This is a genomic window from Verrucomicrobiota bacterium (genome assembly GCA_021413925.1).
GTDB lineage: Bacteria > Verrucomicrobiota > Verrucomicrobiia > Chthoniobacterales > UBA6821 > UBA6821.
In genome coordinates, this window is sequence record JAIOPL010000004.1 from 57,672 (window position 1) to 114,086 (window position 56,415).

Below are 56,415 nucleotides of genomic sequence, written 5' to 3' on the forward strand. Positions count from 1 at the left end.
CAGGGATGGTGAGTTCGTGTTTGTACAGACCGGAGGTGGTAACTATTTTTATGCAATGCGTTTTGATGAGAAGAATATCTTCATTAATGCACCAACTCAAAATGTAAAAAATCTCATCTCCGTCGGGCAAACAATCCTGCCCATCAAGGTTACTGCCGGTCGCACCTATTCCATCGATCTCCTGGTGATGTTTAAAGCTGCCCGTGGCGAATACCGTCAGTTTTTACAGATCGTGCAAAAAACCCCGGCTAAAACCTATCCGCCCGATCCCGTAATGGGTATACAGCGCCCCATCTTTCAGGTCAAGAGTGGCCTGCCGTTCCCTGAGTTTGTTAAGGTCGAGCCGAAGGATCCCCTTAACGCTCGCAATTGGAGGATTGTGAACCCAAAAGGACCCAAAGTGGAGGAGGCCATAGTCTTCCCCGCGCAAAAGTAGCTAAGCGATCAGTCAAGGAATCCGGAACTCAGAGATCCCTTGGTTGTCGGGAGGGCATTGTCGAGGGATGGCGATAGGCTATATAGTAGGTAGCCCCCTGATGCGAGCGAGCTCGTGAAAAAGTTTCGACCATGGTGAGAGAAGGGCTATTTCAACTCAGCGGAAATAGCAAAGGCTCATCTGAGGTTGACACTCGGAGTGGTAGAGCGAGCAGGCAGGGGCTCTGCATTAGTGTTCTTTTGAGGTCTTGGGCTCTTGCTTCCTCTCCCGCGCGCCTCCTGGTCAACCAACTGCGCTGGCGGCTGTCTCTATGTTGAGCGCTTTCTTGACGATGGAGGGTCTCTTTCCCTAGCGTTTCAGACTCGGATGACAACAACAGGATGTATTTTTTCATTTAGGCAAGGGCTCTTGAAATGTCTGCCGGTGATTGTTCTTCTTGCAGGCATCTCTTCTTCCCTCCATGCCGAATCCGAGGGCCTTATCAAGTCAGAGGCCATCACCAACACGCTGATTTCCTTCGGAACGGCTGCCGATCATCTTGCCGCTGCCGATGCGCTGGTTTCCTCCAATGAAACGGAGAAGGCGATCACCTCCTACCGGTTCATTGCCAAGACCTATCCCAAGAGCAAGGAGGCTCCCGAGGCCCAGTTCAAACTGGCCAAGCAGCTCAATAAGAAGGGGAACTTCGAAGCTGCTTTCAAGGAATACCAGACCCTTCTCCAAAAATATCCGCAGACACCGAACTTCGAAGAGTCGGTCGCCGACCAGATCAACATCGCGAATGAATTCCTGAAGGGAATGAAGGTGAAGTTTCTCGGGATCCCCATGGTTCCCTCCATGGAGAAAGCCGAGGAAATGTACAAGGCGATCCTCAAGGTCTCGCCCTACAGCAAGCACGCCGCCATCACTCAGTTCAATCTCGGCCTTGCGCTTCAAAAGCAGGGTAAAGCTCAGGAGGCGATCGCCGCCTACCAGAAGGTGCTCGATAAGTACCCCAACAGTGCCGCCTGTGATTCGGCCGCCTACCAGGTCGGCTATGTCTACCAGCAACTCGGGATGACGGGAAAGTCACAGGATCTTTCCGCTCTCAAGCAGGCTCAGAATAATTATCAGGATTTCCTGCTGCAGTATCCCAATAGTGAGAAGGTCCAGCAGGCCGGCCAGAACATGAAGACGATGTTCTCCAAGGAATCGGCCGATACGTTGCGAGTCGCGCGCTTCTATGACTTCAACAAGGATTTCAAGGCCTCCTCGATCTATTACAACGATGTCCTCCGTCGCTTCCCTCAGAGCGAGGAGGCGACTGCGGCAAAGACTCGTCTGGATGAGCTGAAGGCTCTTTATGGTGAGGATTCGCTGCGCGTGGGACAGGAGCGTCCGGAGAACGGGGAGCGTCTTGCCGAGCGCCGTCGTCTTCAGGCACAGGTCGAGTCCACGGCCCTTGCGAATTATGACGGGCCGCCGAAAAAGGATGTCATTCCGGAGGAGGCTCCTCTGCCTCAACCAAAGATGAAGGGAGACCTACGCGATACACAGCCCATTCCCCTGCAGGAGCCTCCGGTTCAGACACCCGCTCAGAAAACCCCTCTCACGCCATGATGACGAAGCTCAGAATCCTACTTCTTTTTCCGCTTTTTCTGGCTCTTGGCGGTTGCGGTTATCATCTGGGAGAGATCAAGCCGACGCCGATGCGCCGCGTCTCGACACTTGCGGTGAACACCTTTAAGAACTCAACACTCATGCCCAGACTCGAAGCGCAGACGGCTGATGCCGTCGTGAAGCAGTTCCAGAAGGATGGAACTTATCGGGTCGAGTCTGCGGACAGAGCGGACGCCATCGTCGAGGGTACGATTGTGAGTGTGGAGAAGCAACCGATGCGCGTCTTCTCAAGCAATGTGCTTCAAACCTCCGAGTTTGAACTGACGCTGAGGGTCTCCTATCGGGTGATCGACCGTGTTTCCGGGGCTGAGTTGATGAAGGGCACCGCCACAGGGGTTACTCCCTTCTTCACCGAGTCCGATCTTGTCAACTCAGACCTCGTCACCACTCAGAACATGAATTACCCGATTGCTGCCCAGCGTATGGCCGTGGGTCTGGTGAGCAAGGTTTCCGAGGGATGGTAACGTGAAAAAGCTGAAAAGCTGAAACTTGAAACCTGAAAATTCAGAGTTGGGGAAAGAATCGGAGTTGCATCCCCTGACGCTAGTCGCCACGCCGATTGGTAATCTCGGTGATCTCACATTGAGGGCGATCGAGGCCTTGCGGTGCTGTGATGGGGTCATCGCCGAGGATACGCGCCGGACGACCCAGCTACTGGCTCATCTGGAGATTCGCAAGCCCCTCATTAGTTTCCATGAGCATAATGAGGAAAGACGCCTTCCTGAATTGATAGCACGTCTCAGAAGAGGCGAGAAACTGTGTCTGGTGACCGATGCGGGGACCCCCTCGGTGAGTGATCCGGGATTTCGCCTTGTCAGGGAATGCATCAAGGAAAAAGTCGAATACACCGTTCTTCCCGGTCCTAGCGCGGTCACCACGGCGCTTGTCGGAAGTGGTCTCCCCCCTGTCCCGTTTCATTTCGGAGGCTTCCTTCCCTCGTCGGGTTCGGGAAGGCGATCGGAGCTCCGCCGTGCCATCGGACTCGGGATGACGGGAATCTATTTTGAATCACCCTATCGCTTGGTTGCCTGCCTTACGGATCTTGTTCTCCTATCTCCGGAAAGCCGTCTCTGTGTCTCCAGAGAACTCACCAAAATCCATGAGGAATACCGTCATGGCACGCCGGCGGAACTTGCTGCCCACTATACTGAAAATCCCCCACGCGGGGAGGTCACGCTGGTGATCCACCCCTCTGTGGGTATCACTGAAGAGGCTGGGGGAAAGGGCCGTAAAAAGAGCTACTCTGAAAAGACGCCCATGCCGCGGAACTTGTCGTAGCGTTGTTCCAGCAGCTTTTTCATTGGGATCTCCTTCAGTGCCGTGATAGCGGCCGAAATCGTCTCGGTGACTGTCGCGTAGATGAGCGAAGGGTCGCGATGCGCTCCTCCCAAAGGTTCCGGGAGAACCCCATCGACCAAACCGAACTCCTGAAGATCATCGGCAGTGAGTTTTAGAGCCGCTGCGGCCTCCGGAGCGTGCTTGCGATGCTTCCAGAGGATGGCCGCGCATCCCTCCGGGGAGATGACCGAGTAGTAGGAGTTCTCCAGCATGAGGACCCGGTCCGCCACGCCGATACCGAGAGCCCCACCGCTGCCACCCTCGCCAATCACGAGTGAGATGATCTGTGTCTTCAAGGACATCATCTCCCGAAGATTCACGGCGATAGCCTCCGCAATATGCCTCTCCTCTGCACCGACCCCTGGGTAGGCGCCCGGCGTGTCGATAAAACAGACAACGGGCAGTGAGAACTTCTCCGCCATCCTCATGAGGCGAAGGGCCTTGCGGTAGCCCTCCGGATGGGGGCTGCCGAAATTGCGGAGGACATTCTCCTTCACATCACGACCCTTTTGCTGGCCGATGATCACGCAGCGGTGGCCTCCGATACGGCCAATGCCGGCGGGCATCGCCTTGTCATCACCAAAGAAGCGATCTCCGTGGAGTTCCACGAAGTCGGTCACGCAGGCAGCGACATAATCCAAGAAATAAGGGCGTGTGGCGTGGCGGGCGATCTGGACTCGCTGCCAGGGAGTGAGGTTGCCGTAGAGGGCCTTGCGTTCCTTCTCGAGATCCTCGCGGGCGGCGACCAGGAGGGGATCCTCGGAGCTACGCTTCTCAGCGAGATCGGCCACACGGCGTTCGAGATCGGCAATCGGAAGTTCAAAATCGAGGGGTTGTACATTCATGTAGGGAAGGAGTTGGCGTCTGTGAAAAAAGGTTCAATGGATGATGACCGGAGTGTTCCGTGAGACGAGCGGAAAAATCTCAAGGAGATCCTCTTTGGAGAGCACATAGCCACCTGGAAGAGGAAGAGAAGATGGTGCCGGAGAGGGGGAGGTATTGGTCCCAGTCTGAGCGCTAGGAGTAGTCGATTGGGGGCTCTGTGCCGGGATATCAAAACCGACAATGGAGGAATTCCCTGCCAGAAGAATGATCCGCTCACTTTGGGCGTATGCCTTGTCTCCGAAAGCGACTCTTTTGTTTTCTGCGTTGGCAATCTTTTCGAGGATCTTGGTGTTCACAGCAGGCACGGTCTTCATGGGTGCTTGAGGCGAGGAGAGCAGGGAGTATTCCTTCACGAAGATCCCATTATCGAGAAGAGTCAGGTTCTTGGCTTTGCGGTCAAGTTCCAAGGATGACTTCAGTGAGGGGATGACGAGTTGCTGGCCGATCTGGAGGTTGATACCGGACAGGCTGTTAGCCTTCTGGATTAATTCGGCATTCGACTTCTGCTTGGAGGCGATTTTGGCGAGCGAATCTCCTTTGACAACCGTGTAGGTGATGACCTCGGTATTCCCGGATGGCTGGAACAGCAGGCTCAAATTTGCAGAGCCTAACTCCTGACGTGCTTCCTTCAGAAGTGGAGACTCGGGATGGGAGTCGATCCACGCTTTCAACCCGTCACGGGCTCCGACGCTATCACCGCTTGTCCGGAGCGATTTCAGATGCTGAAGTTCATGGGCTCCCGGATCCGGAGTGGGCGTTGGTGTTGCTGCGATGGCTGCGGCCTTCTCTTTCTTCTCCAAGCGCCCCGGCTTGATAAAGAGTTGGTAGCCAAAATAGCCGGCTGAGCCGAAAATCAGTAAGCCGAGAAGAAGAAGGGTTAGGGTTTTGAAGGTTCGCATGAGATTGGTGATTCCGTTAGAGCAGGCCGCGCCGTTTCCATTCCGCAAGGTTGCTGCCGGCGGAACGTTGGATGAGGTCCATGGTGAATTTCATCAGGCAGACCTCCCATCCCTCGTCGACACCCTCAATGAGGGTATCCATGGGGTCGTCATCGCTCCGGAGCTGCTGCGTCAGTCTGTCAATCAGGTCATCCTTAGATTCTCGGAGGATGCTCTCTGAGTAGTCCGTCTTGCGGAGGGAAAACCCGTAGCGAAGAAAATGGAGATCCTTCTGTTCCTCCATCCATCCGGCGAAGTCGCGCGCCCTTTCGCCGAATCCCTCCAGGAATAGCTTGCTGACATAGTGCGGCGCTAGAATTCTGGGCCGCTCTGCATGGATCATCCCCTGACGGAGACGAACCGTTCCGACTTCGTCCATCGGTTCGGTCACGAGTCGGAATCGAAAACTGGTCTGTCCATAGGTCTCGATCGCCGTGCTGGGAGCCACCACCACGCGGGTGTTCTCCATCGCGTAATTAAAATCATCTGTCTTGATCATCAATCTGTTGGATTACCTTAGGCCTTCATTCGGAAAACGTCAAAAGAACGATGCCCTGCGATTCATTAGGGGGGAGCAATCACCCCATTCCAAGGAGTCCTCGATTTGACACACTTCCCTTTTCGGGTTTTCATAATGGGATGAAGCAATTTCTTCCCATCCTACTACTCCCGACCCTTTTCCTCGGAGGCTGCGCCCAACTAATTCAACGATCCACCTATGATCAACCCGCCTACAAGCCCAAGGATTCCTCCAAGGTCGTGGTGAAGGTCTCACTCTCCAAGCAAATGGTCTATGTCATGGAGGGGAACAGGCCCCTTCTTGTGACGGCCTGCTGCGTCGGCATGCCATCCAAGCCCACCCCCAAAGGAAACCTCTGCGTCACCCGAAAGGAGCGAAATAAGCGTTCAGGCAGCTATGGATTTGCCGTGATGAGGGATGCCATTGTTCCTTGTGAGGCAGGCAGCGCCAAGGGCCGGTATGTCGGTTATCCGATGCCTTATTGGGTTGAATTCGCTCCCGGCTATGGTTTCCACCAGGGATGGGTCTGGCCGACGCCCAAGACGCACGGTTGCATCCGCCTCCATGCCAATGATGCTGGAGATTTCTGGGAGCTGACCCGTGTTGGTACACCAGTGAAGATTGCCAACACCCAGCCTGAGGATGCAACTTTGGGCGCAAAGACTCCCCGCCCGCAGGATTATAATGACCCAGACCTCCCGAACGGGGAAATGACTTCGCCCAGTTATTTCCAAAAGATCAAGGCTGCGGTCTTGCAGTAGGAATAACGTTTGAGCATTCCTCCTGCAGCCTCTGCGAAAGTGAACCTCCGGACCCCGGAGGTCATGGCGCGGGTGCAGGAGCAGGTGGAGCATCATTACCACAGCAGTCTTGTCGAGAGAGTGCGCGCGGACGGTTCCGTCCTGATCGCTGGGAAGACAACACTTCGCTTGGCCAAGCAGTTCGGATTCTGCTATGGCGTCGAGAGAGCCATTGATCTCGCTTATGCTGCCCGGAAGGTCTTTCCAGATGCCCGTCTCTTCCTGATCGGCGAGATCATTCATAATCCCGAGGTGAATGCCCAGATCGCCGCTCTTGGGATCCGGAATCTTCTGGATGAATCGGGACGCCCTCATGTCGAGGACCTGGGACCGGAAGATGTCGTGATCGTGCCGGCCTTTGGAACAACGGTTCCTCTTGTTGAGGAGATCAAGAGTCATGGCTGCCGGATCGTCGACACTACCTGTGGCGATGTCATGAGTGTCTGGAAGAGGGTCAGGCAGAATGCTACTGAGGAGGTCACCTCCATCATCCATGGCAAGGCCTCGCATGAGGAGACCCGCGCCACAGCCTCGCGCGCCCTGGGCAACGGAAACGGGCGTTACCTGATCGTCCTGAATCTTGAAGAGACCGATCGTGTTTGCGACTACATCTTAGGCAAAGTCAGTCGTGAGGAGTTTCTCTGTGAGTTCAAGGAAAGGTTCTCCGAGGGATTCGACCCCGATCTTCATCTCCAACGTATCGGCGTGGCAAACCAGACAACGATGCTTCGGGAGGAGACCGAAGCCGTGCAGAGAAAGCTCAAGGAGGCCATTACTCTGCGGGATGGAAGCGATAAGAACTTCCGACTCTTTGACACGATCTGCGGTGCCACCCAGGAGAGGCAGGACGCCCTCAAGGAACTGCTGCTCCAACCTCTCGACCTGCTTCTCGTCGTCGGTGGCTACAATAGCTCTAACACAACCCACCTGGCCGAGATGGGTGAGCAGAGCGTGCCGACCTATTTCATCCGGAATCAGGAGTGTCTGGAGAATGCCAACATGATCCGTCACTTCGATCTGCATCAGAAGAAAGAGATCTCCTCCGAAGTCTCCTGGCTTCCTCAGGTAGGAAGTAATGCACGGATCGGAATCACGGCTGGCGCCTCCTGTCCGAATAACCTGATCGAGGAGGTGATGCTACGAGTGCTGAGCCTTCGTGGTGAAACTCTTCCTAGCGCCTGAATTTAAGAAAGTCTCGCGCGGAGGCGCAGAGGCGCAGAGACTGAAAAAAGTTGCTGAGATGGTCGATATGAAAGATTTAGCTCCATTCCTCTCTGCGCCTCTGCGCGAGTGATCTTTTCCGTTCCCATGATCCTCACAGCCCAACAGATGAAAGCAGCTGAGGAACTGGCTTTTCGCAATGGGGCTACTCCCGAGGGGCTTATGGAGATTGCAGGTGAGGGGATTGCGAGGTGTATCGGCCAGTTCTTTCCTTATCCCGGTACCGCCGTGCTTTATTGCGGGAAGGGGCATAATGGCGGTGATGGCCTTGTTAGCGCGAGGCATCTGCTCAATCAGGGGTGGAAGATACTGATCCGTCTTGCCGCTCCCGAGTCTGAAATGTCTGAACTTTCGAGGCTCCATCTCCTGGCGCTTCATGGGGCTGAACTCATCGATTCTATCCCGCAGATAAGAGGACCGTTACTGCTGCTGGACGGATTATTGGGCATCGGTGCTTCCGGTGCTCCTCGTAGCTCTTTCCAGGAGCTGATCCATGAGATGAACGCTCTGCGCAGAAAATCGGGAGGATATACCGTAGCTGTTGATCTTCCATCCGGTCTGGATGCCACGACAGGAGAGATACCCGGAGGATGCGTGCAGGCTGATCTGACAGTGACAATCGGAGCTGTAAAGTCCGGCCTCGTCGCTGATGCTGCCACGGCTGTTGTGGGTCGCATCGCCTTGATTGAGTTGCCCGGAGTTCCGATAGAGGGGGGTGATCCTGCCAGTATTTCTACGGCATTAGCTCTCCGGTCTCTTCTCCCAATCAGGAACTATGACTCCTACAAGGGAACCTATGGGCATATCGGGATCTTGGCCGGATCGAGTGGCTTCCTGGGTGCTGCACAGCTTTGCTCAGCAGCGGCGCTCCATGCCGGTGGAGGACTGGTGACTCTTTATGCCTTGCCGGAGTGCCACGATCTTCTGGCCTCGACCTGCATTCCGGAAGTGATGGTCCAGCGAATTGCTTCCTATAACGAAATTCCAACGGAGAAACTGGATGTCCTAGCCCTTGGGCCCGGTCTCGGAGCGGAGCATCATGAGGAATTACGGGGACTTGTCCGCGACAGTCGGATCCCCTGCGTGGTCGATGCCGATGCACTCAATGCAGTTGCTTTCAATCCTTCGTTGCTCTCTCAGTGCGCTGGTCCCCGTCTTCTCACTCCACACCCGGGTGAGATGGAGCGGCTTGCTCCCCGAGACGGAAGGACCCGTCGAAATTGGGCAACGGACTTTATCGAAAGTTATCCTGTGACTCTGCTTCTCAAGGGATCTCGCACGATTATTGCGGAGAAGGGAAACTCACCCGTTTTCAACAGCACTGGCAACCCGGGCATGGGGAGCGGAGGAATGGGAGATGTCCTGACGGGTGTTTGCGCCGCCTTGATAGGATCAGGGCAATCCTGCCGTGAGGCTGCCATGCTTGGAGCATGGCTTTGCGGACGTGCCGCCGAGCTAGCCATCTTCAACGGCTCAGATGCTCAGGAATCACTCTCCGCCACTTCGGTGATCAGCTACCTCGGCGAGGCCTGTAAGTCGCTCCGAAACGGGGACTACTGAAAAAGGGCAGATGAGATTCTCCCGCAGAGCGCAGAGACGCTGAGGAGGAATGAATTCACAGGGATTAAGGGGATGAAAGGGATTATTCTACGCAGCGAGATGCCTCTATTGAGAAATGTTACCACCTCTCTGCGCCTCGCGCCTCTACGCGATAAAATCTTTAATCCCTTAGCTCTTTCAGTGCTTTCACCACAAGACCGGCGTGTTCGGCCGGTTTCACCTTGGGGAAGATGGCTGCGATCGTACCCTTGGGATCGATGATGAAGGTGCTGCGCTCCGTGCCCATGTACCTCTTGCCGTACATCGACTTCTCCACCCAGACTCCGTAGGCCTCGACAATCGACTTGTCGGTGTCGCTCAACAGGGGAAAGGGAAGGTCGAACTTGGCGATGAATTTTCCATGGGATTTCACTGGATCGATGCTGACGCCGAATAGGGCCGCTCCTGTCGACTGAATCTCTTTCCATGCATCCCGAATCTCGCAGGCCTGCGTGGTGCATCCCGGCGTGTCATCCTTCGGGTAGAAATAGAGAACGACGGCCTGTCCTTTCAGCTCGGTGAGCTTTAAGGGTGTTCCGCTGCCATAGATCCCGCCGACGGCGGTAGTGGTGAAGGAAGGGGCCTTGTCGCCGACTTGGAGTGTGCTCATGGGATTGAATGGTTGGTGATGTTTAATGTGGAAATCAGGAAGACAGGAAAGAAATCACAGGGATTAAGGGGATGAAAGGGATTAAGAAACAAGTGGATTGAAGAGAGACTGGATTGCTGATTGCTCAGGATCACCTTCATCTCCTTTATCCCTGTGAATCTTTTTCCTCCGTGATGGGGGGAAGGAACCGGACGCGGCGGTCGTCCCGTGGAAGGCGTATCGTGAAGAGCATCCCTTGACCCATTGCGCTCTGGATCATGATTTCGCCACCATGGGCACGGACGATGCGCTGGACGATATGGAGTCCCAAGCCCGAACCGTTCTCCTTGGTGGTGTAGTAGGGTTGGAAGATCACGCCCACTCTTGAGGGATCGATCCCCCCACCGGTGTCGCCAATACTGACCCAGACATGGGAGTCGTCGCAGGCCGTGCCGATGCGAAGATGTCCCTTACTTCCCATGGCCTGGAAGCTGTTCCTGATCACATTGTAGAGGGCCTGTCGGAATTGATCCGCATCAAGGGAGACACGGGGGAGATGTTTGCCGGGAAAGAGATCCACCGTGATGCCCCGATCCTCCACTTCATTGCGGAGGAACTCAACGGCTTCCAGTATCAGGGCATTGAAATCGGTCGGCTTGCACTCCAGGGGAGCCGGTCGGACGGCCTTGAGGAACTGGGTGATGATCTGGTCCAGACGCTTTACCTCGCTGCGGGCCACGGAGACGGAGTCCGCCAGCTCCTGCTGATCATTCTTCGAGAGAGAGGGCTTGTTTAGGCGACGCTGCAGAAGCTGGAGTTGGATGTCGAGCGAGTTGAGGGGGTTTCCGATCTCGTGAGCCACCCCTGCTGCAAGAAGTGTAACTGCGGAGATGCGCTCGCTCTCGATGGTCTCCTGAGTCTCAAGACGCTCCTCGGTGATGTCTCGGAGAATGATGGCGCGTCCCACCAACTCCCGCTGGGCTAACTCTTTCTCGTCGCTCATCAGCGGACTCACGTAGAAGTTCAGAAAACGGTGTTTCGGATAGAAGACTTCCAGGTCACGGCTCATGACATCGCCGGGACGCGCCACTGACTTAAGTTCTAGTCCGGGAATGGCCTCTGCCAGGCTCCTGCCTATATGTTCAGCTCCGTTCATTCCGAAGAAGGAACAGGCTGCCTTGTTCATGTAGATGATGTGATCCTGAGGGTCGGTGACGATGACCCCCTCCAGAATGGCGTTGAAGATGGTCTCCAGGAATCCCTTCTCCTTGGAGAGAATTTGGAGGTAGTGGCCGATGTCGGCCGGTTCCACAAATCGGATCCGCTCGACAAGCCTGTCGATGAATCCGGCATTCATCAGTTGGTTTTGCTGGGTACGGCAAGAAGCCCCTCGAGCTCCTCAACCCTACGTTCGAAAAGGGCCAGTGCCGCGTTGACCGGTTCGGGTGAGCGCATGTCCACTCCCGCCTCGGCCAGGGTCTCGATCGGGAACTTACTGCCTCCACTCTTCAGGAAACCGAAGTAGCGCTCTGTATTGCCCGTCTTGAGAACCTGATCCGCCAGAGTGATCGCAGCCGAGATGCCGGTGGCGTACTTGTAGACATAGAACGCACTGTAGAAATGCGGGATACGCAGACATTCCAGCTCTAGCTCCTCGTCGATCACGACCCCCTTTCCGAAGTAGGTGTCGAGGAGGGAGCGGTACATTTTGCGGAAGGTCTCCAGTGTTAGGGCGGCTCCCGACTCCTCGGCGGCATGCGCGATTTTCTCAAATTCCGCGAACATCGTCTGCCGGAAAAGGGTGCCACGCAGGTCATCGATCTGACGGTTGATCAAGTAGGCTCTCATTGAGCGCTCCTTGGTCTCGGAGAGCAGGTGTTCGGTGAGTAGGATCTCGTTGAAGGTCGAGGCCACCTCCGCCAGGAAGATCGGGTAATGGTAGTTCTGGAAATTCTGGGTTCTCCTGGAGTACCAGGTGTGCATCGAGTGACCCGCCTCGTGGGCCAGCGTGTAGATATCGGAGAAGACATCCTGCTTATAGTTCATCAGGATGTAGGGAGGACCCTGATAAGTCCCGTAGGAAAAGGCGCCGCTGCGCTTTCCCTTGTTTTCGTAGCGGTCGCACCAGCGCTCCTCGCGGAGACCGCTCGAAAGCGTCTTTGTATATTCCGAACCAAGCGGGTGTAGTGACTTCACTACCATTTCGATCGCCTGATCGAACAGGACATCGCTTTGAACCGCCGAGACTAGCGGTGCATAGGTGTCGTAGACATGCAGATCGGGCAGATTGAAAAGCCGTTGACGCAGGCTGTAGTACTTGTGAAGGACGGGAAGTCGTGAACGGACAGCCTCGATCAGGCTGTCGTAGACGGCTGTCGGGACATTATCGGCGAAGAGCGAGGCCTCGCGCGCTGATGAATAATGGCGGGCCTTGGCAAGGAAGACATCCCCCTTGATCGAGCTGGCAAGCGAACTGGCCAGCGAGTAGCGGTGGGCCGTGAACTCCGTGTAGAATTTCTGGAAAGCCTCCTTGCGGACAATGCGGTCGGGGCGTTGGAGCAGGGAGGAGAAGCTGCTCTGGGTCAGCTCGATCTCCTGACCTCGGTCGTCGCGCACTGTACCGAAGGTCATGTCGACATTCGTGAGCTGGGAGAAGGTCTCGTGATGACCTCCGACGGCCGGCATCGAGAGTGAGATCAGGCGTTCCTCCTTGTTGCTCAGAATATGGGGCTTGAGACGGCGGAGGTTCTGCAGGGAGATCTGCCAGTCGGCAAGCAGGGGATTGGCTAGGAATTTCTCGAACATCTCGTCGGGAATCTCCTGGATCTCCGGGGCGATCCAGGAGCTGGTCTCGCTGATCTTAGCACAGAGCGATGAGAGGCGACCATCGCGGTCTAGGGCATCATCATTCGAACTGTCCTCGGAAAGACGTAGACCTGCATATTGGTTCAGACGCTCGCTGGAGCGATCTAGGGAGGATTCAAACTCGAGGGCCTTGGCTAGATCCCCGGCGCTTTTGGCTAGTGTTCCCTTGAAGGCATTGATCTCTTCGAAGCGTGAGGCGAGATCCGAGAACTCGGCTTCCCAGGCCGCGTCATCAGGAAAAATGAGTTTCAGATCCCAGGTATCAGCGGCAGGGACTTCGGCACGACTTTTGAGCGTGGAGACCTGCGAATCTCCCGTGAGATCCGCGATCCAAGTGACCCGATGACCCCTGCCGTAGATGAGAGACATCAGCTGTTACTTCTGAGCCTTCCCCTGCGACGCCACGGCTGCTGCTGCGGCAGCAATTGCCTCCTGGTCGCCGAGATAGTAATGGCGGATCGGCTTCAGGTTGTCGTCCAGCTCATAGACAAGCGGGATGCCAGTCGGGATGTTCAGGGCCAGCACCTCTTCCTCGCTGAGATTATCGAAGTACTTCACCAGGGCGCGGAGGGTGTTTCCATGAGCGGTCACCAGCACCTTCTCGCCACGCTTCACCGCAGGGGCGATCTCGTTGTGCCAGTAGGGGAGAACACGGTCCACCGTATCCTTGAGGCACTCGGTCAGCGGCAATTCCGTCTGGGGCACATCCTTGTAGCGGGGATCATGGCCGGGAAAGCGCTCGTCGCTCTTTTCCAAGGCTGGTGGCGGTACATCATAACTGCGACGCCAGATATGAACCTGGTCATCGCCGAACTTCGCGGCTGTTTCGGCTTTATTCAGACCCTGCAGCGATCCGTAGTGACGCTCATTCAGGCGCCAGGAAAGCTGAACGGGAATCCAGAGCTCATCCAGCTCATCCAGAATCAACCAGTTGGTGCGGAGGGCGCGCTTCAATACGGAGACAAACGAACGGTCGAATTTGTATCCCTCCTTCTTGAGAAGCTGACCAGCCGCTTTGGCCTCATTCAGCCCCTTGGCATTGAGATCGACATCGGTCCAACCGGTAAAACGGTTTTCTTGGTTCCAAGTGCTTTCGCCGTGGCGGATGAGAACGAGTTTGTACATGGTTAGATTTTAACCAGAAAAATCCACCATTGGAAAGGCTGGGCCTTTCTCGCGTTTTCCTCACGCAAGGTTAAAAAACCTGCCGATGTAGAAGAGAACAAAAACGGCTAGGATGATAAAAAATCCACCTGTGATCAGGACGCTGAGGATGTTGTAAGTTTCCTTCTGCTCGCTTTCGAGTCTCCGGTTGGTGATGACAAAGCGACATGTGGAGATAAGCATGATCAGCAGTCCCAGTGCCGACAGGATTATACCTGCTTCGCAGCCGAGAAGTCGGCTGGTAGGAATAAGAGAAATCTTCCCCTCGCTCATGCTTTTAGCGAAATAACGGACAAGCAGGTCGAAGCGTTCCAGCAAGAAGCCGAAAGCAATGAGGGCTAGGGCCGTCCGCATCCAAGCCAGATAGGTCCGCTCATTGGCGGCAAGATCGTTATAGCGTGGTATCATTCCTAGGAATTTGAGTCGATAGTCGAAAGTCTGTGCCTGTGGTCACCTAGCCTCGGGATGCAGGCGATTAGGGCCTTGGTGTAGGGATGCTGCGGATGGCTAAGCACCTGTTCGGTCTTTCCGTACTCCACGATCTCACCCCGGTACATCACGGCAACATTGCGGGCCAGGCCCCTGATGATGGCGAAGTTGTGGGTGATGAGCATCACGGCCATATTGAGATCGTGCTGGAGTTCGCGGAGTTTGTCGAGAATCTGCTTCTGGATCGTGACATCGAGGGCGGTGGTAGGCTCATCGGCGATAAGCAGATCCGGTCTGGCCGAGAGGGCCATGGCGATCATGACGCGTTGCTGCATGCCTCCGCTAAGTTGATGTGGATAGTCGTGGAGTCGGGTCGCAGGATCAACGATGCCGACGGCATCGAGCCAGCGGATGATCTCGGCATCGATATCCGTCACGTCGGGACGGTGAAGCTGGATCATCTCGGCCATCTGGCTGCGGATGGAATAGACGGGATTCAGTGAGGTGGAGGGTTCCTGAAAGATGTAGGCGATCTTACCCCCTCGTACTTTGCGCAGTTCGGCATCCGAGGCAGTCAGCAGATCTCGGCCATCAAATGTTATGCTTCCTGACTGATAAACCGCGGGGGGTGTCGGCAGGAGGCGTGTGATGGCTAAGGCGGTGACGCTTTTGCCGCTTCCGCTCTCACCTACGATCGCAAGGGTTTCTCCGCGGCCGATTTCCAGCGAGACGTTCTTGAGAGCAGGAACGATGCCAGCGGGAGTGGAGAAACCGATTTGGAGGTCTTGGATCTTTAGCATGTGGATAAGAAATTATGAGGGATGAACTATGAAGTATGAAAGGCCGAGGCCTTTGTTTTCTTGGAAATGGTTGTGAGGATGGCAAGTAACTTTCATCCTTCATAATTGCCTAGCTGCGGCTCTCCGCAGCCTCCCTCAGTGCGTCGCCCGCTAGGTAGAATGACAGCGAGGCGATCAGGATGGCGAGTCCCGGAAAGAGATTCAGCCACCAGGCGTCGAGGAGATAGGTCTTGCCGTCGGCGATGATGTTCCCCCAGGTCGCTTGTGGTGGCTGGACTCCGAATCCAAGAAAGCTGAGTCCTGCTTCCTGAAGAATTGCATCGGGGATACCAAGGACCGCGGTGACGAGAATCGGGGCGGCGGCATTCGGCAGGATATGCCGAGTGATGATATGCCAGGCATTCTGCCCCAGGACGCGTGCCCCCTTTACATATTCTGTCTCCCGAAGCGTTAGGAATTCACTCCGTACAAGTCGGGCCGTTCCGGTCCAGCTTACCAATCCGATCACGATGACGATATTGAGAAGACTTGGCCCGAGCAGTGCCACCACGGTGAGGATGAGGAAGAACGTGGGAAAACAGAGTAGCGCATCGACCGCGCGCATCAGGATCTGGTCGATGATACCACCAAAGTATCCCGCGATCGCACCCACTACCATACCGATCCCGAGAGATACGGCCACGGCGACCAGACCCACGGTGAGGGAGATTGAGGCCCCGCGCATCATTCGTGAGAGGACATCCCTGCCGAGATTATCAGTCCCCATTATGTGCTGCGGAGAAGGGGGTAGAAGCTTTAGCTCGAGGTTCGTTTCGTTGGGATTACAGAGCCAGTCGTGCCCCATGAGGGAGAGAAGGACTGTTCCTCCTGCAACGAGGGCAAAAAAGAGGATAACCGCAACCGAGGGGATCGCTACCGGATTTGCCCAAAATCGACGAAGGACCCTTCTCGTCGGAATCTCGGTGAGAGGTTGAATGCCTTGCATGGTTTATTCGAGGCGGACCCGGGGGTCGGCGGCTGCCGAGAGGAGATCGGAGATCAGGTTGCCCAGAAGCACCAGGGCCGCCACAACGAAGTTCAGGGCGACAAGGGTGGGGTAGTCGCGCTCCAGTACAGCCTCGTAACCGAGTCGTCCCATACCTGGATAAGCAAAGATCGTTTCGATGACAACGGCCCCTCCAATAAGTGCCGGCAGGATCATCCCTATCCCGGCGATGATGGGGCGGATGGAGTTGCGTAGGGCATGCTTGTAGAGGACGACATCCTCGGAAAGTCCCTTAGAGCGTGCCGTCCGAATGTAGTCCTCGCGCAAGGATTCGATCATCGTGGCCCGGAGATAGCGAGACTGGGAGGCGATGCCGCCGAGTGCCAGGATCGTGGCCGGAAGAAGAAGATGCCAGAGGGTATCGAGTCCCGAGGCAAGGACGTTTGGAAATTCGATCCCGTAGCTGTGGGTCCCCAGGATCGGCACGCCGAACCCCTTCACCAGGGCGATCACCACCATATAGGTGATCCAGAATCCGGGTAAGGCGATGAAGAGAAAGGCGATGAAGGAACCCAGGGCATCCTGCCAATGTCCGCTGTAGCGAGCCGCAGTGACTCCCAGAAGTGTGCCGAATGAAAGGGAAATCACGATGGAAGTCAGATTCAGAGCCACAGTCGCCGGCAGGCGCTCCATGATCCTCGACATTACGGGGCGATCATCCTTGATGCTTCGCAAATTACCGGTAAAGAGATCCCGCATGATGAGTGCGTACTGTTCGTGAAGAGGACGGTCGAGATGGAACTTTTTCCGGAAGTTGGCCTTCACCTCGGCAGAGATCTTCGGATTCAGCTCTCCCCACGGGTAGGGGCTTCCCGGAGTGAGGGTCACGATGAAAAACGAAATGATGCTGATGATAAAAAGCAGCACCACGCTGAGGGCGAGACGGCGGATGATGAAAGAGATCACTGGCAGAAAAGATGAATTATGAATGATGAATGATGAAGTTGATGCAGATAACGAGGTGATCGTTTGGGATTTTCATACTTCATACCTCAACCTTCATCTTTTTCCGCTGGGCGGATACTCCGGCCGATAGAACCACTCCATGTCGTAATCCCAACCGGCCTTGGTCATGGTGACAGGAGAGTCGATCCACTCGCCCGGTTTGGATCCCGGTCGACGGATGCGGTAGCTGTTCTTCCACATCACGGAGGTACCTTCCGGCACAAAGAGAAAGGTGTAGGGCTGATCCTCATAGATCGTTTGCTGGAGTTTGGCTGCAAGACTGATGATCTCCGGACGGCTATATTCCTGGCGCAGATCGCTCAGGAGATGGTCGACCTCGGGATTGTTATAGCCGACGAAGTTGAGTTCCTCCGGATGGGTCTGGCTGGAATGCCAGATGGCATACTGGTCGAAGTCGTTTCCGAGACCCCATCCAAGGACGATGGCGTCGAACTCACCCTTGTTCACAAAGCGCTTGAGCAGCACCGACCACTCGTAGATCTCGACCTTCACCTCGACCCCGATCTTTTTGAGGTCATCCTGAACCAAGGTGGCGATGTCGCGGCGGACCTCGTTGCCATTGTTCGCCAGCAGGGTAAAGGAGAGTCGCTTTCCTTCCTTCACCCGGATGCCGTCGGATCCAGGCTTCCAGCCCGCCTGATCCAGAAGATCCCCGGCGGCCTTGGGATCGTAGGGCAGCGGTTGGACCTTCGGGTCATAGAACCACATCTTCGGAGTGAAGATGCCGTTCGACTGCACGCCGTGTCCGTAGATGATGTATTTGATCATCTGGGGGATATTTATGGCCTCCGCGAGTGCCTTACGCACGCGTAGATCCTGGAACATCGGTCGTCGGAGATTCCAGCCGATGTAGTTGTACATGTTGCCAGCCGAACTGAATAAATCGAAGCGCTTGTCTTTCTCGAAGATCTTCACGGCCCACGGATCAACGGCCCAGAAATCAACCTGCTTTGTCTGGAAGGCGAGTTGCAGGGTGAGCGGATCGGGCAGGACGCGGAAGACGACCGAGTCAAGCCAGGGGGAGCCACGGAAGTAATCGGGGTTTTTTATGAGACGGATGAACTCGTTGGTTTTCCAGTTTCCAAACTTGAAGGGTCCGGTGCCGATCGGGTGGCGGTTGTAGATCTCGGACCACTTGGCAGGTTCTACCTTCTCGAGAATGTGGGCTGGGAGGATACTCTGCATCCAGCTCAGCAGCGCGGGGGAGAAGGGCTTCTTGTAGCGGACGACAACGGAATAGGGATCGGGTGTCTGCACCGAGGAGACCAGCTCGAAATCGGAACTCCGGGGTGATGCGACCCGCTCGTCCATGATCGCATGGTAGGTGAAGGCTACATCTGCCGAGGTGAAAGGGGTCCCGTCATGCCAACGGACATCCTTGCGCAGAATGAAGCGGATGATCGGTTCGGCCTTGAAGGGACGTTCCTTTCCGCCCTTTTCGAGCGGGGGAAAGGGTAGGGGATGGAAGCCGGCTTCGGTGAGTGTGCGTGCAACGATTTGAGAGTCCGTGAGACCCGGTTGGCTTAGTGTGAGGGTCAGATTATTTCCGTCACGTGCGATGGTTGTGATGCTCGCGGGGTTTCTTGGCTGATTCCGATTCAGAAATGACGATGCCTTGGCCGCTTCCTCTTCCGAGCCTAACTGAAAGGTCGTTTCCTGAGAGAGATCCCATGACGTGGCGAGATCGCCGACCACTTCGAGATCCTGATTGTACTTCAGAAGGCCATTGAACATCAGTCCGGCTACCTGAGCGGAGGCGGAGTCTGCCTGCTGGATGGGATTCAGTGTCGAAGGCTCTCCGATGGTGCCGATCGACATCTCATTCTTCTTGGCAACGGAAAGAAAAGAGGCGTTCACGAAGGCCGCCACCAGCAGTAGGATCAGCGTAATCGGAATTCCGTAGAGAAAGAGACGGATGGAACGCATTTGGCAAAAAGGATGAACTATGAATTATGAATTATGAATGATGAAAGCGGGGCTGAAAGGATGAATAATTTTCCAGAGAACCGATAATCTCCCAAAAAATCACCTTTGGAGATTGTCCGACGAGGGACTCCCTGCTTTGCTTCTCGGTTCATTATGAAAGTCACCACCGAACAGAAAGAGACCTGCATCGTCGACCTGCACATTGAACTTCCGCCCGAGCGCTTCCAGTCGGAATGGAAGGAAGTCGGCAACGAGTACCGTCGACTGGTCAACCTTCCGGGCTTCCGCAAAGGAAAGGCACCACTTGCCATCGTAGAGAAAAAGTATTCACAGGATATCGAGCAGGAAGTGACCCGCAAGTTGCTCGATGCCGCGGTGCGTGAGGCGCTCAATGAGCAGAAGCTCTCTCCTGTCCAGAGCCCGAATGTCCGTGACGTCAAACTGGAGGGGGATCGCTCCCTGAGCTTCACCGCCACGGTGGTGGTGCGTCCTCCCGTCAATCTCCCCGAGTACAAGGGGCTTGTCATCACAGTCGAGAAACCAGCCGTGGATGAGGAGCAGGTCGCACAGTTCCTGGATGGATTGCGCGGGGATATGGCTGAGTTCAAGACCGTTGAGGGACGCGATCTGGCCATGGGTGATTTTGCGGTTCTCGATTATGAAGGCTCCATCGAGGGAAAGACGCTGGCCGACACCTATCCCGATCTCCAGCCGACCTATGTCGGTCGCAAGAACTTCTGGATCAAGCTCGAGGAGGATCGTCCCATACCGGGACTCGCGGCCGCGATGGTTGGCATGAAGACCGGCGAGACACGGGACTGCACGGTCAGTTTCCCGACCGAGTTCGGCGAGGAGAAGCTGCGTGGCTACAAGGTGACCTACAAGGTGACTCTCCATGAGATCAAGGAGCGAGAGCTTCCCCCGATCGACGATGCCTTTGCCTCGAAACTCAGTCCCGGCAGCACGCTAGAGCAGATTCGTGATCAGGTACGCGAGCGTCTGACCGTGAATGCCGACCAGAACTTTGCCAGCTCGATCCGCGGCGAAGCCGTGAAGCAGCTACTCTCCATGGTCTCTTTCGAGGCTCCCTCCTCGATGGTCCAGCAGGAGAGCACCACAATTCTCAAACAAATCATTCAGGAGAACCAATCCCGCGGCGTGAGCGAGGAGGAGCTGCGTTCCCATCAGGAAGAGCTTCTTGGCGCTGCCCGCCAGAGTGCCGGCGACAAGGTGAAGCTGAACTTCATCCTGGGCGAGATAGTCGTTAAGGAAAATATCAGGGTTTCCCGCGAGGAGCTCGCTTGGCGCATAACCAATATGGCCGAGCGTTATCAGATGACTCCTCAGAAGCTTCTCAAGGAACTGCAGAAGCACCGTGCTCTCGCGGGTATCGAGGAAGAGATTTCTCTGGGTAAGGCCCTTGATGTAGTCGTCTCCCATGCTAGAGTGAATGGAGAAGATCCGAAACCGATCACCGCCAATCCCGAACTCACCCATTCCCATGATGAAGAACCCCATGTCCATGGCCCCGGTTGCGGGCATGACCACTAGTATGATGTCCAATTCCCGTCCTCAGTCCTCAATGCTTGTCCCGATGGTGGTCGAGCAGACCGGACGTGGCGAGCGGAGCTACGATATCTATTCCCGTCTTCTCAAGGACCGGATCATCTTCATCGGATCGGGCATTGATGACTATGTCTCTAATCTGGTAATTGCCCAACTGCTCTTCCTTCAGATGGAGGATGGCAAGAAGGATATCCATATCTACATCAACTCTCCAGGCGGTTCGGTCACAGCGGGCCTGGCAATCTATGACACGATGCAGTTCGTCACCTGTGACGTGAACACCTACTGCATGGGAATGGCCGCAAGTATGGGAGCCTTCCTGCTGTGTTCCGGAACCAAGGGAAAGAGGTTCGCCTTGCCTAATTCGGACATCATGATCCATCAGGTCTCCGGCGGAGCCCAGGGTACGGCCAGTGACGTGGAGCGCAGCGTCGAGTTCATGTACAAGTTGAACCGCCGCTTGGCTCGTATCATCGCGGAGAATACTGGTAAGAGCGAGGAGCAGGTCCGGAAGGATGCTGATCGGGATTACTACATGACCGCGGATGAGGCGAAGGAATATGGGATCGTGGATGAAGTGGTGAAGTCCCGCAAGGAGCTCAAGAATCCACCCGAGAAGGCCAAGGATTCCGTCGAGTAATCCTAAACTGTTTTATCGAGGTCGATCCTTTCCATGGCCAGAACCAGTAATCTCACGATGTGCTCTTTCTGCGGAAAGAGCCATGCCGAGGTCCGCAAGCTCATTGCCGGGCCCGGTGTCTATATCTGCGACAGCTGCATCACTATATGCAAGGGAATCCTGGATAAGGAAACAGTCGAGGGTGGTGGCGATCATGGGGCTCACGAACTGAGGGTTCCGAAACCCTCTGAGATCCGCCGGGAACTTGACGCCCATGTCATTGGCCAGGACCTTGCCAAGCGCACTCTCTCGGTTGCTGTTCACAACCACTACAAGCGGATCGCGATGGAACGCGATGGATTCTCACCGGGACTCCTCTCCGAAGGACTGGCCGATGTGGAGGTTGAGAAGAGCAATGTGCTTCTGATCGGCCCGACCGGTTCAGGAAAGACCCTGCTTGCCCGCACGCTTGCCCGCATTCTGGATGTTCCTTTCTGTATCGCCGATGCCACGACACTTACTGAGGCTGGGTATGTTGGTGAGGATGTCGAGAATATCGTCCTGCGCCTGCTTCAAAATGCCGATTATGACGTGAAGAAGGCCGAGATCGGCATCGTCTATATTGATGAGATCGACAAGATCGGCCGGAAAACCGACAACGTCTCCATCACGCGTGATGTCTCCGGCGAGGGAGTCCAGCAGGCGCTCCTGAAGATCCTCGAGGCCACCACCTGCAACGTTCCTCCCCAGGGCGGACGCAAGCATCCTCATCAGGAATATATCCAGCTCAACACACAGAATATCCTATTCATCTGCGGTGGCGCTTTCGTGGGACTCGACAAAATCATCCAGAGACGCACCGGAGGGAAGACCCTCGGCTTCCATGCTAAGGAAAATGATCTCGAAGGGCCGATGGATGAGCTCAAAATTCTTGAGTCCGTCGAACCCGAGGATCTTCTCGCCTTCGGCATGATCCCAGAGTTCATCGGTCGTCTTCCGGTACTGACAACCCTCCAACAGCTCAACGAAGAGGAACTGGTGCGCATTCTCACGGAGCCTAGAAATGCCCTGGTCAAGCAGTTCACCAAGCTGCTGGCTATGGATGACATTTCCCTCACGGTCACCAAGGATGCACTTATTGCCCTTGCCGAGTCGGCGCTTAAAAAGGGGACAGGTGCCCGTGCCCTCCGCTCGCTTCTCGAGAAGATCATGCTGGATGTCATGTACGAGGCTCCTGATCGCGAGGATTTTGCCGGAGTGACACTGAACCGCGCCGTGGTCGAAGGGCGAAAATCCGCCCTGATCCGACGCCGTCAGGAGAAGGACGCTGCTTGATTCCGTGGTCCGGAAAGCTGATCTCGAGGTGATTCCGACTCCTGGGCGGATGGCGCCCAATCAGGATCTCCAGGCAGCCAGGGAGGAGCTGATTCTCAAATCACGATCCTTTCAGCATGTGGAATGCGATTTTGGAGCTTCCAAGGGTAAATTTTTATCCGAGAGCGCCCTGCTAAATCCGTCGGTTTTTTTCGCAGGAATTGAAGGGATTTCGGATCGGGTGAAACGCGGCAACAGAAAGATCAAACGGCTAGGGATTCCCAATGCGGCACTCTGGAGGGGGTGGGGTAAAGAATCACTCGATGACCTGATCCCCGCTGGATTTCTGGACACTCTGCATGTCTCCTTTCCAGATCCCTGGCCGAAGCGACGTCACTGGGTCCGAAGGTTGGTAAATGTCTACTTCCTGGAAGTAGCCGTTACAAAATTAAAAGCGGATGGAGTTCTTCGACTTCAGACAGATCATCTCGGATATTTTGCTTCCATGAAGGATCAGCTCAGCTTGCACGGAGGATGGATCGAGACCCCATGGGAGGATGATTTGCAGAGGCCTGTTACCGAGTTTGAGACGATTTTCAGGGCGAAAGGCGATCCCATTGGGAGGATTGCCGTGAAGAGGTTGAAGGGTTGAAGGGTTGAAGGGAGGCACGACCCATCAAGGGTTGAAGAATTACAGCATTGAAGTCAGGATTTTCGAAGTGACGGAGATTCCCCCAGAGTCCTGTGAATTTCAGAAATCCGACGAGATCTTGATGCTCCTCGTGGCGTCTGGTGACTATGGAGCCTTCCGCAGGCTTGTGGAGAGGCATCAGGGTCTTGTGATCGCCACCGTGGCACGGATGATCGGAATTTCCGATGCGGAAGATATTGCCCAGCAGGTCTTCCTGAATGTCTGGAAGTCCGCCCCCCGATGGCGACCTGAGGCCCGATTCACCACCTGGCTACTGATCATCGCGAAGCGTCTGGTCTTTAACGAATCTCGCAGGCGGACCCGAACTCGGTTAATTCCCCAGTCACGGGATCCGGATGAGGAGAGGGCGGATCATCCCGATGGGACTCCGGGGCCTGATCAGCAGATCCTCGAGAGGGAACTGCACAGGGCGATTGAGCAGGCCCTTGCATCCCTGCCTGAGAAGGAGCGCCTTGCTTTGATTCTGCGGCGCTACGAGAACATGCCGTACGAGGAAATCGCCACTGTCCTTTCGCTGAGCCTGCCTGCCGTAAAAAGTCTTCTTTTCCGCGCCCGCAACACGCTCAAGGAGAAGTTAGGGCCCTATTTGGAAGGGTGAGTTTTTGGCGCTTGCCTATCGGCTTTCAGCCTTCAGTCTATCATCCTGATTATGTCTTCCACCGAACAAGTCCTTGTCATCCGTCGCTCTCTTTTTGATGAGTTGGGTTCCTTTCACGGACTCAATCCCGAGGTCAGCCGATACCTTCCTATCTTTCTCCAACCAGGCAATCATTTCTTTGTTCCCCGTGCTGAGGCTGAGGAGGATCCGTCGCTTAAGCAGCTGATTCCCTATGTGGTGGTGACCTCCGGTGAGAAGATCCTACACTACCGTCGCGGAAGCGGTTCTGGGGAGACTCGTCTGCTGAAAAAGGGATCCGTCGGCATCGGCGGTCATATCAATGATGGGGACGGATTGGGCGAAGCCTTTGATTCGGCAGCCTATCAGCGGGCTCTCATGCGTGAACTGCAGGAAGAGCTATCCCTGGGAAGCGCCTTCATCGAGCGTCCGCTGGCCCTCCTCAATGACGATACGAATCCCGTGGGAGCCGTTCACTTGGGGATCGTCCATCAATGCCATCTAGCCGAACCTGAAGTGACAGCCAATGAAGAGGCGATTGCCGAACTTGGGTTTCTCAGCCGCGAGGAACTTGCAGAGCGAAACGATCAGCTGGAAAGCTGGTCCCAACTCGTGCTGGAAGGGTGGAACGATCTGAAGACGGTGGGAAAGTAAAAAGTCGGAAGGTAGGAAGGTTGCAGGAAGCCTTTGCATCGGCACCTTGTTACTTTCACACCTTTGACCTTCATACTCCATCCCGCTGCACGGGATGATTACCAATTCTTGATCCAAGTATTTGTGGCGGTGGATCCTCCTGCCGTGGACCAGAGGTCGAAAAAATTGGTGCCGCTTTGGTTGGATAAGCCGGGGTAGCGATAGGAGTAAGCAATCCCGAAGGGATCCAACCAACCTGAGGAATCGACCGATTTTGATTTGAACTCAAAGTAGACCTTTCCGCTACTTGGCATGAGGTTGGTGATTAGTACCAATGAGCTTGAGCCGGCAGGATAGTCCCCATTGTCGGCCTTGTAGCTTTCAAGAGCCGCCCCGACTGCGGCAATCTCGGCCTCGGTCCGTGAACGAGCCCCCTTTTTCTGGACGCCACCAGCCGCTGCCAGCACCAATGAAGCCAAGATGGCTATGATGGTGATGACGATCAGCAATTCGATAAGTGTGAAACCTCCGGAGGAAGTTTTTTTGTGAGGAGCGATCATGTTTTTTATTGCTGCATGCCGCTGATGATACTGATGAGCGGAAGGAAGAGCGCGATGACGATGGCTCCGACTACTACGGCGAGAAAGACGATCATGATAGGTTCCATCATGGAGGTGAGTCCTGCCACAGCGCTGTCGACCTCGTCGTCGTAGAGATCGGCGACCTTCAGGAGCATCTCGGGAAGTTGGCCTGTTTCCTCGCCGACGTCCACCATGCTGATGACCATCGCAGGGAAGACGCCGCTCGCCTCCATCGGACGGACGATGGATTCACCTTCCTTGACCGCGTCATGGATCTTGGAGATCGCAGTGGAGATGACGGCGTTGCCTGCCGTTTCCTTCGTGATGTTGAGAGCCTGGAGGATGGGGACACCGCTGGTCACGAGGGTTCCGAGCGTGCGGGTGAATCTGGAGATTCCATTCTTGCGGGTCAGGTCACCGAAAAGAGGTGCCTTGAGCATGAACTGATCGAACATCACTGCTCCCTTCGGTGTGGAAGTCAAATACTTCATCCCGAAGAAGACCGCGCCTATACCAAGACCGAGTTCGATAAAGTGATGTTGAACACCACGGCTTGCACCTATGACAAGCTGAGTCAGAAGGGGGAGGGGTTTGCCTCCGAGCATATCGGCAAAGATCTGCTCAAATTTCGGAACAATGAACACAAGAAGGAATGCCATGATGATGATGGCGATCACCATGACGATGGCCGGGTACATCATGGCTGATTTCACCTTACCCTTCACCTTCTGGGCCTTCTCTTGAAACTCTGCAAGTCGGTTAAGAACAACCTCGAGTACGCCGCCAAGTTCGCCCGCCTTGACCATGTTGACATAGAGCTTGTTGAAGATCTTGGGATGAGAATTAAGGCCGTCACTGAAGGTTCCGCCTCCTTGTACCGCTTCAGCAAGCTGGGTGATGGTCTTTTTGAGCACAGGGTCGGGTTCCTGCTTTCCAAGAACTGTAAGCCCCCGAAGAAGTGGTAAGCCTGCATCGATGAGCGTGGCTAACTGCCTGGTAAACACCATGAGGGTGGCACTCTTGATCGTCTTTTTTTCGAGGAAGGGAATGGTAATGCTCTTACCTTTGCCTGTGGCGGAGGCGCTTTTGGCGGTTTTTGCGCCCTTCCCCGCTTTGGCCTTTGTGGTTCGGGCCTGCTCCTTGACGCTTGTAGGAAAGAGTCCCTGGCTTCTCAAGGAGTTGACCGCCTCGGATTGGCTGGCGGCATCGATATAGTCACTGACCTGTTGTCCCTGGGCATCAAGGGCTACGTACGCAAAGGAGGGCATTCCACTTGACTACTTCAATAGGAATCAATCTGTCGAGCGGAGATCATCTGAGAAAGGAAATCCCACCTAGGCTCAACCCGCCGTATCAAGCCCTAGCTAGATATGGATTATTCGCTTTTTCCTCGGCGATCGTCGTGGAAGGACCATGCCCGGGAAGTACGATGGTCTGGCCGGGCAGGGGAAGCAGTTTTGTGGAGATGCCGGAGAGGAGGAGATCGCGGTCACCTCCAGGAAGATCCCAACGTCCCACCCCGCCGGCGAAGAGCACGTCTCCGCCAAACAACAGATTCGATGACGCATCGTGGATGCAGAGGCTGCCCGGGCAATGGCCCGGGACCTCGAAGAGGTTGAAGGATCTTCCTAGGAGGCGCTGCCCTGAACCCTCGAGGAGTTTCAGATCTGCATTCACCGGCTCCACCTCAAGATCGATACCGAACCTTCTCAGGAGATTCCTATCTGCCAGCATCGTCTCAGTGACGGGGTGCATCGCTACCGTGCAACCATGATGGCGCGCCACGGCTGCAGCATCCCAGACATGGTCATAGTGGCCGTGGGTGAGTAGAAGCATGGCGATCGGAATATCCCTGAATGCCTCGGCGGAACCTTCGGGGGCATCGATCAGGATGTTTCCTTCAGGGCAGGCGACCAAATAAGAGTTGGTTTGAAGCGCTCCTCCGGTGAACATTTTCAGGCCTTCGAGTGTCTGACCTGTATCCATTTCATGATGTTTGCTTTTCCTTCATCTCTCTGCAACGGTTCTGTTTCATGAGTTTCCTGACAAAGAAGTTGTTTCCACTGCTGCTCTTGTTGCTGGTTCCTAGGATTGGTGCCTCTACGACCAATGCCACCAACAAAACTGCCTCCACGGACATGTCTCCTGTTGCTGCTACCGTAGCACGGATGCTGGAACAGGGGCATTACCTTCACCCACTCTCCCTTTCTGAAAAGAATCCCCCGCGTCTTGAGTCCGAGAGGCCGGAGACGATGTCGGAGCGGGTTCTTAAGAACTATTTTAATATCCTCGATTACACACATCTCTATTTCACCAAGGGGGATATTGACGAGTTTAACCAGCGCTTTTCCCCAACACTCGCCCCGGATATCCTCCGTGGCGACCTGGCGGCTCCACGCGAGATCTTTACGAGATTTCGCCAGAGAGTTGAGGACCGTGTAGCCAAGGATAAGAGCCTGGCTGCGGCCCCCCACGACTTTACCAGTTCCAAGAGTGTCGAGATTGACCGCAAGAAAGCGCCTTGGCCCTCCGATCTCCAAGAAGCTGATCGCCTCTGGTCGGATCGGATCGAAGCCGAACTTCTTCAGGAAAGTCTCAATGAGCATCCCGTGAATCCCCCCGCCAAAGTGGTCAGCAAACGATATGATCAGTTCCTCAAGAGCGTCAATGAGCAGAGTGACGAGGATGTGATCAAGACCTTCCTTGTGGCGCTTTCCCAGAGCTATGATCCGCATTCCGAGTACATGAGTCCCTCAGACATGGAGAATTTCAACATCCAGATGAGGCTCTCTCTGGTGGGAATCGGTGCCGTCCTCCGAACCGACGACGGCTATGCGAAAATCGTGGAGGTTGTTCCGGGGGGGCCTGCTGACAAGGATGGAAGACTGAAGGCCAATGATCGGATCGCTGCCGTTGGCCAGGGTAAGGAACCCTTCGAGGATGTGGTCGACATGAAGCTGGACAAGGTCGTGGAGAAGATCCGTGGGGCCAAGGGAAGCCAAGTGCGCATTCAGGTAATCCCTGCCAACGCCACCGATCCCTCGAAGCGTCATGTCATCGAGATCACACGCGAAGAAGTGAAACTCAAGGAGTCCGAGGCCAAGGGTGAAGTGATCGATTCCACCAATACCGAAGGCAAGAACGTCAAGATCGGATGGCTCACCGTTCCTTCGTTCTATGCCGAGATGGACAAGCATGGTGCAGGGGATGCGAAGAGCACCACCAAGGATGTCCGCCGGATTGTCGAACGCATGAAGAAGGAGGGGATCGAGGGACTGATCATCGATCTGAGGCGCGATGGCGGCGGCTCCCTCGAGGAGGCGATCAACCTGACGGGGCTTTTTGTCGGTAGCGGCCCCGTCGTGCAGGCCAAGGATGCCAATGGGAAAGTCACCGTCGCAAAGGATGATGAGGGAGAGCCCTTTTACACAGGTCCCGTTGTCGTTTTGGCGAACCGTCTCAGTGCCTCTGCCAGTGAGATTTTTGCCGCAGCCCTCCAGGATTACGGGCGGGCGGTGATCGTCGGCGACCAGCGGAGTTTCGGCAAGGGAACCGTCCAGACGCTTCTGGATGTCGGCAAGTTCATGCCGCTTTTTCATGACGAGGGTTCCAAGGCCGGATCGCTTAAGCTCACGATCCAGAAGTTCTACCGTGTCTCGGGGGGGTCCACCCAGCACCGGGGCGTGCTTTCCGACATCGTGCTCCCGTCGCCCACGGATACTCCGGAGATAGGAGAGAGTTCCCTTCCCAACCCACTTGCCTACGACGAGGTTGACCCGCAGCCCGTCAATAAGTTCGCCTTCACATCACCATTCCTCGAGAGCCTCAAACAACGTTCCGCCGAGCGAGTCTCCAAAGATTCCGAGTTTCGGTACATCAATGAGGACATGAAGCGTTTTCGTGAGAAGCTCGACCTGAATCAGCTTTCGCTCAATGAAAAGGTCCGCAAGGAAGAGCTCGCCCAAGAAAAGGCCCGCAAACAGGATCGTAAGAAGGAGCGCAAGCTTCATCCCGCGCTGGAACCCACGGCCTATGAGGTTACGCTCGACACCCTCGACAAACCCGCTCTCCCCAAAGTCACTCTCAAGAAGAAGCCTGCTAGGGAAAAGGCCAAGGATCCTGATGCCGAGGATGATGACGCCGATGTTGCCCAGACTCCCGATCCCATCCGTCACGAGGCCATCAACATTATCCAGGATTTGACTTCCGATATGCAAAACCTTCGCACGGCAAAAACGGCCCAAGGCGGTTAGGGTGTAGGGGAATAGCAAAACACGTTTCTTTCCCGTATGTTTCGGCGCTTTTACAGAGCGCCATTGGAAGAATGTTCTTAGTTTGGTTTAGGGAGCATGATTGACAGGAGTGTATTCGGAACATATTTTTATCTTTTAATCTTCGAATTACTGTGAGCGACTCCCCTTCCCAGAATACCCCTCCGGTGCCCGATTTGACCACGGGTTCACCCTCTCCGGTCAAGCTTCCTCCCCTGAAGCTCCCTCCTAAGCCTGTTCCCGCCGCGGGAGTGCCTGTTCCTGCCGCAGGAGTTTCGCTCGGACCTGCAACTCCATCTCCTAGTCCTGGACATCTTAAGCCTCCTACGCCTCTAACTCCTTCGGCGTCACCAGCACCCCTGGCTCCCCTAGCACCTTTGAGGCCTCCTGGTTCAGCGCCGGGATCCATCCCATCAGCGCCCCCTGTCTCTCCCTCGGCTGGAGTTCCCAAGCCACCCTTAGCCATTCCTTCTCCTTCCAAGGGTGTCCCTGCTGCTGCTCCTTCGATGGCGCTGGAACCACACCCTGTGGTTCCTCGTGCCGACGAAATCAAGGCCATCCCTCAGCCGACGATTAAGCTGCAGCCCGCCCCTGCCGCAGCTGCCCGCAAGATCGGAGAGTCAGCTCCTTCGGCGTCACCAGCACCCCTTGCTCCCCTAGTACCTTTGAGGCCTCCTGGTTCAGCGCCGGGATCCGTCCCATCAGCACCTCCTGTCTCTTCCTCGACTGGAGTTCCAAAGCCACCCGTAGCCGTTCCTTCTTCCACGGCTGTCCCTGCGCCTGCTGCTCCTTCAATGGCGCTGAAACCAGAGCCTGTGGTTCCTCGTGCTTCCGAAATCAAGGCCATGCCTCAGGCGACGATCAAGCTCCAGCCGGCACCTGCCGCGGCTGCCCGTAAGATAGGAGAGTCAACTCCTTCGGTTACATCTTCGATCGCCACGACATCTACAACACCTGCCAAAATTTCGGGCAAAGCCGTAGGTGACGTTCCTAAAAATCTGAACCTCAATAAATCTCCTGATGAGATTGAAAAAGAGACTGCCTCTTCTTCTGAGTTGCCGCTTCCTTTGTTGATTTCAGTTGCTGCCCTTGCTCTGGTGGCTTTTGGCATTCAGCTCTGGACCTTCCTTCTGTCTTAGTCTTTTTTACTCACCAACACCTACTTATTATGGCTTCCGAACACGTCCTTGAACTCAGTGATGCAACTTTCGATCAGACCGTTGCCTCGTCGCCCGTCCTACTTGTTGATTTTTGGGCACCTTGGTGCGGACCTTGCCGTATGATCGCCCCGGTTATCGAAGAACTCGGTAAGGAGCTTGCTGGTAAGGTGACCGTTTCCAAGGTGAATGTGGACGAGGCGCCCGGTGTGTCTCAGACCCATCAAATCACCGCCATCCCAACGCTGCTGATTTTCCGCAATGGAGTCCTCGCAGAGCGTATGACGGGTCTTTCCTCCAAGGCTGCTCTCCTGGAGAAGCTCCAGGTTGCCTAAGCGCCCAATTGCCTAAGCCTAATTGGCAGAGGCTTCAGCTTTCCCTTTCATCTCCCTATCGGTTCGAGTGACGGACTCCGCCGCAAAGCCTCGTTCCTTGGGTTACTCGATGCCCGCGGAGTGGGAGAGACATGAGGCAACGTGGATTTCCTGGCCGCATGCGGATGGTCAGAGCTTCCCTGAGAGCTATGACCGGGTTGTGCCGACGCTCGTCAAGATGGCCTCGGTTCTTGCAGAGTCTGAAATCCTGAGAATAAATATCTCCAACTCCGAACAGGAGAGTGAGGTGAGGGGACTTCTCTCGGCAGTCGCTCCCATGGAGCGCATCGAGTTTTACAACAATCCGACCAATGAACCTTGGTGCCGGGACCATGGTCCGATCTTTGTGAAGCGTGCTTTGGCGCCCCAGCTTGCAATAAACGACTTTGGATATAATGCCTGGGGTAACAAGTATCCTCCCTTCGATGCCGATGATGTCGTCCCTACCCGGATCGCGCACCATTTCAGCCTCCCGCTGTTCACCCCTCCGTTTATCTTGGAAGGTGGATCCGTGGATCCCAATGGAGCAGGTGCCTTGCTCACTACGGAGTCTTGCTTGCTGAACCCCAACCGCAATCCCTCGATGTCCCGGGATCAGATCGAGCAGGGATTGAGGGATTATCTCGGAGTGGAGCAAATCCTCTGGCTCGGAGACGGCATTGAGGGAGATGACACCGACGGCCATGTCGACGACATTACCCGCTTTGTCTCCCGTGACACTGTCATCACAGTCGTTGAGCCGAATCAGGCGGATCCTAACCACCTCCCCTTGAAGGAAAACCTCGAGCGTCTTCGCGGCATGAAGCTATCCGACGGAACTTCGCTGAAAGTTATCGAGATGCCGATGCCCCCCCGAATCGACCGCGAGGGGATCCGCTTGCCGGCTAGTCATGCCAACTTCTACATCGCTAACGAATCGGTGCTGATGCCCTCGTTCGGTGGTGATTCCGATGTGGAGTCCGTGGAGATCCTCGCGGAGCTTTTTCCTACTCGGATGATCCGGCCAATCGATTGCTGTGAGTTGATTTGGGGGCTGGGGGCGTTCCACTGTCTCACTCAACAGCAGCCCGCGTAGCCCTTAGAAATCCCTTTTTGGCGAAAATGTATCGGATGGATGCTTGCAAAAGCCCGTTCGGATGTTTGTCCTATCAGTCTTATTTATGAATAACGCAATCCTCCAACTAGCCGCCCGCGATGCCCGCGGACTCGCAATCGATGCCGTCACTGCCTGCAAGTCGGGACATCTCGGTCTTCCCCTCGGCTCGGCTGACATCGGCGCCGTTCTCTTCGGTGAGGCTCTCCAGATCGACCCTGCTGCTCCTCGCTGGATTAATCGTGACCGTTTCATCCTCTCCGCAGGTCACGGCAGCATGTTCCTCTATGCATGGCTGCACCTTTCCGGGTTCGATCTTCCTCTCGATCAGGTGAAGAAATTCCGCCAGCTTCACAGCATCACACCGGGTCACCCTGAGTTCCATGAGACTCCCGGAGTCGAGGCGACCACCGGCCCTCTCGGACAGGGTGTGGCCAATGGCGTGGGCTTCGCGATGTCACAGAAGATGGCTGCCTCCCGCTTCAATACGCCCCAACATACCATCTTCAACAACCATGTCGTTGTTCTCTGCGGCGATGGCTGTCTTCAGGAAGGTGTCTCGGCCGAAGCCTCCTCGCTGGCCGGTCACCTGGGACTCGACAACCTGATCGTTTTCTTCGACTCCAACAACGTCACGCTGGACGCCATGCTGAATGTCAGCCAGAGCGAGGATGTCGGCGCCCGCTATGCCGCCTACGGCTGGCATGTCCAGATGATCGACGGCCATAATCTGGACGAGATTCTGGCAGCCTTCAATAAGGCCAAGTCCACCAAGGGCAAGCCCCACATGATCATCTGCAAGACGATCATCGGAAAGGGAATCCCCGAAGTCGAAGGCACAAACAAGGCCCACGGCGAGGCAGGTGTGAAGTTCTCCGACGAGGCCCGCAAGGGACTCGGTCTTCCTGATGAGAAGTTCTTCATCGCTCCCGAGGTCACCGCTTACTTCGCAGATCTCAAGTCAAAGCGTGCCGAGGCGCATGCCACCTGGCAGACGGAGTTTGCCGCCTGGCGCACCGCCAATGCCGAACAGGCCGCCCTTCTGGATGCCGGCATCGAGCAGAAGATCCCCGACATTCTCTCTCTCATTCCTGCCTTCAAGCCCGACGAGACGATCGCCACTCGCAAGGCCGGAAGCATCGTTCTCCAGCCGATCGCCAAGGCCATGCCCCTGCTGGTCAGCGGTAGCGCCGATCTCTTCGGTTCCACGCTCAACTACATCGAGGGAGGGGGTGACTTCACCGATCAGAACCGCGAGGGTCGCAATATCCATTTCGGTATCCGCGAGCACGCCATGTGCGCGATCATGAACGGCTATGCATACGATGGCATTTTCCGTATAGCAGGAGCTACCTTCCTGGTCTTCAGCGACTACGGTCGTCCATCCATTCGTGTGGCCGCGCTTTCCAAGCTGCCCACAACCTACATCTTTACCCACGACTCCGTCGCCGTCGGCGAGGATGGTCCGACTCACGAGCCCGTCGAGACCGTCGCCGCACTCCGCGCGATACCAGGTCTTGATGTCATCCGTCCCGCCGATCCGGAGGAGACCGCCGGTGCCTTCGCCGCAGCCATGGAGCACACGGATGGTCCGACGCTTCTGGCGCTCTGCCGTCAGAATTTGCCAAACCTTAGTGAGATTCCTGTCGATGTCCGTCGCCAGGGTGTCTTCAAGGGGGGGTATATTGCCCGCAAGGAGACCTCGCCCTTGGAGGTCATCATTCTTGCCTCAGGCAGTGAACTGAACGTCGCCATGGATGCCGCTAAGACCCTCGGTGCCGGTGCCCGTGTTGTCTCCATGCCCTGCATGGAGCGCTTCGAGCGTCAGGATGCGGCTTACCGCGAGGAGGTCCTCCCTAGCTCGTGCCGCAAGCGTGTCTCTATCGAGGCAGGCATCTCCGATCCTTGGTTCCGCTATGTCGGTCTGGATGGCAAGACTGTGGCGATCGACCGTTTCGGTCTCAGCGCCCCCGGTGGCACCGTCCTCAAGGAACTTGGAATGACCGCAGAGAACGTAGTCAAGACTGCCCAGTCTCTCTAAGGAACTTCTTTCTTCTTTTCAGAAAGCCCCACCGGAGTGATCCGTTGGGGCTTTTTGCTTTTCAACAGTGTGACTTTCTTCGCTTCGTCGGTATAGTTCTTCCGTGACCCTTTCCACGATTTGGTTCCATTTTAGTTTTTCGGATTTTCAGTATGCCTTCCTCAGCATCCTGCTTGAGGGGCTTCCCTTCCTCTTGGGAGGGGCAATTCTCTCGGGTCTCTTGGAGGAGTTTCTGCCCCAGTCGCTCATGACTCGGCTTCTTCCGAAGAACCCTCGCACAGCCATCATTGTCAGCGGACTGCTCGGGGTGATTTTTCCGGTTTGCGAATGCGGCATCGTTCCCGTCGTGAGGCGCCTGTTGAAGAAGGGCTTGCCTGTTTCCTGCGGCATCACCTACATGCTGGCCGCCCCGATCGTGAACCCCCTGGTCATTCTGAGTACTCTTGCCGCCTTTCGCGGGCAGGGGGCTTGGGAGATGGCCATCCTCCGTTTTACTCTGGGTCTTACGGTGGCGATCCTTGCTGGATGGATCGTGAGTTACTTTGCCCCCTTCTCGATCCTGCGACCTGGTCTGCTTGCTCCTGATAATGACCATGAGCACAATCACAGCGGATCAGGCAGGACGCTCGACCGCCTCCAGAACGCCGCTTCCGTGGCCACACGCGATTTTCTCGATGTCGCCGTCTACTTCGTGATCGGTGCCGCCGCCGCATCGCTCTTCAGTACCGCAGTGAATCAGGAGATCATCCTTCCCCTCGCGGCGAATCCCCCGCTGGCCATCGTCTCCCTCATGGGACTTGCTGCCGTCCTCTCTGTCTGCAGCACGACAGATGCCTTCATAGCGGCGACGCTCACCACCTTTCCGATGGCCGCGAAGCTCGCCTTTCTGGTCTTCGGCCCGATGCTCGATTTCAAGCTGCTCTTCCTTTACGGAGCGGCCTTCTCCAAGCGCTTCATTCTCTCGCTGGCACTCGGTCTTTTCGTGGTGATCGGACTTCTCTGCTGGAGGCTCTCTGCTCTGAATCTCGCATGGTGACCGAATCATGAAGAACTCCTCTTTCCTTCAAGGTCTGCGTGACTCCCTGATGCTCCTCCTCTGGGGAGGGTTTGTTCTCTGGCTATCCTTTGCAGGGCAACTTGCCACCTACCTGCATCCTTCCCTCCAGAACTACACCACGGCAGCGGGCGTGGTCTTCCTAGTGCTCGCTTTCTTCGGATTCCGTTCCCTCTTCACGCGTCCGTTGCTGCACGAGCATCATGAACACCACGGGCACCACGGGCACCACGAATGCTGTGCTAATCATCAGGGTCATGATCATGCTGAGCAAGCCAAGGGGCATCAGCACCATGGAACGGTTGATGGGATGGGAGCCATGCTCTTCAAGACCATCCTGCTTCTTCTCCCGCTAGCGATTATTGTTTCCGGCAAGGCGACTGCCTACTCGATCACCACGATTCAGAATAGGGGAGTCGTTGATAATATCAACAAGCTACCCTCGGCAAAAGCTGGAGCAGCAGCAGCGGCATCGGCTGCCTCTTCCGCGAAATCCACGGCACCTCTCACCCCCTCCGCCATAACTGTTGCGACAAATGATGCTACGATCTCTGCATCTCAATCCTCCCCTTCATCGGATTCTTCTGCACCGGCTGCTTCCGGTGGCCCGATGCCGCTTCAGGTCATCGACATGCTCTATGCTGTCCAGATGCCCTCCTACCGTGGGGAGTTCGAGGGCAAGGAGGTGGAACTGATCGGTCAATATATACCATTGACGACAGGCAATCCGAAGGGAGACCGCTTCCAGGCTATCCGGATGTTTATAACCTGCTGCGCCGCCGATGCCAAGCCGGTCGGAGTCACCGTTCAGTACCCGAAGCCCCTCAAGGTCTCAGAGATGGGTTGGGTGAAAATCACAGGCAAGCCTACCTTCCCTATGGAGGGTGGTCACCGCATGGCTGTGCTTGAGGCAACTAAGGTCGAGGAATGTCCCGCTCCGTCAGAACCCTTTGTCTACTAGCACTCATCGCCTCTTTCCCGCTTCGTGCTCAGGAAGGGACGCGGGTTGATGCGTGGAAAAGTGCCCAACCCGGGTGGAACTACGAGTTCCCTAGGGATCATGGTCCGCATCGGGAATTCAAGACTGAGTGGTGGTATGCCACGGGGAATCTCTCCGATGAGCAGGGAGATGAGTATGGCTTTCAGTTGACCTTCTTTCGCCAGGGAATCCATCCGGGCAAGAAACCAGCCGGTTCATCTCGCTTCAGGGTGATGGATCTTCCTTTTGCTCATTTTGCTTTCACCGATGTCTCGGGCAAGACCTTCCGTTACTACCAGCGATCCTCCCGAGGTGCCTTCGGAGAGGCTGGCTTTGGAACACCTGACAGAGCCGGGGGACGCATGGCCTGGATGGAGAATTGGGTGTTTGAGCAGCTTTCTGATGGATCATTCCACCTCAAGTCCGAGGGGATGACTGAAGCTGGTGTGGAGCGCTCAGTTGACTTGATTCTCACCCAGGATCGTCCTCCCCTCATCCATGGGAAAAATGGGATCAGTCCCAAGTCATCAGTGCCTGGCCATGCCTCCCACTACTATTCGCTCACCAGACTCCGGGCCTCGGGTTCCGTGATGGTTGATAGGAAGGTTCACAAGGTGAGGGGACTTGTTTGGTTCGATCACGAGTGGGCGACAAACTCTCTGGAATCCGGAGAAGCCGGCTGGGATTGGTCAGGACTGCACCTGAGCAACGGTGAGGATCTTATGCTCTTCCGGATCAGGGACAATACGGGCAAAACAGTCTTTCTGTCCGGCACGCTACGTGATGCCCAAGGAATGGTCACTGATCTTCAAGATCTTTCGATGACCCCTCATCCTCAAGGCACCTGGAAGAGTCCCCATACAGGTGGGCTCTACCCCTCAGGGATGGAGGTCAGTATCCCCTCAAGGAATCTCACACTTTCCCTTACTCCCAAGCTCCGAGATCAGGAACTTATCCTGTCGCCGTTCGCCTACTGGGAGGGAGCCGTCCGAGGTGAGGGGAAGTGTGGAACGGATTCTGTGACCGCCGAGGGGTATCTGGAGCTGACTGGCTACGGCGGCAAAGTGATCGGCGTGAACGGAAAATAATAGACAGGAAGCTGGCTTATCCGGTTGTTCAGGAAACCACTCCGATATAAGGAAGATTCCGGTAGAGGCCGGCGTAGTCGAGTCCGTAGCCGACGACAAATTGGTCTGGGATATCAAATCCCATGTAATCTGCGGCAAGTTGGACGGAGGATTTTTTGCGAAGGAGGACGCAGCTACGGACGCTCCTCGCTCCATTCTCCATCAGGCGTTCCTTCAAGACTTCCAGGGTTTTTCCTGTGTCCAGGATATCGTCGACAAGCAGTAGATCCTTTCCGCCGATACCCTCGGGGATCCCCCAAGGGAGAGAGACAGTGCCGGAACTGGTGGTCTTATCACTGTAACTGGAGGCCTTGATCGGCTTGATAATGAGCGGAAGATGAATTTCCCTCACGAGATCGGCCGCGAAGATCATCCCCCCATCCATGACTGGCATGACGCTGAGGTCGCTCGAGGCGAGTTCCTCGGAGATCTGAACACCGAGTTCTGCAACTCGGCGATAAATGGCCGCGCGATCAAGCAGGATCGCAGGCGGGACTTCCCGTGGGATTTCTAAGGGGATTTCTGAAACTGTAGGCATTTAAAGCATGTTTGAATTATTCTGAAACATTTCAGAAAGAAAGAATCGGAATATATCGCGCAGAGACGCGGAGAACGCAGAGGATAAAGATAGAGGTATAACGATCTTTATTCATGAAAGTATGGTTTGTAAGAAGGTTATCCTTAAAAATCTCCCTTGGGAAAAACTCTGCGTTCTCCGCGCCTCCGCGCGAGTTCATGTATTTTTTGTCGCCTATAAAGCTACCTAGAAAACCAATGCGTCCGCTTCAAAAGCCGCGATCAAGCAGCTTTTGAAAAACGAATGATGTGATTGCTCTTACTGGAATCCGAGCCTGGCGATCAGATTGAGACCGAGTGCGAAGAGGCCCGCTCCGAGGAATACACAGACAGGAAGGGTCAGGACCCAGGCCATGAGAATATTCCGCACGGTCGCCATCTGGAGACCGGAGCCATTGGCGGCCATGGTTCCAGCAACTCCCGATGAGAGGACATGGGTTGTGCTGACAGGCAGTCCAAGCACATCAGCCAAGCTGATGGTGATCATGGCGACGAGTTCCGCGGCCGCCCCCTGTCCATAGGTCATGTGGGTTTTGCCGATCTTCTCACCGACAGTCACCACGATACGTTTCCAGCCAATCATTGTTCCGCAGCCCAGAGCGAGAGCCACGGCAACCTTTACCCAGATGGGGATGAAGTTCGTGACACCGTTGATGCTGGCCGTGAGTTGCTTAGCCTCTTTCTCCGCCGCCGGGGAATCCAGCTGATGATTCTTTGCCAGCTTCGAAGAGACGGAGGAGAGCAGATAAAGGTCGGATCGGAGTCCTCCGCGTTTGTCTTGTGGAATCTGATTCAGCGACTCGAAGCCGCCAAGCGCGGTCTCGGATTTTTCAGCAATGACACCGATCGCGGCAAAGAGCTCGGGTGTCGTGGAGTGGGAGCCCCTGAGGAAAGAGGTGATGACCTGCCCTGGATCGGCATTCACCGTGGAGGTGTTCGCCCCGGTGGCGTGGGCTGATGCGTAGGAGATCGAGGCGGTGAGCTCCGAACGGAGGGACGTGATCTCGGCAAAGGTGCTCTCGCTCTTCAGTGCGTAAGTTGTGGGAAGGATGCCGACCAGGATCAGCATGATCAGTCCCATGCCTTTCTGGCCGTCGTTGGAGCCGTGGGCAAAGCTCACCCCTGTGCAAGTGAACATGAGCAGGGCGCGGATCCATCCCGGTGGCGGGTGATTGGCGTCGGGAGTCGAGTAGAGCTTGGGATTCTTGATGATGATCTTCATGACGATCAGCAGAAGGGCCGCCATGCAGAATCCGATGACAGGGGAGATCAGGAGCGCCATGCCGACATCCTTGGCCTTGGCCCAGTTCACCCCGTCGCCCCAAAAGTGGGAGTCGCTCATCAGGGCATTGGCAATACCGACGCCGATGATGGAGCCGATGAGAGTGTGGGAGCTGGAAGCGGGAAGTCCGAAGTACCAGGTGCCGACATTCCAGACGATCGCCGAGACCAGAAGCGAGAAGACCATGGCGAATCCGGCAGCCGATCCCACATGGATTACCAGTTCGACTGGGAGCAGATTCACAATGCTGAAGGCCACAGCTCCCGTGGAGGTGAGCACTCCGAGGAAGTTGAAGAATCCGGACCAGATTACGGCTGGAACTGCGGGAAGCGTATGGGTGTAGATAACGGTGGCTACGGCGTTCGCCGTGTCATGGAAACCATTGGCAAACTCGAAGGCCAGCGCCAGCAGAAGCGCCAATCCCAGCAGAGCCCATGTTCCAAGACTGACAGACGCAAAATCAGCAATGAATGGATGCATTAGGAAAATCTAGAGGAGGAGCAAGAGCTTCGTTAAGCCCCTTCTTTCATCTTTAGGTTACATTTTCGTCACGGAGCGTTTGTGCTGAGTGACGGCCCTGATCCCAAGGGCGTAGATTCTAAAGGGTCTGACTTCAGTGACTCCAACTTTGGAGGTTCGATTTTAGGAAGTAGCGCTTTCATCCGGATGTCGCCTTCGGAGAACCCCACTTCGACGGAGACCTGTCCCTCAGGCATGACCCACTGGTTCTTTACCGGATGCCAGTACATGAGTGAGCTGTCGGGGAGGGAGATCGTAATTCTTTTCGAGTCCCCGGAATTCAACTCGACTCGTTGGAATCCCTTCAGCTCACGGAGGGGTCGCAGAGTCGATTCTCCTGTCAGGCTTATGTAGAGCTGAATGACGGCAGCTCCGGAGCGGGTACCAGTATTCGCCACATTAACAGTCATGGTGTGTCCATCTGCAGTGGGACTTGCGGTGAGTCCCGAGAGATCAAAATTCGTGTAACTCAGTCCAAATCCGAATGGGAACAGCGGTTCGTGGCCCGATCGATCATAGCCTCGGTATCCATAAAAGATGCCCTCATGGTAGTCCACCACGGGCCACTCCTTCCCTTTCGGGAAAGTTCCCGGGTAATGGCGGAAGGCGGGGTTCTCATCGATCGTTCGGTCGAAGGTGCAGGGAAGGTGACCCGAGGGATTGGCATCACCGAAGAGCACCGAGGCGAGGGCTGTCCCCGCTTCCTGTCCGAGATACCATGACTGAAGCACCGCGGGCACCTTGCCGATCCACGGGCGCATATCGACGCCCGCCCCGCCGCTCAAGACGACGATGGTACGGGGATTCGCTTCGCAGACCTGCTTGATGAGAAGCTGCTGGCTGATCGGCAGGGCAAACCCCCGGTCGAAACCCTCTCCCTCAACCTCCGGTGTCAGGCCTACGCAGACCACGGCGGCATCGGCACTCTTGGCCGGGAACAATCCGGTCGCCTCCTCGGCCACGGGAATGATCTTCACGGAGACCCTGCCGCTCCCGCGCCCCACTTCGCTAGCGGTGATTTTCAGGGGAATGCGGCTCCCTTGTTCAAGGGTCATGACATAGCTGTCGGGATTACCGAGTTCGCGGTCTCCGAGGCGGATCTCCGGATGTCCCTCGGCGACGAGTTCGTAGATCCCTCCCTGTGGAACCTCTATTTCGGCATCCCAGGTGATGCGTGCCTCGCGCCCCTTGGGGACATCCTCCGGGGGGGAGTTCTTTCCCCATGAGATCCCGATCGTCCGTTCCCTCGAGGTGGTGACCCTGGTGAAGTTGGGTTGGTCGATGCTCGTCATCTTCCTGATGCCGGTGATCCTCGGCGGGATGGGAACCGGCTTTCCGTATTCGAGGAAGTCGAAGACCGAGAAAGGTTTTTTGATCCGGGTCGGCGCGTAGAAGACCTCCGTTCCCTCAGGCAGGGCCTTGCGAATTCCCTCCAGAAAGCTGACCTTCCTGAACGGAGTGACTCCGCCGCTTCCTCCACCCACGGCCGGGGTGTCCTGGGCATTCGGACCATAGACGACCACGCGATGCATCTTTCCCTTGTCGAGCGGAAGGAGCGCGGGATCATTCTTGAGCAGAACGATCGACTTGGTCGCCACTTCGAGGGCAAGGGCAGAGTTTGCCGGGGAATCGAGAGGCAGGTCCTTCCTGCGCTGCTCCCTGTCGAGGAATCCCATCGAGACGGCCATGCGCAGCAGCCTGCGAACTGCATCGTCGATCCGCTCGCTCGAGAGCCGTCCCTCCCGGAGTGCCTTGGAGACGCTTTCCTTGGTCACGCGGTAGGCCATCGGCATTTCCAGGTCGAGTCCCCTGGCAATCGAGTCGACGGAGTCGGTCGCCCACCAATCCGACATCACAAGCCCGGGGAATCCCCATTCCTTCTTGAGGATCTCCTCCTGCAACTGCTTGTTGGAGGTGCTGGGAAAACCGTTGAGCTTGTTGTAGGCCGACATCACCGACCAGACTCCACCGTTCTCCACTGCCTTGAGGAAGGGATGAAGATAGATCTCACGAAGTGTCTGCTCGTTCATGATCGACTCGATCTCCATGCGTCTCCATTCGGTGTCGTTGCCGACATAGTGCTTCACTGTTGCCGCGACTCCCTGGCTCTGGAGCCCCCGGATCCATTCCGAGGAGAGCTTTCCGGTCAGGAAGGGATCCTCGCCGAAATACTCGAAGTTGCGACCGTTGAGCGGTGTGCGTGCGATGTTCACCCCCGGGCCGAGCTGGATATGGATGCCACGGGCACGGGCTTCACGGCCCAACGCCTCGCCGTAACGGAAGGCGAGCTTCGGATCCCATGTGGCTGCAAGGGCGATCCCGCTCGGGAAAGAGCAGGCAGGACCGTGGGCACGCACCCCTTGGGGGCCGTCGGCCATGACGAGCTTCGGGATGCCGAGTCGGGGAATGGCGATCGTCGACATGCCGTCGTTGCCGTCACCGGCAAGGAGGCTGATCTTCTCCTCCTCCGTGAGTTTACCAAGCAAATGCTCCACCCGTCGTTCGATCGCGGCGGCACGATCGCCGGTCGGATAGTGATGTGTTGCAGGTGTCTCGGATCCCTTAACGGAGGCGTGCAGCGAGACTGTGGAAAGCAGTGCTGCAAGGATTCCGGCAAGGAGCCTCATGATTCGGTCACGGGGGCGGATGCATCGAAGGCCGCAACCTGATCGAGTATCACATCGGCCATCATCGGATCGGTGCCGATCGCGCTGCCATAGTAGAGCTCCTTGCCCTGCAGATTATGAGGATTGGACTGAAAGACATCCGACTGGCTTGCGGCCGGACCGACCTCCTCACGGATGCCAAGCAGCACGGGAATATCCTGATAGCTATGGAGTCCGTCGCTGATAAAGAAGGGGATCACGACGACATTCTGTTGGCTTGTCATGGCGGCCCAGTCGTTGATCAAGGGGGCCTCCTCCATGTATGTAGGGAGTACCTCCGCATAGAGACCGAGCTCGGAAAGGAGTCTGACTTGGGTCTTTGCCGCTTTGGCGGAGTTGTCGTTCAGATTAGTCCCGTGGCCGACGATCAGCAGACTGGTTTCCTTGGTTGGGACTCCTGGAGCCGTTTCGCGCGCGCGCTTGAGCAGCACTTCGGTCATAGATGGATGGTTGCCGACCGGCTCGCAGTAGCGAATGGTCATTCCGTTGCGTTGGGTGAGGGGGCCTTCGAGTTCCAGTTCTCTTGGGATCACGGTCTGGGTGAAGTATCCCTCGCTGATAAAATTCGGCACAATGTAGACATCCGGGGAAGAGACCGAGTGCAGGATCTCCCTCATGGAGGGCTCCTCTTTCCAGAAACAGCAGAGGACCTGGTCGAAGATGCCCCGCTCACGGATGGCATCGGCGAGACGGTGATTGGGCTCGCTGGAATCCGGATTGGTCGTCGATCCGTGACCGACGATCACGAGTGTTGTGCTGGGGCGCTTCTCCATTTCTGGAAGAATAATTGTCAGAAAAAAAGGAGCAAGGGAATCAAGCCTGAACTCTCCTGCTTCCAACTTCTATTTCAAGTCTTCCAGCGCATCCCGGATGGCCACGGTGATGTCACGACCCCCATCCCCCCCGATTCGAGCGTCGATCTCCTCGAGGCGGTGGATCCACTCGGTGACTTCCTTTCTGGTATAGGGACCTCCTGCGGCTTCGCAGAAATGGGTGCGGCATCCGAAGGGTCGTCCCTCGTAGATCATGCAGCGTGACGTGTAGGGGTGAAGCAGCGGACAGGCTCCATCCTCGCGCTTCGGTAATTCCTTTCTACCCGCGGCGCGAACAGCCTTAGCTGCCGTGAGTGCCTCTCCCTTGGTCAGGACGGGAGTCGCCCCCGTGAGTTGAAAACGGCAGCACTCGGTCAGCAGGGTACAGTTACGCTCGGGAGGGTTAGCCTTGAGTTCCGCATAGATCTGACGGACACCGGCAATAGCCTCCTCGGTATCGCGACGAGGATCGGAAGTCTTGTGGGGATTGCGGCGGCGCATCGGGAAGGAAAATTATGAAGGATGAATTATGAATGATGAAGGGTTGAAGCCTTGGTTCTCTTTGAAATCGTCGTCAGGATGGCGATGAGCTCATCACATTCCCTGCTGAGTTCCTTGGTTTTCAGAAGCGGAAGAATGTCTGATTCAACCAGCAAATCCAACCAGTATGCGGTTTCATCGAGTTCTTTCAGGCAATCCCCGATCTTGGCAATGAACTCGTTTCTCGATCGTGATCGATTGGCTTCACGATAATTCGCTCCCACGGAAGTACCGGATCTCAGAACCTGTTTTCCCAGAGTTTGTGCCAGGGTGTTTTTCGGAAGGGCGCTATAGAGCCTGATCACCCTCAGGGCGAATGTCTTCGTCCTAGCGGATAGGTCGGCGGCTGGTTTCTTTTCATCATTCATCATTGACGGCACTTTGCCCCCGCAAAGCTGTGCCGCCCTAATGGGCTGCTCCTGAGTCGCAGTCTTACGCGCCGCTCCCGAGCGGCTTGTTTCATCCTTCATAATTCTTAATTCATCCTTTCTTCAGATTGCTGTACCGCAGGCACTGGCACTGGCCCAGGCCCATTGGAAGTTATAGCCGCCTAGCCAGCCCGTGACATCCACAACTTCACCGATGAAATAAAGGCCCGGAACCTTTCTTGATTCCATTGTCTTGGAAGAGAGTTCGCCGGTGTCGATACCGCCGCAGGTGACCTCCGCCTTCGGATATCCCTCCGTCCCGGAGAAGGACTGCTTCCATCCATGAAGCGATGCATCGAGTCTCTCAATCTCCTCCTTGCTGCAACTTGCAAGTGGCTTCTCGGGTGCATTCCTAGAACACCATGACTCGGCAAAGCGCCGCGGCCAGATTTTGGAAAGACTCTGCAATGCCGTTGTGCCGCTGCGGATTGTTGACGCGAAAGCCTCCGAATCTGTTTTCTCAGGGAGAAGGTTGATTGCGAGAGGGGAAGTTCCATCCCAATAAGAGGAGATCTGGAGGGCTGCCGGGCCGCTGAGTCCTCGATGGGTGAAGAGCATGGCCTCCTCGAATCGACGGCCTCCGGCAGTGATTCGCACTAGGAGAGCCACCCCTGCAAGTGGTTCGTAAAAGTTTTTTTCCGAGGATTGGAAGGTGAGGGGAACGAGCCCTGGGCGGAGTTCCGTCACTCCGATTCCGAACTTCCGGGCGATCCGATAGCCGAGATCACTCGCGCCGAGCTTTGGAAAGGAGAGCCCTCCAGTGGCCATGACCAAGGCATCGGATTGAAAGGTTCCCCGGGATGTGTGAATAACGAACTTGTCTCTCTTTTCCACCTCACGGACATCGCAGTGGGAGAGGACCCTGACTCCGGCTTCGCGGCATTCGCTCTCTAACATTCCGATGATCTGACGCGAACTGCCGTCGCAGAACTGCTGTCCCAGCTTTTTTTCATGGTAGGCGATGCCATGCTTTTCTACGAGCCCGATGAAGTCCCAGGGGGTGTAGCGGGCCAGTGCCGATTTGCAGAAGTCTGGGTTCTCGGAGAGGTAGTTCTCTGCGGAGGCGTTAATATTGGTGAAGTTACAGCGTCCGCCGCCGGAGATCTCGATCTTCTTTCCAAGCCGTTCGTTGTGTTCCAGAAGAAGGACCCTCTTTCCACGATTCGCCGCTGTGAAGGCGCAGAACATACCACCACCACCACCGCCAATCACAATGACATCATACTGTTCGGGTATCTCCGTGCTCACCAGATAGTCATGACAGAGGGGGGCTGCGTGTGGAACAAGGGAAAGTATGAATGCTGAAGTATGAGGGATGAGTTGGTGAGTGAAAAAGGCGCGATTGCCAGGACTTTTATACTTCATCACTCATAATTCATCCTTCTCTCCCGTCCGTTCCTTGGTGACTTGGGCGTCTTTAGTGCGTAGATTCCTTGCCTTATGGAAAAACACCGCTTCGACAGCCTTGGGCTCTCACCTGAAATCCTCAAGGCAGTCGCCCAGCTTGGCTTTGAGGAGGCCACGCCGATTCAGTCAGCCGCTATTCCGGTCCTGATGGAAGGCGGAGATCTGGTGGGACAGTCTCAGACAGGCTCCGGGAAGACGGCAGCATTTGCAATTCCTGCGATCGAAAAAGTTGACCCCGCGAGCAAGGCCGTTCAGGTCCTGATTCTTTGTCCCACCCGCGAACTCGCCGAGCAGGTCGCCGACGAGGTGCACCGCTTGACTGCCTTCAAGCGCTCTATCCACTCGGTGCCCATCTATGGTGGCGCCTCCTATGACCGTCAGCTTTTTGAGCTCAAGAAAGGTGTTCAGATCGTCATCGGCACCCCCGGACGCATCATCGACCATCTTGAGCGCGGCACCCTCAAGCTGGATCAGCTCAAGGTCGCGATCTTGGACGAGGCCGACCGCATGCTCGATATGGGTTTCCGCGACGATATCCAGAAGATCCTGGATGCGACGCCCGATGAGCGTCAGACGGTCTTCTTCTCCGCCACTCTCTCAGGTCCGATCAAGCAGCTCATCAGCCGCTACTCCCGCGATGCCAAGACTGTCGCGATCGAGCGAAAGGATGTTGCCGCTCCTGACATCGAGCAGTTCTTCTACGAGATCCCGCCCCGCGGCAAGACCCAGGCCCTGATTCGTCTGGTGGACTTTCACGCCTTTCGACTCGGCATTATTTTCTGCAACACCCAGCGCATGGTGGACGAGCTTGCCGATGCCTTGCTGGCGCAGGGATTCTCGGCAGACCGCCTCCATGGTGGCATTACCCAGGCCCAGCGCACGCGTGTCATGAACAAGTTCAAGAACTCCGAGTTTGAGTTCCTGGTAGCCACCGATGTCGCCGCCCGAGGCATCGATGTTGATGCCCTGGAGGTAGTGATCAACTACGACCTTCCGCATGATCCCGAGGATTACGTCCATCGTATCGGCCGCACCGGTCGTGCCGGCCGCAAGGGAATGGCTGCGACCTTCGTCACAGGCCGCGATATCTACAAGATCCAGTATCTCGAGAAGTTCACCCACTCACGTATTCGCAGAGCGAATATCCCAACCTCTTCCGAGGTGGAGGGAAAGCGTTCCGAGCAGATGTTCGGGAAGGTTCAGGCCCTTTTGGCCTCGCGGAATTTCACCGACCAGACCCAGTTCACCGACCGGTTAATGGAAGAAGGTTTCCAGGCTACGGAGGTCTGCTCCGCTCTCTTCTCACTTCTGCTTGGTCAGAGCGGCGGAGAAGAGTCCTTCTCAGCGCCGAAAGTTTCTGGCAAGAGCGAGTTCCCCATTGAGTTGCCAGACCATGAGGGATTCGCCCAGCCAAAGGGTTTCAAGAAAGGGAACTTCCAGCCGCGTGAGACAGGTATTGTCTCGCCCTACGCAGCTCAGGGTTCTTCGGGAGGGGGTGCGAAGCCGGGCTTTAAACCTGCGGTGAAGCCTTCATTTAAGCCTTCTTTCAAGGCTCCCTTTGAGAAAGGAAAGCCCAGCAAGTTCGCCAAGGGATTCAAGAAGGATCGGGGTTCAAGATAGTGAACCGATGACTCGCGCAGAGGCGCAGAGGCGCGGAGTTTTTTAATCTGGATGCATCGGATGCGTAGCAACGGCCAAGCAAGCAAATCAGAAGAACCAGGCGCGAAGAAACGGCCAGAGATGCCAACTCAAGAGCTTTGGGGAAAACATGAAAGGGATCTGTCTTAAATCCCTCTGCGCCTCTGCGCCTCTGCGCGAGTTTTTTGTATTTCTCTGGCTCTCTGGAATGGGTCTTCACGCGGATGTCTCGATGCCGCCGATTTTTGGCGATCACATGGTGCTTCAGCAGGGAGTGACTCTTCCTGTGTGGGGTTCAGCCTCGCCTGGCGAACATGTCTCCCTCTCAGTCGGTAATCTCTCCGAGGAGACTGTGGCCGATGCATCTGGAAAATGGAGGATCACCTTGCGTCCATTGCTATCATCATCCGCCCCCTTGGTCATGGTGATCAATGGAAACAACCGCTTGGAACTCCATGATGTCATCGTGGGCGATGTCTGGCTCTGTGCCGGCGAGGCGAATATGGCCTTCTCCCTTTCCGATGCGACTGTCGGCAAGGAATCGGATGAGAAAATCGCTGATGAGAAGCTACGTTTTTTTCAGTACGAAAACACCGTTGAGCTGAAGAATGCTCATGGGACTCAAGTCGGAACACAAGCCGTTCCGAGAAAAGGGCGATGGGTTGTCTGCTCCCCCGAGAGCGCCCCCGCTTTCTCCGCCGTGGGATATTTCTTTGCGAGAGACCTGAGAACTTCCCATCACCTTCCGATAGGGATGATCCAGTGCACAAGCGAGGACTCGCCCATCGGCTCCTGGATCAGTCAGCGCGGGCTTACCAAGCCACCCTCCATCTCCCCATCTCCGGATCGAGAGACACGAAATTCCCAACGCGGCTTGTGTTTCGAGCAACTAATCCATCCGCTCATCCCCTACGGCATTGCTGGGATTATTTGGTATCAGGGCGAGTCTGATGAGGGGAGCGCTGCCCTGCAGTACCGTCGTATTCTTCCCCGTATGATCCGTGACTGGAGAGAGAGATGGGGGGAGGGACCCATCCCCTTTTATTTTGTGTCACAAGCCGGATTTGGGAATGAGGAGGGTTCAGCCGTCGAGAGCTATCATGCTCAGACTGGTAACCCGGCACTGGGTCGCGCGCTGCCCTGGCTCAGGGAGGGAACTGCCTGTTCACTCTCTCTGCCATTCACCGGGATGGCCCAGGCCAGTGATCTCGGTATCGCGGACGAGAGGATTCCTCCTGACAAGCTGGATGTGGGGAGACGTCTGGCCCTGCTGGCCCGGCACCGTGTTTATGGAGAGGAGATCGTGGATTCGGGCCCTCTCTATCGCGGGATGAACGTAGAGAAGGGTAAGGATGGGGGTAACGATAAAGTCCGGGTTGATTTTGACTCTGTGGGGGGAGGTCTTGTGTTGGGTGTCTCTCCTTGGAAATCGGAGGGCTTTTCCCCATCACTTGTCACTTCTCTCAAGGGATTCGCGCTTGCGGGCAGCGACCGCAAGTGGTTCCCGGCCCAAGGACGTATCGAGGGCGACACGGTTTTGCTTTGGAGTGATGCCGTTCCCCATCCCAAGTCCGTCCGGTATGGATGGAGAGGTTTCCCAAAAGGGACACTCTACAATAAGGAAGGGCTTCCCGCAGCTCCCTTCCGCTCCGACACAGATCAACCGGAGTAAAAAACCCAATCGTGGATTTTACAGAACACCCTTCAGGTTTCAACTTTCAGCTTTCAGGTTTTCCATCTCACCGTTCTTCTGACACAAAGATGCTATGAGGAGTCTTCTGCGCGTATCAGTCATGCTGCTCCTGCTCCTCTCTTTCCAGAGTCTGAGGGCCGCAGGCGGTGGGAAGCCATCGACTCTCCGGCTACCATCGCCGACTCCCTCGACAGATACGATCAATCAGCCTCTCTCTGCTTCATCGCTCAGGATTTCCCAAAAGGCTCTCTTCATGCGTGTGATCCAGGCACGACTCTTTCATGACGGCATCTGGACGCTCGGGGATGCGTCGCAAACTCCAGTGACTGTGGCCCGGACGATTGCCTCACTTCATCCCAGTTTTGTGACCGGTCTTCTTCGGATCGTCGATCATGGGGCACTGAGTCACAGCGAGGAAGAGGCATTCTCCACAGTCCGCTCTGCTGTTCAGGCCTCCTCGAAAGGATGCCGCTTCGATGTCGTGCTGAACGCGGCTGAGGAGCGTTCGGGTGACCTGATCATCAGGCACATGAAGGAGATCACGACTCGCATTCATCCTGATGCATGGACGTTTTATGTCTCTCCTAATGACACTACGGTGAATCCCGAAGTCTTTGAGCAGGGGATAGCTGCCGCTCATGCCGCAGGTCAGATGGTCGGATACGATGGGCCTCTCTCCCTAGTTCCGGAAGGAATCGATTATCTTGTTGTTCGCGCTTGGGATCTCAAGGTCTCCAGGCACCAGATCGATCTTCTCAAGGCCGCCAATCGTGTTCCGCTGATTGTGGAACTTCCGACGACCTTCGGTGCCCAGCCCTCTCCCGAGGTCTCCTCCTATGTAAATGAACTGAGCCCTCAAGATCGTGCCGCTTCCCTAACCTCACTGGCCGAGAACCAGAGCGCCTGGGGTTATCGTTTCGCTTATCCAGTTTTCTACCCGCTTTGCCCGACAAAGCATGCCTTTGACGCAACCAAGGATCCCATCCTGATGGTGACGATCCGCTCGCTCCTGACCCGCTTGAATTAAGGAAGCGCTATTCCTTAAGAAGTGATCCGGCTTGCCCGGCAATCCCGGAGCTGTCATTTTCTGATTCTTAGCCATCCTGTTCGGATGCCAAGACCCCGTAGTTCAACGGATAGAATAGGAGTTTCTATTTAGGGTAGTGTAAATGTCCATTCTACAGAGTAAATGAACCAAATGGAACTTGACCGAATCAGTCTGATCCCTTATGTTTTCCCTTATGCCCTCCGTATGGATCAACCCCGCCAATAGCCGTTTCTATGCTTGCGAATATATAGACGCTCACGGAAAGAGGGCAATCCGCTCAACTAAACAGCTCAATAAAAAAGACGCCTTAAGGGTTGCGAATGAGTGGGAGGAGTTCGCCGCCGCCGCTAGGTCAGGGGAGGCGACCCGTCATCAAGCCGAGGCCGTGGTCAACCGATCTCTTGAGATTGCCGGAATGGGGAAGCTGAAGAGATTTACTATCGAGGAGGCTTTCAAGAATTGGATCTTGGAAAACTCGAAACATTGGTCATCTGCAACCCTTGTGAAATACAAGAAGGCATCTTCTAGTTTTTTGGAGTTTTTCCCGCCGGAGCGAATCAAGGAGCAGTTGCGAACGATCACGAAAAAGGATGTGGAGGCATGGCACGACAACGAGCTTGCCGAGGGAAAAGGCAAATCTACGGCCGGGACATACTTGAACATCCTTCGCTCCGCCTTCGCTTGGATGGTGAACGAGGATTACATTGCCGAGAATCAACCGAAAAAAGTCACGCTCCGGGGGGCAAGCATATCGGAATCAAGGGAAGCTTTTTCCGACGATGAGGCCCGAGCGATCCTTTCGGTTTGCACGAGGGATTGGCGGGGAGCCGCACTCTTTTCCTCATGGCACTCCATCCGCCTTGGGGATGTGGCAAGGCTCAAATGGGGCAACCTCGATCTCGAAAGGGGCTTTATTAAATACCTCCCTTCCAAGACCCGAAACCTCGATCAAGACCCGCGCCTTTTGGTCATGGCTCAAGACATCCTCCGATGGCTCAAGGATCAAGAGCAGGGAAAGCCGACTGACCCCTTGTTCCCTACGCTTTGCAGTCGCGTCTCGGGAGGACATCAAGGGCTCTCCAACGAGTTTGGCCGGATCATGGCAAAGGCGGGGATTGTGATTCCGCTCGGGCGCGAGAAAAAGGGGAAGGGCCGCCAGTTCCGCAAGAAAAGCTTTCACTCCTTCAAGCATCTATCTCACACGAGAATGCTAGAGGCAGACATTGGCGCGGAGCAAAGGCGACTAATGGGGGGGCACTCGTTAACCTCGACGGCGCATCTTTCCTATCTGCATATGCGGCCAGAATCTCAAACGGCCGCCCTTGCCAAGATCCCGAGCCTTATGGATTCAATGCCGGAGCCCGCGCCGGAGCCCGTCTCCGAGAAGAAACGCCCCGCCCGCCGCAAGGTTCAAGCTGGTTAATCCAAGCCCACGTCGAGCCTTACGGATTTGGCCCCGCCTTTGATTTCCTTCAAAACTCGATCCGCCTCGTTACTATTGCCGAGTCCTTTAAAGTAAAACTTCTCCATAGTGATCTCGTGCCAGATTCCATCTTTCGCCTGAATCCGCCAGATTGAGCGAATAGATTCTGTCGAGTCAGTAGTGTGACCAAACTTGATTGCCACCCTTTCGGCAAGGGCTCCCCAGTTCCTAAAGCTCTCAACCATTGTTTTAATTGGCCCCTTGGCGGGAAGTTGATTCCGCAAATGTTGATAGTCGGGCGAATCTCCGATGAGTTCGTCGAGCTGGCTCCGTGTTACTATCCCATCATTTATTTCAGCACCCTTCCGCGCCTGTGAATCAATATCGGAGAAAGTCACTTTCGCTTCCTCTCTCACCTCCTCAATCGCGCCGCATAGACGATGGAACATCCGGCGCAAATCTCCGTTGCCGCGCGCGGCCGCCGCATCAAGGAGGAGTTGGCAACGCAAGGCAACTTCCTCTTTTTGAGAGATCCTATCCTCTTCGGAAACTGATTGTTTGATCCAAGCCTCAAATCCCGCGGGATCAAGTTTCTTGCCGTTCATCATAATCAAGGGCTTGTCGCCCCGCATCAATGATTCAGAAGAAACGCCCGTTGCCGCCTGTATGCGGCGCGAGAGTTGAAGGTCAAAGCCGCCCTTGCTTCGGCCGTGTTCAATGTTGGCGACTTGGTGGCGTGGAATACCGATTAAATCGGCAAAGGCGGTTTCGGTCATTTGCCCGAGAGCAAATCTCAAGCGGTAGAGGGGATGATCAGATTGCGTGGTTTTCATGTGCTGTATGTAAATACACAAAGCAACAAAAGCAACAACAAATGGTTGTGTATAATACACGCTAAAGGGTACAAATTGGAAATCAGACGAACCAAATTGACCCATGCCACACAATCCTAACCCAAAATACACCACCGCCGCCGTCAAGGCCGCCAGCATCACCGATCCCGAGTTTATCGAGATCCCATCCATGAAGCCGATGTTCGCAATCGGCCGAACCGCGACTTTTGAGTTGATCAAGAGCAAGCGTATCCGCTCCGTCAATCTTCGACGTGAGGGGAAGAGCAAGGGCCGCCGACTGATCGAAGTCGCAAGCGTGAGGCAATACCTCGCCCGCCTCATGAACGAGGGGGGCATCTAATAACCCCCCCCCTCCTCCGTAACAAATTTCCTCCGGCACTTCCGCTGGGGAATAACCAAAAACACCGACGCCATGACAACGAAAACCAAGACACCAAAAAAGCTAGAGTTCCAGCCCTTCACTTGCTGTATCTGCGAGCGGGATATCAAAGGACAAATGGGGAACAATCCCGATCCACTCAACACAATGCCCGAAGCTACTTGTTGCGAGCAATGCAACGATTTTGTGGAGGAAGCCCGCGACCATCAAGGCGCACTCATTGCGGCCGCCAAAGCTGTCGTCGAAATCTTGAAACCGAAATCCAAGAGGACGTATGAGCCGACCAAGAGGGATATCGCCCGTGGATCTATGATCGTTAATGAAGGCTTGGCTTTTAGGGCATGGGTTCAGGAGGCAGTCAAGAATCACGAACTTAAGAAATCCAAGACTGCGATTCACAACGGAAAAAAATCAATCCCTGCATTCTTAATCGGGCAATCTGATCGCCAAGCGCGCCCTTGCTCCCGGTCATTATTGGCCGAGGGCGAGGGCTTCAGTTTGACAAAGGCAACAACTCTATGCAGATCCAACCCGATACAACGTCCCTAGTGTTTAAGCCTTCCGAGGCCGCCCATCTCATACGGGTTCACCGATGCACCATTTACGGAATGATCAAGCGGGGCTCCCTCCCGGCAATCCGTGTCGGAAAAACACTCAGAATCCGTAAAGAGGATTTACAAGCCTTTCTTTCCTAACTCGGAGAGATCCACAAACGCGAAAAGGCGGCCACCCAGCAAGAGAGGCCGCCTTTCGTGAAAACCAGACATATGCCACAGCAAGTCAAACCCCACAGCATCAGCTTCACCCGTCCGGGCCTCACGATGATGCCATTGCAAGCCCCGGCCAAGGAACGATCTTTACCCGCCGCCCTAGACTCAGAAAAGGGCCTTCTCTCTAGCGTTCTACTCTCTCCCGCTTGTCTGGACTCCCTCGAGGGGATCACTCCAAACGATTTCCACCATCCTGCACACGGGACGATCTTCTCGACCATGCTCAGGATGAAGAGGGACGGGAAGCCTATCGAGCTAACTCCCTTAACTCAGGAAATCACGGATCAGGGGCAACTCGAGAATGTCGGCGGGGCATTCTATATTACAGGACTTCAGACCTTCATTCCCACAGCGACGAACGTTTCTTATTTTGCCGAGAAGGTAAGGGAAAAGTCGCGACTCAGGGAGGTGATAGCGGTTGCCGAGCGCAGCATCTCCGCCGCATATGCTGGCGACTATCCACAAGGACAGATTGCCGAACTGGCAAAGATTACAGCGGATAAGGAACTCCGTAATTCGGGACTTACCTTCCGAAGTGTTTCCGAGATCCTAAAAATGACCTTCAACGATGCCGACTTGTATCTAGGCAACGGCTATCTCCAAAAAGGGGGATCTCTTGCGATCATGGGATCAGGCGGAATCGGAAAAAGCCGCCTTGTCATGCAGTTGGCGATTTGCTCCGCCTCGGGGCTTCCTTTCCTTGGATGGCCGACACAAGGCAATCCGAAATGGCTTTTCCTTCAGACTGAGAATGGAAACCGCCGCCTTCACCATGACCTCGCCAAGATGACAAAGACCCTCGGGCCGGATGAAATCGCATTCCTTGACGGAAAGATCGTCTTTCACACCCTGGAGAACTCCCACGATGTTCTGATGCGTCCGTCGAGTGATAAGGCACACAACCGAATTGCCGACGCAATCGAGCAGCATAACCCGGATGTCGTTGTGTTTGATGTTCTCCGTGATTTTGCAATAGGGGACTTGAACAGCGACGATGGGATGAGCCAAACCCTCGACGCTATCGGCCAACTTGCCCGTCATGGCCGTTCTGATCGTTCCGTCGTCGTCGTCCACCATGCCAGAACTGGTAAGGTTGCCGCCGCTGGGGCTTTCGGTTTGGATCGCGCCAACTTTGGAAGAAACAGCAAGGTTCTCCTTGGATGGGCTCGGGCCGTTCTCAATATCGCTCCGCTGAGTGAAGATGACCCGGAACTGATCGGGCTCGCCTCGGGCAAGAATAACGATTTCCGAGAGATTGAGCCGATGGCACTCCGACTAAAGGCGGATCATATGCTTTACGTTCCCGACAAGAGCGTTGATGTCGCCGCCAAGATTGCCGGACTGAGCGAAACGGGAAAGAAGGTTTCCAGCGTCACTACCTCCGCCGTTGTCGAGATTGTTGAAGCACTTCACCCGAACGGAATCTCCAAGACGGAATTGGCCGGAAAGGTAATGGAAAAAGGGTGTGGAAGATCAAAAGCCTATGACCTGATTGCCGCCGCTGAAGCTCAGAAACAGATCAGATTCTCAGGAAAACACAGAGGTTTTGTGTCCGCACAGAAAACGGCACTTATTCAATAGATGAAAGACTTCAGAAATCATCCTTTTTACTCTGTTCCGTCCGTGGATTGTCCGCGGATTGTCCGTGGAAAAAGGGGTCATTTGTCCGCGTCCGCGCTTCCCTATAGGGGGAGCGGACGGACGGACAACCCCCAGCGGATACTAGGTAAGGAGTTCTCGACGATCATTAGGGTTTGAAAGCCAGCAAGACCACCCCTCGTGGTTCCAGTTATCTTAAACGCATCAGCACTCCGAGGTTGGGCGTACTGGCCTTCATTCTTTATGGGTTTCCTTAATGATAATAGTTTCCTAACAAGTAGGAGGGAGATCGCAGAAGCTAAAAAACAATTGGATCAAAATGAGCTAGTTGTTTCACCAGCGAGCACCGCTGAGATCGTCGCCAACTATTTGACCCAGTAACTACCCACACCCCCCTATCTACTTTTTCCATGCCCAGAAAATCCAACCCCAAAAAGCTAGCCTTGCAAAAATACAGCGGGCTTAGTCGCCAAGCTGTCCACAAGCGTTTCAAGTTAGGAATCGGCACGACTGCTTTTCACGATCATCTGTGCCGAAAGATGCGGGCCTGTGCCGACATTGCCGAGCATAAGGCCGCTTCGCTAAAGATCGAAGTCGCAAGACTGAAAGACTCGATCACCACCCGTGAGGAAGTCGCCCGTGATGCTCAGGCTGTGGCGACGATATGGATTGAGGAGATTAACCGCATGAGGGAGGAAGCCGTTGCGCAGCTGGTCAACTTGGATGAGGTGGGAGTGAGAGCCTCACTCGATAGCCTTACGGATCAGATGATGGATCGGATCATGGATCGCATGGAGAGGCTTTAAGCAGGCCGGGGAACTCACGCACTCCTTCAGGGCAAGCTCTACAATCTCCAGAAGAAGAAGGTGGGTGGAAGAGATGATAGGAATTTTGGGGTGGCAACTTCTACCACCCCAAAAACATCCGCGCAGATCGCAGCTCAGACCGCCATTTCAGGCTTCCCAGAAAGGCCCTCAGAATACTGGTTGCCACGGCGGGGCATGATGACCCTCGAACGAAATAAAACCGACCTATGCGCAATCCTCAGCCCCGCGCAGATTGACACACGGCGCGTGAAGCATGGAATCCTTTCACGCATACGAAAACGATACGAGCATTGCAGCCTTCAACTTCGATTATGACGAGATCGACCGACATCTGCTTGAGGAGTTCGACCCAGCAACCCCTGAGACTGAGGGACTAAAGCGGGACTGGAAGCGCGAGGGGAGATCATCCGCATCATCGGATCTTCTCAAGCAAACGCTTGAAAGCTTGTTGCCCGTGGCCTTAAGCGGTTCAACAGCTCAGTCCCTTGGCTTGAGATGCGTCTGCTTACTATGGATGTTGCAATCAGAAAGGCATGATCTGGGGAGCCGCCCGCTTTCCGAGATTGCAAAGCAGCTAAAAGTTAGCCGGGCGATCCTTAGCTTTCATGTCAGATCCTTGGAGGAGCTGCTTGGTTTT

General features: G+C 55.5%; 56 protein-coding genes (2 of these 56 running past the window's edge). 31 read left to right on the forward strand and 25 right to left on the reverse strand.

Translation table 11 applies throughout. The annotated features are described in order from the left end of the window. From K8R57_02690 to rsmI, 4 genes are all read left to right on the forward strand, one after another. Window positions 1–436: the 3' portion of a hypothetical protein gene (locus K8R57_02690; protein MCE9587203.1), read on the forward strand. Its footprint begins 944 nt before the window's first position; 436 of the gene's 1,380 nt are visible here — the last part of the coding sequence; its start codon lies beyond the left edge, outside the window; the stop codon is at window positions 434–436. 423 nt (window positions 437–859) lie between these two features. Beyond that, the gene (bamD, locus tag K8R57_02695; GenBank protein MCE9587204.1) at window positions 860–2,035 is read left to right on the forward strand and encodes an outer membrane protein assembly factor BamD; all 1,176 of its coding nucleotides are present in this window, start codon (window positions 860–862) and stop codon (window positions 2,033–2,035) included. Further along, the gene (locus tag K8R57_02700; protein ID MCE9587205.1) at window positions 2,032–2,559 is read left to right on the forward strand and encodes a hypothetical protein; all 528 of its coding nucleotides are present in this window, start codon (window positions 2,032–2,034) and stop codon (window positions 2,557–2,559) included. The genes bamD and K8R57_02700 overlap by 4 nt, the downstream gene beginning before the upstream one ends. 64 nt (window positions 2,560–2,623) lie before the next feature. After that, complete coding sequence (gene rsmI / locus K8R57_02705) at window positions 2,624–3,373, forward strand: 16S rRNA (cytidine(1402)-2'-O)-methyltransferase (GenBank protein ID MCE9587206.1); 750 nt, start codon at window positions 2,624–2,626, stop codon at window positions 3,371–3,373. Here rsmI and K8R57_02710 read toward each other — a convergent pair. Genes K8R57_02710 through K8R57_02720 form a run of 3 tightly spaced genes read right to left on the reverse strand, consistent with a single transcriptional unit; the run spans window position 3,334 to window position 5,755 of the window. Then, the gene (locus K8R57_02710; GenBank protein ID MCE9587207.1) at window positions 3,334–4,278 is read right to left on the reverse strand and encodes an acetyl-CoA carboxylase carboxyltransferase subunit alpha; all 945 of its coding nucleotides are present in this window, start codon (window positions 4,276–4,278) and stop codon (window positions 3,334–3,336) included. The genes rsmI and K8R57_02710 overlap by 40 nt on opposite strands. A gap of 33 nt (window positions 4,279–4,311) precedes the next feature. Next, window positions 4,312–5,217, reverse strand: coding sequence for a LysM peptidoglycan-binding domain-containing protein (locus tag K8R57_02715; GenBank protein MCE9587208.1), 906 nt, complete (start codon window positions 5,215–5,217; stop codon window positions 4,312–4,314). Between the two features lie 16 nt (window positions 5,218–5,233). Further along, window positions 5,234–5,755, reverse strand: a complete 522-nt coding sequence (locus K8R57_02720; GenBank protein MCE9587209.1) for a hypothetical protein — start codon at window positions 5,753–5,755, stop codon at window positions 5,234–5,236. 140 nt (window positions 5,756–5,895) lie between these two features. Between K8R57_02720 and K8R57_02725 the strand changes: the two genes are divergently transcribed. The 3 genes from K8R57_02725 to K8R57_02735 all read left to right on the forward strand — a co-directional run bounded on the left by K8R57_02725 (window position 5,896) and on the right by K8R57_02735 (window position 9,357). Beyond that, window positions 5,896–6,537, forward strand: coding sequence for a L,D-transpeptidase (locus K8R57_02725; protein ID MCE9587210.1), 642 nt, complete (start codon window positions 5,896–5,898; stop codon window positions 6,535–6,537). A gap of 63 nt (window positions 6,538–6,600) precedes the next feature. Next, entirely contained in the window at window positions 6,601–7,758 is a 1,158-nt protein-coding gene (locus K8R57_02730) for a 4-hydroxy-3-methylbut-2-enyl diphosphate reductase (protein MCE9587211.1), read from the forward strand. Between the two features lie 126 nt (window positions 7,759–7,884). Continuing rightward, complete coding sequence (locus K8R57_02735) at window positions 7,885–9,357, forward strand: NAD(P)H-hydrate dehydratase (GenBank protein MCE9587212.1); 1,473 nt, start codon at window positions 7,885–7,887, stop codon at window positions 9,355–9,357. Between the two features lie 160 nt (window positions 9,358–9,517). Here K8R57_02735 and bcp read toward each other — a convergent pair whose 3' ends face one another. The 9 genes from bcp to K8R57_02780 all read right to left on the reverse strand — a co-directional run bounded on the left by bcp (window position 9,518) and on the right by K8R57_02780 (window position 19,180). Then, on the reverse strand, window positions 9,518–10,006 hold the full coding sequence (gene bcp / locus K8R57_02740; GenBank protein ID MCE9587213.1) for a thioredoxin-dependent thiol peroxidase: 489 nt from the start codon (window positions 10,004–10,006) through the stop codon (window positions 9,518–9,520). A 145-nt stretch (window positions 10,007–10,151) separates the two neighbouring features. Next, entirely contained in the window at window positions 10,152–11,342 is a 1,191-nt protein-coding gene (locus K8R57_02745; protein MCE9587214.1) for a PAS domain S-box protein, read from the reverse strand. After that, window positions 11,342–13,219 (reverse strand): oligoendopeptidase F, encoded by a 1,878-nt coding sequence (pepF, locus tag K8R57_02750; GenBank protein ID MCE9587215.1) that lies wholly within the window; start codon window positions 13,217–13,219, stop codon window positions 11,342–11,344. Before pepF ends, K8R57_02745 begins: the two co-directional genes overlap by 1 nt. A 6-nt stretch (window positions 13,220–13,225) precedes the next feature. Next, window positions 13,226–13,975 (reverse strand): 2,3-diphosphoglycerate-dependent phosphoglycerate mutase, encoded by a 750-nt coding sequence (gene gpmA / locus K8R57_02755; protein MCE9587216.1) that lies wholly within the window; start codon window positions 13,973–13,975, stop codon window positions 13,226–13,228. Window positions 13,976–14,035: 60 nt separating this feature from the next. After that, window positions 14,036–14,422, reverse strand: a complete 387-nt coding sequence (locus K8R57_02760) for a DUF202 domain-containing protein (protein MCE9587217.1) — start codon at window positions 14,420–14,422, stop codon at window positions 14,036–14,038. Window positions 14,423–14,424: 2 nt separating this feature from the next. After that, window positions 14,425–15,243, reverse strand: coding sequence for an ABC transporter ATP-binding protein (locus K8R57_02765; GenBank protein MCE9587218.1), 819 nt, complete (start codon window positions 15,241–15,243; stop codon window positions 14,425–14,427). 109 nt (window positions 15,244–15,352) lie between these two features. Beyond that, window positions 15,353–16,228, reverse strand: coding sequence for an ABC transporter permease (locus K8R57_02770; protein MCE9587219.1), 876 nt, complete (start codon window positions 16,226–16,228; stop codon window positions 15,353–15,355). Window positions 16,229–16,231: 3 nt separating this feature from the next. Further along, window positions 16,232–17,194 (reverse strand): ABC transporter permease, encoded by a 963-nt coding sequence (locus tag K8R57_02775; protein MCE9587220.1) that lies wholly within the window; start codon window positions 17,192–17,194, stop codon window positions 16,232–16,234. Window positions 17,195–17,287: 93 nt separating this feature from the next. Beyond that, window positions 17,288–19,180, reverse strand: coding sequence for a peptide-binding protein (locus K8R57_02780; GenBank protein MCE9587221.1), 1,893 nt, complete (start codon window positions 19,178–19,180; stop codon window positions 17,288–17,290). A gap of 153 nt (window positions 19,181–19,333) precedes the next feature. Between K8R57_02780 and tig the strand changes: the two genes are divergently transcribed. From tig to K8R57_02810, 6 genes are all read left to right on the forward strand, one after another. Next, entirely contained in the window at window positions 19,334–20,731 is a 1,398-nt protein-coding gene (gene tig / locus K8R57_02785) for a trigger factor (protein MCE9587222.1), read from the forward strand. A 4-nt stretch (window positions 20,732–20,735) separates the two neighbouring features. Next, window positions 20,736–21,386, forward strand: a complete 651-nt coding sequence (locus tag K8R57_02790) for an ATP-dependent Clp protease proteolytic subunit (GenBank protein ID MCE9587223.1) — start codon at window positions 20,736–20,738, stop codon at window positions 21,384–21,386. Window positions 21,387–21,419: 33 nt separating this feature from the next. Beyond that, window positions 21,420–22,700: an ATP-dependent Clp protease ATP-binding subunit ClpX gene (gene clpX / locus K8R57_02795; protein ID MCE9587224.1), complete on the forward strand. Its 1,281-nt coding sequence runs from the start codon at window positions 21,420–21,422 to the stop codon at window positions 22,698–22,700. Window positions 22,701–22,704: 4 nt separating this feature from the next. Continuing rightward, a complete protein-coding gene (locus tag K8R57_02800) occupies window positions 22,705–23,331 on the forward strand; it encodes a hypothetical protein (protein ID MCE9587225.1) in 627 nt (208 codons plus the stop codon). A 121-nt stretch (window positions 23,332–23,452) separates the two neighbouring features. Continuing rightward, window positions 23,453–23,989 (forward strand): sigma-70 family RNA polymerase sigma factor, encoded by a 537-nt coding sequence (locus K8R57_02805; GenBank protein MCE9587226.1) that lies wholly within the window; start codon window positions 23,453–23,455, stop codon window positions 23,987–23,989. Window positions 23,990–24,040: 51 nt separating this feature from the next. Beyond that, window positions 24,041–24,661, forward strand: coding sequence for a hypothetical protein (locus K8R57_02810; GenBank protein MCE9587227.1), 621 nt, complete (start codon window positions 24,041–24,043; stop codon window positions 24,659–24,661). Between the two features lie 98 nt (window positions 24,662–24,759). Here K8R57_02810 and K8R57_02815 read toward each other — a convergent pair whose 3' ends face one another. From K8R57_02815 to K8R57_02825, 3 genes are all read right to left on the reverse strand, one after another. After that, the gene (locus tag K8R57_02815) at window positions 24,760–25,200 is read right to left on the reverse strand and encodes a type II secretion system protein GspG (GenBank protein MCE9587228.1); all 441 of its coding nucleotides are present in this window, start codon (window positions 25,198–25,200) and stop codon (window positions 24,760–24,762) included. A gap of 5 nt (window positions 25,201–25,205) precedes the next feature. Beyond that, entirely contained in the window at window positions 25,206–26,489 is a 1,284-nt protein-coding gene (locus K8R57_02820) for a type II secretion system F family protein (protein ID MCE9587229.1), read from the reverse strand. 85 nt (window positions 26,490–26,574) lie between these two features. After that, the gene (locus K8R57_02825) at window positions 26,575–27,207 is read right to left on the reverse strand and encodes an MBL fold metallo-hydrolase (GenBank protein MCE9587230.1); all 633 of its coding nucleotides are present in this window, start codon (window positions 27,205–27,207) and stop codon (window positions 26,575–26,577) included. A 47-nt stretch (window positions 27,208–27,254) separates the two neighbouring features. Between K8R57_02825 and K8R57_02830 the strand changes: the two genes are divergently transcribed. Next, window positions 27,255–29,474, forward strand: a complete 2,220-nt coding sequence (locus K8R57_02830) for a carboxy terminal-processing peptidase (GenBank protein MCE9587231.1) — start codon at window positions 27,255–27,257, stop codon at window positions 29,472–29,474. A gap of 342 nt (window positions 29,475–29,816) precedes the next feature. Here K8R57_02830 and K8R57_02835 read toward each other — a convergent pair whose 3' ends face one another. Next, window positions 29,817–30,014, reverse strand: a complete 198-nt coding sequence (locus K8R57_02835; protein MCE9587232.1) for a hypothetical protein — start codon at window positions 30,012–30,014, stop codon at window positions 29,817–29,819. Window positions 30,015–30,065: 51 nt separating this feature from the next. Next, window positions 30,066–30,287, reverse strand: a complete 222-nt coding sequence (locus K8R57_02840) for a hypothetical protein (GenBank protein ID MCE9587233.1) — start codon at window positions 30,285–30,287, stop codon at window positions 30,066–30,068. A gap of 50 nt (window positions 30,288–30,337) precedes the next feature. Here K8R57_02840 and K8R57_02845 point away from each other — a divergent pair, with 50 nt between their 5' ends. From K8R57_02845 to K8R57_02875, 7 genes are all read left to right on the forward strand, one after another. Then, window positions 30,338–30,631 carry a hypothetical protein gene (locus tag K8R57_02845; GenBank protein MCE9587234.1) on the forward strand — a complete coding sequence of 98 codons (294 nt, stop codon included), beginning with the start codon at window positions 30,338–30,340 and terminating at the stop codon, window positions 30,629–30,631. Between the two features lie 29 nt (window positions 30,632–30,660). Then, window positions 30,661–30,984 carry a thioredoxin gene (gene trxA, locus K8R57_02850; GenBank protein MCE9587235.1) on the forward strand — a complete coding sequence of 108 codons (324 nt, stop codon included), beginning with the start codon at window positions 30,661–30,663 and terminating at the stop codon, window positions 30,982–30,984. Between the two features lie 109 nt (window positions 30,985–31,093). After that, window positions 31,094–32,098 carry an agmatine deiminase family protein gene (locus K8R57_02855; GenBank protein MCE9587236.1) on the forward strand — a complete coding sequence of 335 codons (1,005 nt, stop codon included), beginning with the start codon at window positions 31,094–31,096 and terminating at the stop codon, window positions 32,096–32,098. 85 nt (window positions 32,099–32,183) lie between these two features. Then, window positions 32,184–34,157 carry a transketolase gene (gene tkt, locus K8R57_02860; protein MCE9587237.1) on the forward strand — a complete coding sequence of 658 codons (1,974 nt, stop codon included), beginning with the start codon at window positions 32,184–32,186 and terminating at the stop codon, window positions 34,155–34,157. 103 nt (window positions 34,158–34,260) lie between these two features. Further along, window positions 34,261–35,193, forward strand: coding sequence for a permease (locus K8R57_02865; GenBank protein MCE9587238.1), 933 nt, complete (start codon window positions 34,261–34,263; stop codon window positions 35,191–35,193). A gap of 7 nt (window positions 35,194–35,200) precedes the next feature. After that, complete coding sequence (locus K8R57_02870) at window positions 35,201–36,172, forward strand: DUF1980 domain-containing protein (protein ID MCE9587239.1); 972 nt, start codon at window positions 35,201–35,203, stop codon at window positions 36,170–36,172. Continuing rightward, window positions 36,139–37,278: a carotenoid 1,2-hydratase gene (locus K8R57_02875; protein MCE9587240.1), complete on the forward strand. Its 1,140-nt coding sequence runs from the start codon at window positions 36,139–36,141 to the stop codon at window positions 37,276–37,278. The genes K8R57_02870 and K8R57_02875 overlap by 34 nt, the downstream gene beginning before the upstream one ends. Window positions 37,279–37,306: 28 nt before the next feature. Here the strand turns inward: K8R57_02875 and hpt are convergent, their stop codons facing one another. The 7 genes from hpt to K8R57_02910 all read right to left on the reverse strand — a co-directional run bounded on the left by hpt (window position 37,307) and on the right by K8R57_02910 (window position 45,505). Further along, window positions 37,307–37,855, reverse strand: a complete 549-nt coding sequence (gene hpt / locus K8R57_02880) for a hypoxanthine phosphoribosyltransferase (protein ID MCE9587241.1) — start codon at window positions 37,853–37,855, stop codon at window positions 37,307–37,309. Between the two features lie 297 nt (window positions 37,856–38,152). Next, entirely contained in the window at window positions 38,153–39,655 is a 1,503-nt protein-coding gene (locus K8R57_02885; GenBank protein MCE9587242.1) for an inorganic phosphate transporter, read from the reverse strand. Between the two features lie 68 nt (window positions 39,656–39,723). Further along, entirely contained in the window at window positions 39,724–42,321 is a 2,598-nt protein-coding gene (locus K8R57_02890) for a glycoside hydrolase family 3 C-terminal domain-containing protein (GenBank protein ID MCE9587243.1), read from the reverse strand. Beyond that, entirely contained in the window at window positions 42,318–43,133 is an 816-nt protein-coding gene (locus K8R57_02895) for a cobalamin biosynthesis protein CbiX (protein MCE9587244.1), read from the reverse strand. Before K8R57_02895 ends, K8R57_02890 begins: the two co-directional genes overlap by 4 nt. A gap of 69 nt (window positions 43,134–43,202) precedes the next feature. Then, window positions 43,203–43,673 (reverse strand): YkgJ family cysteine cluster protein, encoded by a 471-nt coding sequence (locus tag K8R57_02900; protein ID MCE9587245.1) that lies wholly within the window; start codon window positions 43,671–43,673, stop codon window positions 43,203–43,205. A 26-nt stretch (window positions 43,674–43,699) separates the two neighbouring features. Then, window positions 43,700–44,080, reverse strand: a complete 381-nt coding sequence (locus K8R57_02905; protein ID MCE9587246.1) for a four helix bundle protein — start codon at window positions 44,078–44,080, stop codon at window positions 43,700–43,702. 123 nt (window positions 44,081–44,203) lie between these two features. Next, window positions 44,204–45,505, reverse strand: a complete 1,302-nt coding sequence (locus tag K8R57_02910) for an NAD(P)/FAD-dependent oxidoreductase (protein ID MCE9587247.1) — start codon at window positions 45,503–45,505, stop codon at window positions 44,204–44,206. 75 nt (window positions 45,506–45,580) lie between these two features. Between K8R57_02910 and K8R57_02915 the strand changes: the two genes are divergently transcribed. The 4 genes from K8R57_02915 (at window position 45,581) to K8R57_02930 (ending at window position 51,349) form a co-directional block, all read left to right on the forward strand. Beyond that, window positions 45,581–47,167, forward strand: coding sequence for a DEAD/DEAH box helicase (locus tag K8R57_02915; protein MCE9587248.1), 1,587 nt, complete (start codon window positions 45,581–45,583; stop codon window positions 47,165–47,167). 148 nt (window positions 47,168–47,315) lie between these two features. After that, on the forward strand, window positions 47,316–48,857 hold the full coding sequence (locus K8R57_02920; protein ID MCE9587249.1) for a sialate O-acetylesterase: 1,542 nt from the start codon (window positions 47,316–47,318) through the stop codon (window positions 48,855–48,857). A gap of 121 nt (window positions 48,858–48,978) precedes the next feature. Beyond that, window positions 48,979–49,905 carry a hypothetical protein gene (locus K8R57_02925; GenBank protein ID MCE9587250.1) on the forward strand — a complete coding sequence of 309 codons (927 nt, stop codon included), beginning with the start codon at window positions 48,979–48,981 and terminating at the stop codon, window positions 49,903–49,905. 202 nt (window positions 49,906–50,107) lie between these two features. Continuing rightward, a complete protein-coding gene (locus K8R57_02930) occupies window positions 50,108–51,349 on the forward strand; it encodes a tyrosine-type recombinase/integrase (protein MCE9587251.1) in 1,242 nt (413 codons plus the stop codon). Here K8R57_02930 and K8R57_02935 read toward each other — a convergent pair. Continuing rightward, the gene (locus tag K8R57_02935; GenBank protein ID MCE9587252.1) at window positions 51,346–52,182 is read right to left on the reverse strand and encodes a hypothetical protein; all 837 of its coding nucleotides are present in this window, start codon (window positions 52,180–52,182) and stop codon (window positions 51,346–51,348) included. The two genes, K8R57_02930 and K8R57_02935, sit on opposite strands and share 4 nt — an antisense overlap. Before the next feature lie 103 nt (window positions 52,183–52,285). On the opposite strand from K8R57_02935, the gene K8R57_02940 reads away from it, so the two are divergent. From K8R57_02940 to K8R57_02965, 6 genes are all read left to right on the forward strand, one after another. Continuing rightward, a complete protein-coding gene (locus K8R57_02940; GenBank protein MCE9587253.1) occupies window positions 52,286–52,543 on the forward strand; it encodes a hypothetical protein in 258 nt (85 codons plus the stop codon). Between the two features lie 72 nt (window positions 52,544–52,615). Next, entirely contained in the window at window positions 52,616–53,131 is a 516-nt protein-coding gene (locus K8R57_02945; protein ID MCE9587254.1) for a hypothetical protein, read from the forward strand. Continuing rightward, window positions 53,131–53,277 carry a helix-turn-helix domain-containing protein gene (locus tag K8R57_02950; GenBank protein ID MCE9587255.1) on the forward strand — a complete coding sequence of 49 codons (147 nt, stop codon included), beginning with the start codon at window positions 53,131–53,133 and terminating at the stop codon, window positions 53,275–53,277. Before K8R57_02945 ends, K8R57_02950 begins: the two co-directional genes overlap by 1 nt. 57 nt (window positions 53,278–53,334) lie before the next feature. Further along, window positions 53,335–54,933, forward strand: coding sequence for an AAA family ATPase (locus tag K8R57_02955; protein ID MCE9587256.1), 1,599 nt, complete (start codon window positions 53,335–53,337; stop codon window positions 54,931–54,933). Window positions 54,934–55,361: 428 nt separating this feature from the next. Further along, window positions 55,362–55,757, forward strand: a complete 396-nt coding sequence (locus K8R57_02960) for a hypothetical protein (GenBank protein MCE9587257.1) — start codon at window positions 55,362–55,364, stop codon at window positions 55,755–55,757. 274 nt (window positions 55,758–56,031) lie between these two features. Then, window positions 56,032–56,415: the 5' portion of a hypothetical protein gene (locus K8R57_02965; protein ID MCE9587258.1), read on the forward strand. Its footprint extends 246 nt past the window's final position; only the first 384 of its 630 coding nucleotides appear in the window; its start codon is at window positions 56,032–56,034; its stop codon lies off the right edge, out of view.

What these genes read in the sequence shown, in the direction of transcription:
- K8R57_02920 (MCE9587249.1), top strand. Translation starts at nt 47,316, where the DNA reads ATGAAAGGGATCTGTCTTAAATCCCTCTGCGCCTCTGCGCCTCTGCGC.
- trxA (MCE9587235.1), top strand. Translation starts at nt 30,661, where the DNA reads ATGGCTTCCGAACACGTCCTTGAACTCAGTGATGCAACTTTCGATCAG.
- K8R57_02825 (MCE9587230.1), bottom strand. Translation starts at nt 27,207, where the DNA reads ATGGATACAGGTCAGACACTCGAAGGCCTGAAAATGTTCACCGGAGGA.
- K8R57_02710 (MCE9587207.1), bottom strand. Translation starts at nt 4,278, where the DNA reads ATGAATGTACAACCCCTCGATTTTGAACTTCCGATTGCCGATCTCGAA.
- K8R57_02815 (MCE9587228.1), bottom strand. Translation starts at nt 25,200, where the DNA reads ATGATCGCTCCTCACAAAAAAACTTCCTCCGGAGGTTTCACACTTATC.
- K8R57_02810 (MCE9587227.1), top strand. Translation starts at nt 24,041, where the DNA reads ATGTCTTCCACCGAACAAGTCCTTGTCATCCGTCGCTCTCTTTTTGAT.
- tkt (MCE9587237.1), top strand. Translation starts at nt 32,184, where the DNA reads ATGAATAACGCAATCCTCCAACTAGCCGCCCGCGATGCCCGCGGACTC.
- K8R57_02935 (MCE9587252.1), bottom strand. Translation starts at nt 52,182, where the DNA reads ATGAAAACCACGCAATCTGATCATCCCCTCTACCGCTTGAGATTTGCT.
- K8R57_02945 (MCE9587254.1), top strand. Translation starts at nt 52,616, where the DNA reads ATGACAACGAAAACCAAGACACCAAAAAAGCTAGAGTTCCAGCCCTTC.
- K8R57_02745 (MCE9587214.1), bottom strand. Translation starts at nt 11,342, where the DNA reads ATGAATGCCGGATTCATCGACAGGCTTGTCGAGCGGATCCGATTTGTG.
- hpt (MCE9587241.1), bottom strand. Translation starts at nt 37,855, where the DNA reads ATGCCTACAGTTTCAGAAATCCCCTTAGAAATCCCACGGGAAGTCCCG.
- K8R57_02915 (MCE9587248.1), top strand. Translation starts at nt 45,581, where the DNA reads ATGGAAAAACACCGCTTCGACAGCCTTGGGCTCTCACCTGAAATCCTC.
- K8R57_02910 (MCE9587247.1), bottom strand. Translation starts at nt 45,505, where the DNA reads ATGAAGTATAAAAGTCCTGGCAATCGCGCCTTTTTCACTCACCAACTC.
- K8R57_02830 (MCE9587231.1), top strand. Translation starts at nt 27,255, where the DNA reads ATGAGTTTCCTGACAAAGAAGTTGTTTCCACTGCTGCTCTTGTTGCTG.
- K8R57_02890 (MCE9587243.1), bottom strand. Translation starts at nt 42,321, where the DNA reads ATGAGGCTCCTTGCCGGAATCCTTGCAGCACTGCTTTCCACAGTCTCG.
- K8R57_02905 (MCE9587246.1), bottom strand. Translation starts at nt 44,080, where the DNA reads ATGAATGATGAAAAGAAACCAGCCGCCGACCTATCCGCTAGGACGAAG.
- K8R57_02770 (MCE9587219.1), bottom strand. Translation starts at nt 16,228, where the DNA reads ATGCAAGGCATTCAACCTCTCACCGAGATTCCGACGAGAAGGGTCCTT.
- K8R57_02765 (MCE9587218.1), bottom strand. Translation starts at nt 15,243, where the DNA reads ATGCTAAAGATCCAAGACCTCCAAATCGGTTTCTCCACTCCCGCTGGC.
- K8R57_02700 (MCE9587205.1), top strand. Translation starts at nt 2,032, where the DNA reads ATGATGACGAAGCTCAGAATCCTACTTCTTTTTCCGCTTTTTCTGGCT.
- K8R57_02720 (MCE9587209.1), bottom strand. Translation starts at nt 5,755, where the DNA reads ATGATCAAGACAGATGATTTTAATTACGCGATGGAGAACACCCGCGTG.
- K8R57_02790 (MCE9587223.1), top strand. Translation starts at nt 20,736, where the DNA reads ATGTCCAATTCCCGTCCTCAGTCCTCAATGCTTGTCCCGATGGTGGTC.
- clpX (MCE9587224.1), top strand. Translation starts at nt 21,420, where the DNA reads ATGGCCAGAACCAGTAATCTCACGATGTGCTCTTTCTGCGGAAAGAGC.
- K8R57_02805 (MCE9587226.1), top strand. Translation starts at nt 23,453, where the DNA reads ATGCTCCTCGTGGCGTCTGGTGACTATGGAGCCTTCCGCAGGCTTGTG.
- K8R57_02940 (MCE9587253.1), top strand. Translation starts at nt 52,286, where the DNA reads ATGCCACACAATCCTAACCCAAAATACACCACCGCCGCCGTCAAGGCC.
- K8R57_02845 (MCE9587234.1), top strand. Translation starts at nt 30,338, where the DNA reads ATGCCTCAGGCGACGATCAAGCTCCAGCCGGCACCTGCCGCGGCTGCC.
- gpmA (MCE9587216.1), bottom strand. Translation starts at nt 13,975, where the DNA reads ATGTACAAACTCGTTCTCATCCGCCACGGCGAAAGCACTTGGAACCAA.
- K8R57_02760 (MCE9587217.1), bottom strand. Translation starts at nt 14,422, where the DNA reads ATGATACCACGCTATAACGATCTTGCCGCCAATGAGCGGACCTATCTG.
- K8R57_02725 (MCE9587210.1), top strand. Translation starts at nt 5,896, where the DNA reads ATGAAGCAATTTCTTCCCATCCTACTACTCCCGACCCTTTTCCTCGGA.
- K8R57_02925 (MCE9587250.1), top strand. Translation starts at nt 48,979, where the DNA reads ATGCTGCTCCTGCTCCTCTCTTTCCAGAGTCTGAGGGCCGCAGGCGGT.
- K8R57_02715 (MCE9587208.1), bottom strand. Translation starts at nt 5,217, where the DNA reads ATGCGAACCTTCAAAACCCTAACCCTTCTTCTTCTCGGCTTACTGATT.
- K8R57_02900 (MCE9587245.1), bottom strand. Translation starts at nt 43,673, where the DNA reads ATGCGCCGCCGCAATCCCCACAAGACTTCCGATCCTCGTCGCGATACC.
- K8R57_02780 (MCE9587221.1), bottom strand. Translation starts at nt 19,180, where the DNA reads ATGCGTTCCATCCGTCTCTTTCTCTACGGAATTCCGATTACGCTGATC.
- K8R57_02895 (MCE9587244.1), bottom strand. Translation starts at nt 43,133, where the DNA reads ATGGAGAAGCGCCCCAGCACAACACTCGTGATCGTCGGTCACGGATCG.
- K8R57_02960 (MCE9587257.1), top strand. Translation starts at nt 55,362, where the DNA reads ATGCCCAGAAAATCCAACCCCAAAAAGCTAGCCTTGCAAAAATACAGC.
- K8R57_02820 (MCE9587229.1), bottom strand. Translation starts at nt 26,489, where the DNA reads ATGCCCTCCTTTGCGTACGTAGCCCTTGATGCCCAGGGACAACAGGTC.
- K8R57_02930 (MCE9587251.1), top strand. Translation starts at nt 50,108, where the DNA reads ATGTTTTCCCTTATGCCCTCCGTATGGATCAACCCCGCCAATAGCCGT.
- K8R57_02870 (MCE9587239.1), top strand. Translation starts at nt 35,201, where the DNA reads ATGAAGAACTCCTCTTTCCTTCAAGGTCTGCGTGACTCCCTGATGCTC.
- K8R57_02730 (MCE9587211.1), top strand. Translation starts at nt 6,601, where the DNA reads ATGGCGCGGGTGCAGGAGCAGGTGGAGCATCATTACCACAGCAGTCTT.
- bcp (MCE9587213.1), bottom strand. Translation starts at nt 10,006, where the DNA reads ATGAGCACACTCCAAGTCGGCGACAAGGCCCCTTCCTTCACCACTACC.
- tig (MCE9587222.1), top strand. Translation starts at nt 19,334, where the DNA reads ATGAAAGTCACCACCGAACAGAAAGAGACCTGCATCGTCGACCTGCAC.
- pepF (MCE9587215.1), bottom strand. Translation starts at nt 13,219, where the DNA reads ATGTCTCTCATCTACGGCAGGGGTCATCGGGTCACTTGGATCGCGGAT.
- K8R57_02885 (MCE9587242.1), bottom strand. Translation starts at nt 39,655, where the DNA reads ATGCATCCATTCATTGCTGATTTTGCGTCTGTCAGTCTTGGAACATGG.
- K8R57_02875 (MCE9587240.1), top strand. Translation starts at nt 36,139, where the DNA reads ATGTCCCGCTCCGTCAGAACCCTTTGTCTACTAGCACTCATCGCCTCT.
- K8R57_02855 (MCE9587236.1), top strand. Translation starts at nt 31,094, where the DNA reads ATGCCCGCGGAGTGGGAGAGACATGAGGCAACGTGGATTTCCTGGCCG.
- K8R57_02735 (MCE9587212.1), top strand. Translation starts at nt 7,885, where the DNA reads ATGATCCTCACAGCCCAACAGATGAAAGCAGCTGAGGAACTGGCTTTT.